Raw genomic sequence first — 57671 nt, forward strand, 5'->3', positions numbered from 1 at the left:
TGCAGTTGAACGAACAAACATTGTCTCAGCGCCTGGTCGCCCGGCAGGCTGGGTGCATTACAGAGCTGCTGGTTTGAGCCGGGTCTAGAGTTGGTGGGAAAGTCGCCGAGCACCGATGAGGCCAGGCGAAGACGGGCGAGGAAGGTCCTAGGTTTGCGCTCGACTTTGCGGGTGTGTTTATACGTTATCCCCGGATGCATTTATTACGCCGCGTCACAAATGATGTTCCCGTCCCTGTATTTATTCATTCAAGACAACATTCTAAAGTCCACTCCACTTGCCGCCTATCACTTCGATGGGTGACGGATTGGAGACTTTTGCATGCCTTTCATCAGCGTTCGTATAACCCGCGATGGCGTTACCAAGGAACAGAAAGCTCAGGTAATCGCCGAAATCACCCAGACCATGCAGACCGTCCTCAACAAGGACCCGCATCTCACTCATATCCTGATCGAGGAAGTGGATACCGATAACTGGGGCTATGCTGGCATCACCACCACCGAGTACCGCAAAGATCTGGCGGAATCTAAATCGTGACTCAGCCCGTCAAAATCGACTTTGTGTCGGATGTCGTGTGCCCGTGGTGCGCGCTTGGAGCCACAGCGCTGGAGCAGGCCATAGCGAATCTCGCTGGCGAAGTCGCCGTCGAGCTGACGTTCAAACCCTTCGAATTGAACCCGGATATGCCGGTCGAGGGCGAGCACGCAGTCAAGCACATGATGCGCAAATATGGTCGCAGTGCTGAAGAGGTAGCCTCTCGCAATGAAATGATGATCGCCCGTGGCGAGGCCATCGGCTTTCATTTCGATCTGGAAAAACGCAGTCATTTCTACAACACCTTCGACGCCCATCGCCTTCTGTTTTGGGCGGTAAAGGAAGGTCGCCAGATCGAGCTGAAGGAAATCCTGCTCAAGGCGTATTTCACCGACGGCCACAACCCCAGCAACCACGAAACCCTAGTACGTCTGGCCGGTGAAGCAGGACTTTCCACCACCCGCGCTCGCGAGGTGTTGGCAACTGGGATGTTCGCCATCGAAGTCCGTGAGCTCGAGAGCTTCTATCGCGAGGGCGGGATCAATTCGATCCCGGCCATGGTGCTGAACGGTCGTCAGTTGGTGGCTGGATCACAGTCAGTTGAACAGTACGAAGAAGCCCTACGGCAGATGGCGCGAGAGCCGGCTACTGCCTGATCGCTTAGCTTATTCACTTAATTCGCATTCATTAATTATCAGGAAATTATCATGAGCAATTCAAAAAAAGTCGTTGTGGTGACTGGCGCATCCCAAGGTCTGGGCGCAGGCATCGTCGCGGGTTTCCGCAAACTGGGTTACCAGGTCATCGCGACGTCGCGTTCGATCAAGCCATCCACCGATCCGGACATCCTGACGGTAGTCGGTGACATTGCTGATCCGGCCACTGCCGAGCGCATCATCCGGGAAGGCGTGGCTCGCTTCGGCCGCATCGACACCTTGGTGAACAACGCCGGGATCTTCCTGGCTAAGCCTTTCACCCAATTCACCGGTGAAGAATATGCTAACAACGTTGCCACTAACATGGGCAGCTTCTTCTATATGTCGCAGCAGGCCATCGCCCAGATGGAAAAACAAGGCCAAGGTGGTCATGTGGTCAGCATCACCACCACGCTGGCCGACCACGCCATCGATGGCGTACCTTCAGTACTGGCATCGCTGACCAAGGGCGGCATGAACGCAGCCACCAAATCCCTGGCAATCGAATATGCCAAGCGTGGCATCCGCGTCAACGCCGTATCCCCAGGCATCATCAAGACCCCGATGCATGGTGAAGAAACCCACGCAGCTCTGGGCAGCCTGCACCCAGTCGGCCACATGGGCGAAATCGCCGACATCGTCGGGGCCGTTCTGTACCTGGACAGCGCCGCGTTCGTGACCGGGGAAATCCTGCACGTCGACGGCGGCCAGAGCGCCGGTCACTGATAACGGAAGTTCACTAGACCGTACAACGCGGGCGACGGTTGGAAGCGATTCATTTGAACCGGATCCCCCGATGTTGCTTGCACATCATGCCCACTGCCTGATGACTCGGGCAGTGGGCTTTCATATGGAATGATTGAGATCGTGAAAGGGATTCGTTTTTAACTCTGAAGGATTGGCGGCCAGGAGCAGTTGGAAGCTCGAAAGCTTAGGAGGTAGGGCGCGTAGGTCATTGATTCAATCTGATTCTGGTAATTCGTGGCAAATTCGGATTTTAGGATGCAAGCGACAACACAGGTGGGGCAAGCGCATAAACATCCCGTTTAACATAATATACATTATGCGTACATTCGTGTTTAGGATTGTGCGCCATGACAGGAAGCTTTTCAGCATACGCACGGCAGCTTTCAAGCTCCGGCGCTTCGGTTGCTTCCTACGGTAAAGACATTCTGAAGAACGGCGTCTCCGCCCTGGGTATCTGCGTATTGAAGATCCCACGACTACAACGGCTCCGCCGTTTGAATAAGTGAATTGAGCACGAGCTTGATTTCCGCGGCCGGATCTTTATGCCCCTGCAATATCAGGCCTTCCGACAGCGCCGTGAATGTTCGCGCCAATGCTGCGTAAGGCAACGGAGGCTTCTTGCCGGCGTGATTGAAAATGATCGTGATCAGTTTCCCCAACGCCTCGCTGTTTTCTTCATGCAGGTCGTAGTAATGCTTCGCGAATTCTTCGTCACGCAAAGCGATCAACTGCATTTCGGCGTCGAGGATGGCGCAGTTGGTGTTGTTTTTAAGCGTGTCGATGTAAGCATTGAGCCCCTGGGTCAGTTGCTCTGCGGTGTAGCCTGCCGCCAAGGTGCTGCCCAAGCGGTCTATCTCGACTCTCTTGAAGCGCTGGGTAAGTTGAAGCAGTAGTTCAGACTTGCTTGAAAAGTTTGAAAAGAATGCGCCTTTCGAATAGCCGGCCTCTTCGGAAATTGTATTCACGCTGGCCGCATGAAAGCCTTTCTTGATCATCAGATCAGTCGCAGTATCGAATAACTTATCTCTTGTAACTTGCTGACTTTCCTCTCGCCCCAATCTCTTCTTGATCACGCCCTCGGCTCCTTTGGCCCGATATATATTTGTAACTAGATGAAACGAATCAACGATCCAGCTAGAAAAACAGGTGTTTTCTACCTTACCACCCACCTTGGCTGTTTGCATTTAAAGTTTTGGAAGCGGCATCTAATGAGGAGGTATTTCAGGCTGTAGCGGACCTCCGCAGGAAGACAACTTTCGCCGAAATTCCAGAGGCGGGCGCTGTCATGCACCCTTCCCGCTCAGCGCTAAAAATCGCCGGAACGCCTGAAAAATGGCGTCATTCGCATGACGAAAATGGTGAGACTCGCCGTCTCAGGCCCGAGCTAGACACCTCGACTTTGGTCTGTTCGCTAAATACCGCTTGATTTTCAGATACCGAATGGTTTTTACTTGCGCCGTTGGATTGTCCGACACCTGTTCAGCGCTAACCCTGCCCGAACAGGTACCTCAAAGGAGCTGGATTTTAATGGAATATGCCTTTGTTACAGGCGCTACAGGCCTGCTTGGGAATAACGTCGTCCATGCGCTTTTAAAACGAAACATCAAGGTAAAGGCCTTGGTACGCTCCGTTGAAAAAGCCAGGAAGCAATTCGGCGATCTGCCTGTTGAATTGGTTGAAGGCGATATGCTCAATGTTGGCGCGTTCAGTCATGCACTTGAAGGTTGCGACGTCTTGTTTCATACCGCCGCGTATTTCCGTGACAGTTATAAAGGCGGAAAACACTGGCAGAAGTTATATGACACTAATGTGACCGGCACCGAGCGCTTGCTGCAGGCCGCTTATGCCGCTGGGATTCGCCGGGCCGTCCACACCTCGTCCATCGCTGTCCTGAAGGGCAACAGGGATCAAGTGATCGACGAAACAATGTCCCGCGATGAAGCGGAAGCTGACGATTACTACCTGAGCAAGATCCTGTCTGAACAGAAGGTCCAGGAGTTCTTGTCGTTGCATCCGGACATGTTTGTCGCAATGGTGTTGCCTGGCTGGATGTTTGGCCCTGGCGATATCGGCCCCACTTCGTCAGGTCAGTTCTTGCTGGATTTTGTCGGACAAAAGTTGCCAGGCGTTCTTCCAGGCAGTTTTTCGGTGGTGGATGCCCGGGACGTGGCGGAACATCAAATCGCGGCGATTACCCGCGGCCGATCGGGTGAGCGTTATCTGGCCGCCGGCAATCATATGGACATGAAGAGTATTTTCCGGGCACTGTCCAGCGTCAGCGGCGTACAAGCACCGGAACGCCCTGTTCCGTTATTCATGCTACGGCTCATTGCCTTTGTGTATGAGTGTTATTACCGCGTCACGAAAAAGCCTGTGCTTATCAGTACTTCCACGGTCAAGCTCATTGAACAAGAACAGGGAAGAACGCACTTCAGTCACAGCAAGAGTTCCAGCGAACTGAAATGTGCATTCCGTCCCGTCACGGAAACACTGACCGATACGTTGGAATGGTATCGGAAGAACAATTACTTGCGCGTTAGTTGAGCCCATTCAAACAGTAGCCTGCCTCTGCAGTACTTTTTATCTAACCATGACTTCAAGGATTGAGAGGTTGGTGAATGAAAAGCCTTACCCATAAAGAAGGTTTTCTGCATCGTTTCGTCGGTTTTTCCCATTCGTATCCCGAGCACATCGCTATTCGGGACTTGGATGCAGACGAAACCGTCACATACCGGGACCTGCGAATCAGGGCTGAAGAATGCAATGGCTTTCTCCACGCCCTGAATGTATCGCCTGGAGAAAAAGTGGCCCTTTTGCTGCCCAACGGCGTGGATTTCATTGCCTATTACCTGGCAGTAATTGGCCATGGCGCTGTCCCGGTGATTCTTAACTACAAACTTACGGCATTCGAGCTGGGTAATGTCCTGGACATTTCCAAGCCATCGCTGATCGTCACGACTGGCACGCTGTTTGAGCAACACCAGGACATATTCCAGCCGACTCACGCCTTGATCGTTGGCAATGGCGACGAGCCGTCTGAAAACGCGACAGTTGCAGCGACGCTGCCACGCCAGGCCCAGCCTCTGTCGCTGCCAGACGATAACCCGATCGTCTCGACACAGTTCACCTACCGTGGCATTGGCAAACCGTTGGCCGTCTCTCACCGTTACCTCGACCTGACGCAGTCAAGCGATGGGCTGCATGAGCAGTTTCATCCCCAAGGCGTCGGGTCGGTCCACTTGGTGACGCTGCCGCTGTACGCCATCTTCGGGTTGTCGGTGATGATGGTGTTCCCGCTGAGCATCGGTGCCACGTTGCTGATGACCAACACCCTGCTCAATCGGGACTTGGCGCAAGTGTTGTCCGAACACCAGGTCACCTTTGCCTGCCTGGTGCCCGACGTTATTCGTTATTTCAATTCGCGCCTCGCCAAACGCAAAGGCCCGCGCTTGCCCCTGCATCCTCAATTGATGATGTATTCCGGCGGTAGTCATCTACCGGCCGATGAAGGCGAGAAGCTCGGCAAGTTGTTGGGGTGCGCGGCAGTACTGCAAGGCTACGGGCTGACCGAAAGCATGCCGGTGATCGTCCAGAGTTCTACTGGCGAGGTTCATCGCGGCGCCATGGGACGCCCCATCAGTGGCGTCGAGCTGCGAGTGGTCGACGCGCAAGGCCAGGATGTCGTCGCTGGGCGTATCGGCGAGCTGCTGATACGCGGGTCGATGGTCATCCCGGGCTACGACGCTGCGCCGGAGATCAATGGGCGATTTTTCCGCGATGGTTGGCTGCACACCGGCGACCTGGTCTGGCGCGACAGTGAAGGCCATGTCTTTTTCTATTGCCAGCGCCTGCGCATCTCGAAAATCAAAGCGCAAATGGTCGATCTGGCGGAAATCGAATCCGTCGCGCTGAAGCACCCCGATGCGGTGCGCGCCAGGGCCTACATCGTCCCGGACCACAAGGAAGTCAACGTCTTGCACTTGTCCGTGGAAGGGAGCGGCGAGCTGAGCCAGAACGGTGTGGCCACCCTGCTCTCGCGTTACCTCTCCGGCTTCAAATTGCCAAAAATCATAGAGATTGTCCCTCTCAAGGAAGCGCTTCATGCACGCTGACAGCACACGACCGGTATTGGCCGTTTTCGATTTCGACGGCACGTTGACCGACAGGCACACCTTCTGGCGCTACATGCGCTTCATCGTCGGAACGCGGGCGTTCTGGCTCAGGATCATTCCCCTGTTGCCAAAAATGCTCAGCGTCATCCTGGGCATTACCCCGTTGATGCAAGCGCGACTGGCCTTTATCGCCTGTTACCTGGGCGGCCTGACGGTGGAGCAAGAGCGCGAGCACGCCCGGTTCTTCATCTCTGAGCAACTGCCGCTCTGGCTGAGGCCGCAAGCGCTGCGCCGGCTGCAATGGCACCAGTCCATGGGACACGTGACGGCGCTGGTCAGCAATTCGCCGGAGAACTACTTGATCCCTTGGGGCCAGGCGGTGGGTTTCGACCACGTATGCGGGACCCGGCTGGCGACGGCCAAGAACAAGCTGACCGGTGGAATCTCCGGCACCAACTGTGTCGACCGGGAAAAAGTCGCGCGGCTCCGGGACTGCTTGAGCAACCTCGATGACTTTTACATCTACGCCTATGGCGACTCGTCCGGGGACGAAGCGCTGCTCAGCATTGCCAACTCTCCCTTCTACAGAAACTGGTACTGACCCAATGAACACTCTGAGCACTCTGGCCCCCAAGCATTTCAAGCAGCCGGGCAACGCTGCGACGGTGATGATCGTCGGTGCCGGCCCCATTGGTTTGTCCCTGGCGATCATGTTGAAGCAATGGGGCGTGGCTTTTCGCATCATTGAGAAAAACGCCGGCCCCTCGACCGCGACCAAGGCGATGGCGATTCATTCCAGGACCCTGGAAATCTTCCGCGACCTCGGCATTGCCGAGCAGGCGCTGGCGGACGGTTTTACCATCAACCAGTTTTCGGTGCAGTCCGATGCGAAACGGGTGCTGAACTACAACTTTTCCTACCTGGACGCCACCTATCCCCTCCTCCTCAGCTTGCCGCAGCCGCAGACTGAGAAAATCCTCCTGGAGCGCTTGAACCTGCTCGGCGCGGACGTCGAATGGAACACTGAACTGGTCGACATCGAAAACCAGCCAGGCGCCGTGCACATGGCACTGCGTCGTGCCGACGGCAGCGAAGAAACCGTTACCAGTCGCTGGGCGGTAGCCTGTGACGGAGCCCGCAGCAATATTCGAAAACGCCTGGACATGACGTTCGAGGGCTCCTCATACGACCGTTTCTTCATGCTGGCCGACGCTGACATCGAATGGTCGGGCAGCAAGGACGAAGGCGCATTTTTCCTCGGCGCGCAGGATGGGTATGTCGCCGTCGCGCCGATCAGCGACCAGTCCCGTTATCGCCTCTTTATCGAGATGCCCTATAACCTGCCGCCCGAAGGCGAGCGCCCGCCCCTAACCCTGGAGAATTTCCAGCGGCTGTGCGAAGGACGCGGGCAGAAAATGACCCTGTCCAATATCTCCTCGACGACCATTGCCTCGTTCCAACATCGTCGAGTGCAATCGTTGCAGCAAGGCTCGATCTTCCTGGTAGGCGATTCGGCGCACATTGGCAGTCCGATCGGTGGCCAGTGGATGAACCTGGGCATTTCCGAAGCCTACAACCTGGCGTGGAAAATGGCCTACGTTGATCAGGGCTTGGCGGATCCATCGCTGCTGGAAAGCTACAACGACGAACGCTACCCGGTTGCCCTGGAGGTGGAAAACACCGCGCATCGACTCACGGGTCTCATCACCGTCAGGCATCGCGCCCTGGTCTGGTTGCGTGACAATGTCCTGCCGTTGTTGAGCAATCGCCAGAAGATCCAACGCAAGCTGCCATCGATGATTTCCGGCCATCAATACCACTACGGCAAGAGCGAATACATCCAGGAATCGCTGACCAAGAAGCAGCGCATGGGCTGGGCCAAGAAAGGCAAGAAAACGCCGTTCCAGGCCCCCGCCCCTCGCGCGGGACAACTGGCGCCCGATGTCGAGCTGTGGCAGCACCAAGGCATGCCCCCCAAACGCCTGATTGACCTGTTCCAGGGAACCTTCACCCTGCTGATCTTCAGCGCGGCGGATCAGTTCTCGCCGCTGTTGCCAAGTCATTACTCGCTGGCCGCATCGGTGGAGAGCGACTACCCGGCGATCAAGGCCTACTGCGTGGTCGATGCCCTGAGCAGCGTCGGGTTGCCTGCGGAACAATCCACCCTGCTCGACCCGGACTGGCGCCTGCACAAGCGTTATCACGCCAAGGAAGGCACGTTGATGCTGATCCGGCCCGATGGCTACATCGCCTTCCAGGGCGCCGATGCAATAACGCTGGTGACTTACCTGAGCGTGAGGTCCGGGTTGCTCAAGGGCGCCGGGAAAACAGCCTTTTGCGAAATCGATGCGGTGGAGCTCCCACTCCAAGTCGCGACTGCCGATCTGCCCTGCTGATTCCCATGGCCCGGTCCCCCGGGCCATGCCTCGAGACTGAATAGAACCTACTCACTTATGGTTAAGGAGAACCTTATGCGCTTACAGCTCAACGACGTTGTGCAGGAGTTCATTGTGTCCAACGGGAAAATAGCTCACAGCTATTTTTCACTTTCCGAGAAAATCATCGATTCTCTTTGCGAATCCAACATCGCAAAGGAGTCGATCCTGATGCGCCTGCTGGAGCAGGCCGAAACCGTCACCGCGCACTACTTCAACGCTCACCAGCAAGTGCTCGAGGGTGTCTACGCCCACGGTGTCCAAGCGCCTGCCAACGACAACGTCGCGGCACTCGAGCCGGTCATCTCGCAGCCATCGGTGCTGGCCCCGGCGCCGGTCGCGGAACAACTGCCTGCACTCACTTTTGCGCAATGGCTGCGTACGGAAATAAGCACGGTGACGGGCTTTAAAAGCGAGCAGATCGATTTCGACCAGAGCTTTGAAGGCCTGGGCATCGACTCGCTGGGCTTGGTCGATATCTTCGAGTCGTTGGCCCAGCACTTCCCGGAAAAGAAAGACCTCACTTCGCAGCTCTTCGATGCCCCGACACCGACAGCTTTGCTTGCCAGGCTAGAGGCCAACCCGCCGGCGCCGGGAATGGACGTCCGAGCCTGGGTCCTCGACCAACTGGCCGGCATCACCGGTTTTACCGTCGATCAGTTCGATCACCAGCAAAGCTATGAAAGCCTGGGAATGGATTCTCTGGTGCAGCTGGATTTCCTGGAGTCGGTGGTCGCCCTGTGGCCACAGCTCAAGGCCCGGAGCAGCGAGTTGGCCAACGCCAAATGTGCGCAGCAGACCATTGCGCTCATCGAAGACGCCCTCGCCAATCACTCACCACTCAGCGCTGCCGATGAGCCTGCAACCACCGTTGCACCAACGCAGATTGGCGAGGTGTTGCTCGGCGCCCTCTCGCCACTGGTCGCGGACGCGCCATCGGCGCTGGATGTCGAGACGCCCTTTGCCCAGTTGGGGCTCAACGGTTTTGATCGGGAGGCGCTTTGCCAATCGATGGCCCAACAATGCCCCGACAGTGAGTTCGCTGGCGAAGCACTGATGTCGCGCCGCACGCCACAGGACGCGTTGACGCTCCTGGAAAGAATGGGCTGAAGCCCGCTGGCAGGCGCTGCCAACACATGGAATGGAAACCGGGTGACTGATACGTCGCCCAGCTTTGGTGAATCAGGAGATAGCAATGAGTGGCGCGGTAACAACAGAGGGTGACTTGTGCTTCAGCGCGATGGCCGGCGAATTCCCGGGAGCGCCTTCGACGGATGCCCTGTGGCAGGTGCTCGTACAAGGCGAGATAGCGCCCATCCAGGCCATGCCGGCACGTTGGGAGCTGGATAAAAGCGCGATATTCTCGGCCAAGGCTGGCGAGAAGGACCGCACCTACCTGGACAGTGCGTTTTGCCTGACCGACGATGCATCGACTCCCTCGCGTCACGACGGCCGGCAGGTGGCGATCGGGAAGAAAGTCCTCCAGACGCTGCTCGCTCAACTGACGGCCCAAGGTTCTGTGCTGGATACGAAGCGCACGGCGTTGGTGGTCGCCACTTCATGGTGTGACGAAAGTTATTTCGCGACAGGAACCGCGAACAGCGCCGGCGCGCCTGTGGGGTTCACCCCAGGTGAACAAGTGGCTGCATTGGCCAGCGCTTTCGCCTTGGGCGGGCCGGCGTTGTCGGTGGACACCGCCTGCAGTTCCTTCCCTTATGCAATCGACATGGCCAAGGCGTTGCTCAGCAGCGGTCAGGCGGATAACGCGATCGTGATGGCCTTGAACACAGTCCTGCCGCCGGCGCTGTTCCTTGGTTTCTCGCAACTGACGGCTTTTTCCGCCCGGGCCAGCATGCAGGCGTTCGGCCAGGACGCCGACGGCATCGTGCCCGGAGAATGTGCAGCGGCGTTCCTGGTCGAACCGGTTTCCCAGGCATTGGCTGCCCAGCGTCAACCGCTGGGGATCCTGCGGGCATTGGGCATGTCCGCCGACGGCGCCGAAGGCTCGGTGTTCGCGCCGGGCAAACAGGCTCAGTATTGCGCCTATGAGCGCGCCTACAGCGATCTGGACCCGGGCAGCGTCGACTATATCGAGACCCATGGCACCGGCACCCCGTTGGGTGATGCGACCGAGTTGGCCTCGCTGGACAGCTTCTTCGCCGCCCATCGCAATGCCGACGAGAGGTTGACCATCGGCTCGATCAAGTCCGTCATCGGCCATCCGCTGGCCGCTGCCGGAGGCGCCTCGCTCGCCAAGGCGCTGATGATCCTGCGTCACCGGAGCGTCCCGCCCCAACCCGATTACCGCCCCAGCGCAAAAGTCGACGAAACCTGCCTGCAACTTGCCACACGGCAACCGCAATCCCTGGCTGATCGCCAATCGGCCATCCGGATCGGGATTTCCAGTTTCGGCTTTGGCGGCGCCAACGCGCACTTGGTGGTTGATGAATACATCGGCGACGGCCACGCGCCCGCCGCCCAGGCAGTCCCGGGCGTATTGAAACTCGATCTCGCCGTTGTCGAAGCTGAAGCAGCGTTCAGCGGTTGCGATTCACTGCAGTCATTCCAGCAGCAGCTCGACCAGCCAATCGCGCCCGCCGTGCTGTTTCCTTACGGGCGCTTCGTCGATTACAGCGGTGACCTGACTCGGCCGTTATCCGGGAAATTCCTCGCCCAGGATCAGCTCATCGACATCGCCGGTTTCGGTATGGGGCCCAAGCCCCTGGCCCATGTCGACCCGTACAAGCTGCTGGTCACCGATCGGGTCAACCACCTGCTGCGGCGTTTGCCGGGCGTGGCGGGCTCGGCCGACACCGCCATGGTGATGTGCTGCAACATGGGTGGCGAACGGTTCAGCAACGCCTACAGCAGCGCCCAGCAGTTCTATGCCCGAAGCCAAGGCACACCGCCGGGCGTGGAAGTGACGGACGTGGCGACCATGTTGCCGAATATGCTTTCCGGCTACCCGGCGCAAGTTTTCGACTTCAAGGGATTCCACCAGACGTTGGCCGGCACCCCAGGTCTGTTCTGGCAGACGCTGTTGGCTTCCCGACAATGGTTCAAGCAAGGCATTTCCACCCTGTTGCTGGGCGCCGGGCGGTTTATCAGCGGTGAAATCGAGATCGATCGCGCCCTGCGCAGTGCAGCGGTACAAGGCGAAGGGCTCGGCGTGGTCGCGCTGCGTCCCTATCAGCCTGATTCCGGCGATACGCCGCTGCTGGTGATTCGTGCAGCCGTCCTCGCCCATGCCGCGAAGTCATTGGACGAAGCGTGCCAGTTGGCAGGCAAAAAACGCGACCAGTACCTGCACGTCGAGGTCTGCGAACTGCAACCCGAAACGGCCCAGGCCAACCAGCCGCTGCGAAAAATGACCGGTTTCCTGGCGGAAGCCAGCGGCATCGAGACCCTGCTGGCGGTGATATTGAATGCAACGGCGCACACGGTGATCGAGGTTCGTGAAGGCGGCACGCCGGTCATGTGGCTGTTCACCGAAAAGCTCCGGGACTGGAAACCGATGCCGGCCCAGCTCGCCCCTCCCCTCAAGCACCCGTTCACCCTGCGTTTCGCCCATGAGGCGCCGCGTTCGTTGCAACCGCTCGCTACGCCTGTGCGTCCCGCCCAGATCGTCCGGGAACCGCAACACGACGGCGTTGACGTATTGCAACTCAGCGACATGCTGACGAGCACGGTCCTCGCCGGGTTGCGCGTTCGTGTCCGCGCGATGGAAGGGCTTTTCGCCCTGCACCAAGGCCCAGCAGCCCAGCGGCCGACGCAATGGCCTCGTCGTGCTGAAAACACCGTGATCGCTCACGTTCAACGGGCTCCGCGCTCGCTGCGCGCACAATTGGTAGTGGACGAGGCGCACCCTTATTTCTTCGACCACCCACTGGATCACGTGCCCGGCATTCTGTTGCTTGAAGGCGTGATGCAACTGATCGAGCAGGCCATGCCCCCGCTCAATGGTCGCGTCGCCTACGTCAAGACGCTGGGCATCAAGTTCCAGCAATACGTGCAGAAGGAAGGTGTGATCGACCTGCACGTCGAGCAAGACCAGGACGCCCATGCCTTTCAGGCGAAGGTCATGCAGGGTGGGAAATTGATGTGCACTTGCGTGCTGGGAATGGCCTACAACTCGGCCTTCGAAATCGCACCGCCCGGAGAATTTAGCGCCCGCCGGTGTGGCAACAAGGCGTTCCTGCACAAGGCCAGGGAAGAGAACGTGATCGTCAGCGAAATGAGCACGGTGGCCCAAGGCTTGAGCGTGGACACGGTCAAGCTGCCCGAGGGGCACTTTTTCCACGAGGGCGACCCCGCGCATTTTTCGATGGTGTATTTCCTCGAAATCGCGCGCCAGTGCTACATGCAGATTGCCCACGGCCATCTGCAGATTCCCCTCAATGTCCCCATGAACCTGTTGGCCCTGAGTTTCAGCCTGGACCGGCCGATCCCCCGCAACAGCCCGCTTTCGCTGGCACCGCAGGCCGGCATGGAAGCGCAGTTGCAGTCCTTCAAGACCAACCGCATCCACATCGATCTGTTCAACCGGGGCGAAAAAATCGGCCAGGCGAATATCACCGCGCAGGTGCTGAGCCAAGCCGCGCCTGCCGCCTGAAGCGTGGCTCGATGTCCTTTTTCGAGCACGACCGTGCCCCCAACAGCCAAGGTAACCCCATGAGCGATGTCACCGTAAAAGTCATAGTCAGATCACCACCGCCGGTCATATGGAAAATCTGGAGCAACTTTCCAGAGTCGCCACTGTGGGACACCGACGTCCGCCATTGTGAGCTCAATGGCCCGTTCCAACCCGGGACGCAGGGCAAATGTGTCCTCAACAATGGCCTGAAAATGGCCTTGAAGCTGGAGTCGGTGGTGCCTCAGGAGAGCTATCGCAACAGCGCGAAACTGCTTTGGATGAACCTCGAATTCGATCATCGGCTGCGCAGGCTTTCGCCCGATGAAACCCAGGTCATCCATAGCGCGAAGATCTCCGGCCCCCTGAGCTTTCTGTACCGAGGGTTGATGCGCAAGGCATTGACCGGGGCGATGACCACGGCCTTGAACAACCTGAAAGCGCTGGCTGAACTGCGGGCGGATGTTGCCTGCACGCCCGATGGCGAGAGATCTGAAACACACCTGCACCTGGTATGACCTGCTCGGGACGTCATGTCCCGAGCGCGAGCTACCGCAATTTTTTTGATAACGGCACATTCGGACCGAGCATGAACCTACTGAAAAACACCCAATACCTGGCGCTGAGCATGATTGGCATGGGCATCATCGTCCCGGCGTCCAGCTTCGCCGACACGCTGGGCCCCTACGCCAGCCTGATGGGCGGCGCGAACTGGGTCGCTGAGCAGAACCTGACCCAGAACGACCTGGATTTCGTCGAGATGGAGTTCAATCAACCCACCCAATCCGGTTATGCCGCGGGCCTGGCCTTGGGCTGGCGCTTCCCTGTAGGGCTGAGGCCGGAGATTGAATTGGGCTATCGCAAGAATACCCTGACCCAGTTCAACAACCGGGTCTATGAGGGCGGCGGGAGCATCGACGGCAAAGGCGAAGAGAAAGCCACGACCTTGATGGCCAACCTCTGGTACGACGTCTTGAACCTGCCGGCGCCATTCGACCGAGTCACGCCCTACATTGGTGGCGGTCTCGGCTATGCCACCCTCACGGTCAGCGGCCTGGAGGCCGGCGGTGTCGAATTCGGCGGCACCCATCGTGACACGGTTTCGGCTTACCAACTGGGTGCCGGCGTGGGGTACGAGTTCACCGAGCACTGGTCCATGTCAGTGGATTACCGGTGCCTGAAGACGCGCGAAGCGCATTTCGGTGACATCGAGCGCCTGCCTCAGGGCGACGTGAGCACCGAGTACGAAGCCCAATCGGTGATGCTGGGCCTGCGTTACTGGCTCTGACGACCGACCGGCGCCTTACCTCGGCAAGGCGCCGTTTTCCCCAGTCAGCGGCTGTTTAAGGTACATGCCCGACAGCATGTCCCTGCTATCCAACGGCCCGTTGTGATTAATGACCGCAAAATTCTTCACTAGCTGAATGTGGTACGGCCCATTCTTGCCGGTTGTTTGCGCCTGCGACACGACAATGAGATTTGCGGTTTCCATTGGCACAATCTGGTGCTCGGTCACGATGCCCTTCAAGGTCACCGTGAATTCAACCATTTCTTTCCCATCGGCGTTGCGATCCGGCAGGATCTTCAGTTCCAGATCACCGTCACGCCCCATCGAGTCCTGGCGCATCTGATAATGGCCGCTGCGTTGGTCCAACTCGACATCGCCGGTCTTGTCGTCATCTGACTCGCGCTCATCCTCGCGCAGCACAACGACCTGCTGATTGTCCTTGTCGGCACGGGTCCGGGTGCCTACGTACCGGTACGGATCGACGTTTTCCCGGGCGATGCGCCATTCGCCCATCCGCCGCCCGTCATCGGCATATTCGTAGAGATTGACGAACTCGTCGTCCCCCTCGTCTTCCCGAGTCCCCACCAGCCTGACTGACTCGGTGCCGGTCGCCTTGACGTAGCGTACTTCTCCAATGACCACCGCACCCTGCTTCTGATACCAGATTTCCAGTGGGACATGGTCTTGCAGGCGGCCGACAAACATCTGCGGATCCTCACTGGCCGGCCCGTCCAGGGTCGATCGTTCCTGCCACTGGCCGTCCTTCAAATCGCCGACGGTGCGCCGGGTATAACCACGCGGCATGCTGGAGCTGTCACCGTATTCAGTCGGCTGGATCGTGTCCTCGGTGTCGCAATGCAGGCGGACCAACTCGTCGCCCTGCATTTTCCATCGACACGTACGCGTCCAATGGTCGTCGCGGTCGGTTTGGGAAAACAGATCGTCATTGGGGATGACCGCAAACATTCCGCCGTTGCTTTCCTTCGCCAGGTTAGTCAACGCCCGGTTGAGGACCCACTGGTTGCGCTGCGGGTCTTGCAGATAGACATCGTAGTTTCCTTTGTAGGCCACTTCAGGATGGTCGCCGTTGCGAATCGCCAGGTCCGGACGGCCATCGAAGTTGAAATCATCGAAGTACACCAGACTGAACCTGCCGAGCATCCAACCGTTGTCCTTGCCATCGCGGTCCAGGGGAATATTGCCGGCCTGGGTCTGCAGTTGCTGCAGGACCTCTTGCGTGGCTGGGTTGCGCACGGTGATGACCGCTGGAGCCAGTTGCTTTCGATCTTCGGGCGGCTGGGGGAACAGCACTTCAACGAGGTAGGCTCCGCCGCTGGCGCTGAACGAAAAAGACAGCGGTTCGGCCATGGCCGGGGCTGCTGGAAGCAAGAAGAACAGCACAGCCTTGAATAAAGCACGCATCCCGCGTTTTCCTGGCGTAAGGGAGGGGCCGTAGTGTAACGGCGAAGGTGGGCGGTCGGCGATGACGTAAAGCTGGCCGCCCTGCCCTCGCCCTCCCCCACGGCCCGTGCTTTTAGCGTCCGTCGGTCAAGCCGCCGTGCTTTGCCTCGGGACGATTGGCCCGGCTTCGCCCAACAGTGCGGCAACGGTCCGCTCGCCAAGCGCCAGGCCGACACTCATGCCCAGCCCGGTATGCATCACCACCGCAGTGACGCCGTCGGCCGCCTCAACCACGCTGAAAGGCCCCGGACCACGTGCGCCATAGACGCCCTGCCAGCGTTCCAGCACGTCGATTTCTCCGCCCAAGGTGTCCTGCGCCAGGTCGATCAGGATCCGGTCCACCTGTTCTGTATTGAATGGCGAAATATCGCTGCCGTAGACGTGGGAATCGCCAATGATCAGGTCGCCGTGGGGTGTCGGGCTGATGAGCAAATGGACGCCATGGGCTTCCAGCTCCGGTTGCTGGCTGCGGATTTGCGCGCGAATGGCATCCGCTTCGGGCAGGTCGGCAAAGGCGCCGTAATGCACACAGCTCAGCCCTGTCAGCAGCGCATGCCGCAGGGCAATCGGCTGACGCGGGCGTACGCGCAGCATTTGCAGGCCGCACACCTGCGGTCGGAGCGCGGCGAGTGGTTCGGCCAGCAGCGTCTGGTAGTCATGGCCTGAGCACACGACGATATGCCTGGCGGTAAAACGACCGGCGCTGGTGACGGCACGGTGGGGCTCGACATCGCGTACCAGCGTCGAGAAATGGAATTCAACGCCCAGTGCCCGAGCCAGGTAATCGATGATCTGCGGTAGCGCCTCGCGGGAATACAGTTGTTGGTCATCGAGGCCAAGCAACGCGGCACGATGATGGGAAAAACGGCTGTCATACAGCGCCTCCAGGGCATCGCCGCGCAGCAGTTCGGTGCGATAACCCAAACTCGCGCCGCGCCCGTTCACGAACGCTTCGAGCAACACCTCCTCGGCTTCCGTCCGAGCGAACAGCAACGAGCCTTGTTGATGCAAATGCAAGCCGGCGGCCTGCCCCAGCGTCTTCCACAAACCGTTTGCCTGGCGTGCCAGGTCAAGCATGATGCCCGGCGCCTGGCCACCGACCAGGGCTTGGCCGAAGTTGCGAATCGAGGCACCCAGCGGTGTATGGCTACGCTCGAATACCTTGACCTTGAGGCCGCGCTTGGCGCCGGCCCAGGCGTGGGCCAGGCCGAGAATACCCGCGCCGACGACCAGCAGGTCGCAGTCGTGCTCAGACATGGAGACTCCTTGAATTTTCAATGATCAGGTGAGGCCCGCTCGACACCTCGGGCCTTGGGACAGCCGAATTACTTGGCGACAGGCTCGGACTTGCCGTCGTAACGCTTGCGCCACTCGGCCAGGATGTTGTCGCGGTTTTCCGAGGCCCAGTTGAAGTCGTTGCGGATCAGTCGCTGCTCATAGTCCGCTGGCAGCTCCGGCAAGCGCTCGGCGACGCCCGGTTGTGCCAGGACGGCGAAGTTGACTTTGTACAGATCCATGGCCTCGCGGCTGGCGGAAAAATCGGCCAGTTTCCTCGCCGCCTCCAGGTGTGGCGTGCCCTTGATCACAGCGGTGGCTTCGATTTCCCAACCCAGGCCTTCGGCGGGCAGCACGATGTCCAGTGGCGCGCCCTTGCGCTTGAGCTGAATGGCGGGGTATTCGAATGAGATACCAATGGGGAACTCACCGGAGGCCGCCAATTTGCACGGTTTGGAACCGGAATGAGTGTATTGGCCGATGTTGGCGTGCAATTTGTCCATATAGGCCCATCCCTTGGCTTGGCCGAATGTCTGCAGCCAGGCGCTGACATCCAGGTAACCGGTGCCCGACGACGCGGGGTTGGGCATCACGATCTTGCCTTGGTACACCGGGTTCGTGAGGTCTTCCCAACGGGTGGGTTTCGGCAACCCGAGCTTCTGCGCTTCCACGGTGTTGAAACAGATGGACGCGGCCCAGACGTCCATGCCCACCCAGGTCGGCGGCGTGTCGGCGTCACGGTAGTTTGCTGAAATCTGGCCCAGGTTCGCCGGGCTGTAGGCATCCAGCAGACCTTGCTGCTTGAGGATCGCCAGACTGGAACCGGCAAGGCCCCAGACCACGTCGGCTTGCGGACGATCCTTCTCCGCCAGCAGCTTCGCAGTGACGATGCCGGTCGAATCGCGCACCCATTTGATCTCGATGTCCGGATTCTTTTGCTCGAAAGCTTGCTTGTAGGCCTTGAGCTGCTCGACTTCGAGGGCGGTGTAAACCGTCAGTTCGGTATTCGCTTGGGCTTGAAAAGCACAGGCGGCCAGCAGGCCGGCGGCCAAGGCAGTGCGTTGGGACATGGTACGGCTCCGTATCGGTCAGTGGGGCTTTCAGGTGTGGGACGGCAACATGCCGCGAGCCAATCGGGCGTTGATGTCATCGATCACGGCGGGCAACTCGGCAATCGTGTCGATCAGGTAATGCGGGCGGCTCGCGGCGAACAGCCCGTCGATGCGCGTACGCTCGGCGGCTAACTGCCGGGCTGACAGGGCCTGGAACTGTGCCCAGTCAAGCCCAAGGAAATTGCCGGAAAAACGCAGCGCCACGGTCCACATCCCTGCCCTGCGGCCCTCAAGGATGCCGGGCTCGGTGTCATCGACCTTCACGCAGGCGGCCACATCGTCCAGGCCCAGGGCGATCACGTTGGCCAAGGCCTGCGCCGGACTCGGCCGGCCCTTGGGCACGTCGTCGGTGGCGACGACATGGTCGGGGCTGTAGCCCTTGGTCGCGGCCAATTCGACGACCTTGTCCATGACCTGCCGGGGATAACCGGAACAACTGCCGATCTTGAGGCCTCGTTGGCGCAGTGCGGCGATGCTTTCCAGCGCGCCGGGGATCAGCTCCGAGTGCTCGGCGACCTTGGCGATCTGCATCGGCATGAAGCGCTGGTAAATCGCAGTCACGTCGTCATCGCTCGGCACGCGCCCGAACCGGCGGACAAATCTTTCAGCCACCGCAGGCTGATTGCACAGCGTGCGGATGTGATCCCACTTGCCCATGCCCATCGGACCACGGGCCTCCTCCAGGCTGATCTCGATGTCAAAACTGGCGAAGGCTTCGACGAAGATCCGCGTCGGGGCGAAGGAACCGAAGTCCACCACGGTGCCCGCCCAATCAAGGATGGCGGCTTGCAGGCGGGTTGGCGTTTGGTAGTGCATCAGAATCTCCAACAAGGTTTCAAAGGCCCGGCGCCGGCTGACGCCAGGCCTGGGATCGACGCAGCAGGCGCCGCGAGAAAGTTGCAAGCAGCAGCGAGACGCTGGCCGAGGTAAGAAGGATCAAGGTCGACATCGCGGCGGCACCGCCCACATTGCCGGCGTCGTCCATGTTCAAGACCGCCACCGCAGCCAGCACGCTGTCAGGGCTGTACAGGAAAATCGCCGCCGAGACCGTGGTCATCGCCGAGACGAACAGATAGCGAATGATGTCGAGCAGCGCGGGCAGGCACATGGGCAGCGTGACCCGCAGGAAGTGCCGCGCCAACGGCACCTTGAGCGCCAGCGCGGCAGCCTCGAATTCGTCGTCGAGCTGGCGCAGGGCCGTGCTGGCCGTCATGTGCGCGGTCGTCAGGAAATGAGCGACGGTGCAGACCACCAACAGCGCCAGGCTGCCATACAGATTGCCGAGCGGATTGCCCGGCAGATTGAAAAAGAACACATAGCCGAGACCCAGGACCAGGCCGGGAACCGCCATGGGCACGAAACTGAGCAGCCGCAGGATTCGGGTCAGCGCACTCTGCCGGGTTTTCTCGATCAGGTAAGCGCCGGTGAAGATCAGCAGGCTGCCGAACACGGCGCTGCATGCGGCCAGCAACAGGCTATTGCGATAGGCCAGCCAGCCGCCGGGCAGATCGGAAAAACCATAGTTGTCCAGCGACAGGGACAGGTCGTAGGGCCAGAACTGCACCAGCGATGCGTAAACCGCCATGCCGAACACCCCGAGCAACACGCAGCAGACCATTGCTGTCACGCTCAGGAAAACCGCATCCCGCCCCGCTGATGGTCGAGGGTGATAGACCTGGGCGCGGCCGCCCATGGCGTCGCGTTGATTGCGGCGCAGCCACACATCCACCGCAAAGCTGAGCAAGGCCGGCACCAGCAGGACCAGGCCGATCAACGCCCCGCGGCCGAATTGCTGTTGCCCAACGACGGCCTTGTAGGCCTCCAGCGCCAGCACTTGATAGTCGCCGCCCACCGTGACCGGCACGCCGAAATCGGTGATGCACAAAGTGAATACCAGGCAGAACGCAGCGAATACACCCTGCCGGCTACCGGGCCAGGTAATGCTGCGAAATGCCCGCCACGGCGACGCACCCATGCTCGACGCCGCATCGAACAGCCGGGCGTCCGCCAGTGCCAGTGCCGACATCAACACCATCAATGCATGAGGAAAGGTGTAGATCGCCTGCCCGAGGACGATGCCCCAGAAGCCGTAGATGTTGTCCGTCATGAAACCACGCAGCAGCCCCTGATTGCCGAACAGGTAGATCAGCGCAATCCCCGGCAGCATCGACGGTGCCAGCAGCGGCAGCAGCGAAATGCCCCGCCATAGCGGCTTTGCCGCGATGCAGGTGCGTTGCAAGGCATAGGCGAATACGTAGGCCAGCGGCACCACGATCATCGCCACGGTCAGTGAAGCCGTCAGGCTGTTGCCCAGCAGCCAGCGGAAGTTCGCACTGGCGAACAATGTCAGTGCGGCGTGCAGGCCTCCACCCTGGCTCGCATCGCCGCTAAAGGCACGCCACAACATGGCGAGCAGCGGCAGCAGGACCGCCACCAACAGCAATATGAGTAGCAACCACTGACCGCCGCGGATGAACAGGCGATCGGCGAAATCACCGGCCATTTGGCGTGGCTGGAATACGGCTGGCTTGATGGTCATCGTGACGGCCATATCAAGCGAACACCTGCAGGCAATGGGGCGGCAGCGCGACTTTCAATTGGGCGCTGGTAAACGGCGGCATGGCGTGCGGCTCCAGTTCAGCCAACAAACCATGGCCTGGCAGCGCATCCAGTTCGAAGCTCAGCCGGCAGCGATTGCCGAGAAAGGTCAGTTCCCGCAGTTGCGCGTCGAACAGGTTGTGTTCGGGCGTCGACGGATTGATCCGGACGGCTTCCGGACGGCAGAACAGGCGACCGCGCTGTCGAACATCATTGCCGCCCAGGGTGAGGTTCAGTTCACCAACCCGTACTTGGCCATCCTGCCCGCGCTCGAACGGCAGCCAGTTGCCCTGGCCGATGAAATCGGCGACGAAGGCCGTCGCCGGTGCGCGGTAGATCTGGTGCGCGCTGGCAAACTGTTCGACGCGACCCTGATTGATCACCGCGATGCGATCGGCCATCAACATCGCCTCGTCCTGGTTGTGAGTGACCATCAACGTGGTGATGCCCAGGCGTTTTTGCAGCCCGCGCAGCTCAGTGCACAAATGCTCACGCACCCGCGCATCGAGGGCCGACATCGGTTCGTCGAGCAGCAACAGCGAGGGCGCCGGGGCCAACGCACGGGCCAGCGCCACCCGCTGCTGCTGGCCGCCGGAAAGTTGGCCGGGGTATTTTTTCTCGCTGCCACACAGCCCGACGAGATCAAGCATCTCATTGACCCGGCCACGAATGGTCTCGCGGCTATTACCCGCCAACCCGTAACCGACGTTCTGCTCCACCGTCAGGTTGGGAAACAGCGCGTAGGATTGGAACAGGATGCCGTAGTCCCGCGCTTGCGGCGCCAGGCTGGAGACGTCCCGCGCGCCGATCATGAGGGTGCCGCGATCCTGCCGTTCCAGGCCGGCGATGCAGCGCAGTAGGGTGGTCTTGCCGCAGCCGGACGGGCCGAGCAAGCACACCAGCTCACCGGCGGCAATGTCCAGCGACACCCCATCCAGGGCCTTGAAGGCACCGAAGCTTTTATGGATGTCGCGTATCTGCATGTCTACGGAGCGTGTTCTTGTCATGACGTTACCTCGATGAGCGGTCAGCTCGACGAGGGTCATGGTAGGCAGGCAGTACGAAGGCTTGATTGCAATTGGCTAAAACCTGCCGATAGTGCCATCGGCAAATTTGCGTAGCCGACTCAGGACTTGGCCGTTTCCCGTGCCAGGCCCAAAAACGCCGAAGGCAGCCGAGCCTGGCGGCGCTCCTTCAAGCAATAGAGGTACTCGGCAATCAATGGCGCGCCCTCCAGCTCCACCACTTTGAGCTGCGGGTTCTCCGGCACCTCATGACGGGCGATGATGCTGATACCGATGTTGCGCAGGACCGCTTCGCGAATCGACTCGCGGCTGCCAATTTCCAACAGCGGCCCCGTCGCAACGCCAGCCTCTCGCAGCAGCGTTGTAGTGAGCGTGCGAGTGGTCGAGCCATTTTCACGCATCAGCAGGCAGTGGCCGGCCAATGCGCCGGGCGCCACACGGTCATGGCTCGCCAACGGGTGGCTGCGATGCACCGCCACGACGAGAGGGTCGTGGCCCAATACCAATCGGGTCAGGCGAGGATCCTCAACCAGTTGCGAGGACGCGGCAAGGTCCACGCGGTACTCCTCCAGCGCCTCGATGACCTGCAGCGAATTGCCGATTTCCAAGGTCACTTCGCACAGGGGAAACTGCTCGCGAAAGCCCTTGATGATATCGAGCACGTAGTACGGAGCCGTGGCGCCGATGCGCAGCGTGCCTTGCACCTGGCCGCTGTTGCGCAGGAAAAACTCGATGTCGGCTTCCTGCTGCAACAGCTTCTGCACCATCGGCAGCAACTGCGCGCCTTCGTCGCTGAGGGTCAGGCGCCGGCCGCCGCGAAAGAACAGTTCGACGCCGTACTGGGCTTCCAGGTTGCGAATCTGCGTGGTCACCGTCGGCTGGCTCAGCCCGAGCTTCTTGGCCGCCTGGGTGACGCTGGCCAGGCGGGCGACCATATGGAAAGACTTCAGCTCGGCGCTGAGCATGTCGTGGATGCTCCAGAAAGAGGATGAGGGCAAGCGACTATAAAGATTTACCTGAACACCGGAAACGATCAAAATCGCCGCCATTCGTCTACCCTCACAACGCGCCCGGCAAGAATGCCAGGCGCTTGAACATTCATGCTTCCATGCACCGGAGATTTTCATGCTCAAGCGTACCCTGGCATTGGCCGTCGGTTTTACCCTGGCCGTAAGCGCTGTCCTGGCGCAGGCCGCCGACACCTTGAAAGTCAGCGCGATTCCCGACGAGGCGCCAACCGAACTGTTGCGCAAGTTCAAGCCGCTGGGGGCTTACCTGGAACAGAAGACCGGCATGAAAGTCGAGTTCGTCCCGGTGAGCGACTACCCGGCCGTGGTCGAAGCCCTTGCAACCGACCGGATCGACATGGCCTGGCTGGGCGGTTTCACCTTCGTCCAGGCCCGCCTGAAGACCGGCAACGCCATTCCCTTGGTCCAGCGTGAGCAGGACGCCCAGTTCACCAGCAAATTCATCACTGCCGACCCCGCTGTGAAATCCCTGGCCGACCTCAAGGGCAAGAGCTTCGCCTTCGGCTCGATTTCATCCACCTCGGGCAGCCTGATGCCGCGTTACTTCATGCTCAAGGACGGCATCAAGCCGGAAACCTACTTCAGCCGCGTCGGCTACTCGGGCGCCCATGACGCGACTGCGGCATGGGTCCAGGCGGGCAAGGTCGATGCCGGCGTACTCAACGCCAGCGTCTGGGAAAAACTGGTAGCCGCCGGCAAGGTCGATACCAACAAGGTCAAGGTTTTCGCCACCACCCCGGCGTATTTCGACTACAACTGGACCGTGCGCGGGACCCTCGACCCGGAGCTCGCGGCCAAGCTCAAGGCGGCGTTCCTGGCGCTCGACCCGGCGAATCCGAAAGACAAGGAAATTCTCGATCTGCAAGCTGCCAGCCGCTTCATCGAAACCAAGCCTGAGAACTACAAGGGCATCGAAGAAGCCGCTCGCGCCGCCGACCTGCTGAAATGACACTGCGTTTGACCCAGGCCAGCGTCATCCACGCCAACGGCGCCCAGGCGCTGCGCGGCGTGGACTTGCACATCGAGGCGGGCGAACAGGTCGCGATCATCGGCCCGTCCGGCGCGGGCAAATCCAGCCTGCTCAATGTGCTGGCGACCGCCCTGCGACCGGGTAACGGTGAAGTCCAGGTCTTGGGCGAGCGTGCCTGGCACCTGTCTGCCCGCCAGCGCCAACGCCTGCGCGCGCGGATTGGCCTGATTCATCAAGCGCCTCCGCTGCCGCCGCGCCAACGGGTGATCACCGCGGTACTGGCCGGCAAGCTGGGTCAATGGGGAATGGGCAAGAGCCTGCTCAACCTGCTGCATCCGCTGGACATTCCGGGGGCGCGGGCAGCGCTGGCGCGCTTGGACCTGGGCGACAAGCTGTTCGCCCAATGCCAGCAACTGTCCGGTGGGCAACTGCAACGCGTCGGCATCGCCCGGGTGCTATACCAGGCACCCGAAGTGTTGCTGGCGGATGAGCCAGTTTCCGCGATGGACCCGGTCCTGGCCGAACACACACTTTCGGTGCTCTGCCAGCATGCCCGGGAACACGCGGTGACCCTGGTTACCAGCTTGCACGCCGTGGAACTGGCGCTGGCGCACTTCTCGCGGATCATCGGCCTGCGTGACGGCCAGATCCTCTTCGACTTACCCACCGAAGCCGTCGACCGCAAGCAACTTGACGCGCTTTATGCCAACGAGCAATTGGCGTCCATGTCGAACCCACCGCCGCTTTCGAGCGTGCAGATTCCGCGATGCTGAAGCACGACGTTCGGGACCCTGCTGCCCGCCCTCGCCTGCTCCTCGGCCTTTTGGCCGTCGCCCTGCTGTGGCCGGGCATTCATTTCAGCGAGTTGGACCTGCGCGTATTGCTGGCCAGCGACAGCCAGAGCGAAATGGGTCGGTTCGTCGCGGCATTCTGGCCACCGGCCCATGAAGAAGCGTTCATCGAACTGCTGCTGCAGGCCACGTTGCAGACCATTGCGATTGCCACGGCCGGCATGGCCCTGGCGCTGCTGTTGGCGGTTCCCGCGAGCCTGCTCGCCAGTCGTGCGTTGTCGTTGTCGGCCGCCTACCGCGCCGGCAGGCCAGGCCTTTGGGGCCAATGGTTGCGTTGGCCGGTCCGTGGCCTGCTCATTTTCCTGCGTAGCGTGCCGGAGATCGTCTGGGCGTTGCTCTTCGTCCGGGCCGTCGGTCTTGGCCCTACCGCCGGGGTATTGGCCATCGCCATTACCTACAGCGGCATGCTGGGCAAGGTCTACGCGGAAATCTTCGAGTCGGTCGACCAACGTCCGGCACACGCATTGATGCAAGCCGGCAGCGGTCGGCTCGCGGCGTTCTGCTGCGGGATCCTGCCCAATGTCGTGGCCGAACTGCTGTCGTACACCGTGTACCGCTGGGAATGTGCCATCCGCGCCTCGGTGGTGATGGGCTTCGTCGGTGCCGGCGGCCTCGGCCAGCAGATGGACCTGTCGTTGCGCATGTTCGCGGGCGGTGAAGTCGCCAGCCTGTTGCTGACCTTCCTGGTGCTGGTGCTGCTCGCCGACCAGCTCAGCCGCCTGTTGCGCTGGAGGCTGGCATGAATCGCCTGCTCAACGTGCTGTTGCTGCTGGGCCTCGGCGCGGCGGTCGTTGCCTCGTTTGTCTATCTAGGCATCGACCTGGCCGCGCTCGGCGACCACTCGAACCTCAAGCAAATGAGCGCGTATGCGCAGCGTTTTCTCAGCCCTGACCTGAGCCCGGCCTACCTGAAGGCAATCGCCCACGGGATGATGGAAACCGTCGCCATGTCTGCCCTCGGCACCCTGCTTGCAGCGATAGTGGGCCTGGCATTGGCGCTGCCGGCCGCAGGGCGACTTGGCTGGCCGTTGCGAAGCGCGTCTCGCCTGGTCTTGAACGCCTTGCGCGCGGTTCCGGAACTGGTCTGGGCGGCGTTGATGGTGTTTGCCGCCGGGCTCGGCCCCAACGCCGGGACGCTGGCGTTGGCCCTGCACACCGTCGGCGTGCTCGGCCGGCTGTTTGCCGAAGCGCTGGAAAACACCCCGCCACAACCCGCCGACGCCATTCGCCTGCAGGGCGGCAGCGCACTGTGGGCGTTTTGCTACGGCACCCTGCCCAACCTGATGCCGCAGCTGTTGGCCTACACCTTGTACCGCTGGGAAAACAATATCCGCATGGCCAGCGTGCTGGGGTTCGTCGGTGCCGGCGGACTGGGCCAGATGCTCTACGTCAGCCTCAGCCTGTTCCAGGAGGCCCAGGGCAGCACGGTGATCCTGGCGATGTTGCTGCTGGTCTTCACCGTCGACACGTTGAGCAGTTGGAGCCGGCAGCGCTGGGTCAAGGCCTGACGGTCCAGGCGGGCCGTCACCACAGCGCCATCGTATAGCTGACGATCAGCCGGTTCTCGTCCAGGTCATTGCCGAAGTTCGAGCGCACCGTCGCATTGCGCCACTTGAACCCCAGCCCCTTCATGGTGCCGTCCTGGATCACGTAGGCGATGTCGGTGTTGCGCTCCCATTCCTGGCCTTCCCCTGGCGCGCTGCGCTGCACGTTGTCGCCGCTGATGTAGCGGGTCATGAAGGTCAGGCCCGGTACACCGATAGCGGCGAAGTTGTAGTCGTAGCGAGCTTGCCACGAGCGTTCGTCGATATTGGCGAAGTCGCCGATCTGCACGAAGTTGACCAGGTACGGATCGCTGCGCGAGATGTAGGGGAACGGATCGTCGCCGCTCATGCGCTGATAACCCAAGCCGAGCGCGTGGCCGCCGAGGCTGTAGGTGAACAGCGCGCCGAACGCCTGGTTGTCGATCTTGCGGAAACTGCCGTCCTCGGTGCTGCGCGAATAACGCACGTCGCTCTTCAATGACTGGCCGGCGCCCAGGTCCAGGGTATGGATGAAACCCAAGTAGTTTTGCTGATAGATATCCTCCAGCTTGCCGTAACGGTACTGCGCCGTGAGATTGGGCAGGAACTGGTAGTCCGCGCCGGCGAACTGGAACTTGTCACTGGTGCCGCCAATGCGGTTGGCGGTCATGTCCTGGTAGTCGGTGGAATCGACAAGATTGATCTGGTTGAGCTGCCCGCCGGTGAGTTTCAAGCGGTCGATTTCCTGAACGTTCAACAGCCCGCCCTTGAAGGTGCTCGGCAACAGGCGCGTATCGTTGGAATTCACCACCGGGTCCTTGATCTGCAGGGTCCCGACTTTCAGCGTGCTGTTGGACATGCGCATTTTGGCGGTCAGGCCGACTTCACCGTAGCGGTCCTGGGAGCCGCCGGACAAATCCGCTGGCAACAGGTTCGTGCCAGCCGTTCCACCGCCAGAGTCCAGTTTGAAACCGGCCATCGCCAGGGCGTCCAGACCGAACCCCACGGTACCGGCGGTGTAACCCGACTCCATGCGCAGCAGGAAGCCTTGGGCCCACTCCTCCGCCTTGTCCCGGGCGCCTTCTTGCCTGAAGTCGCGGTTGAAATAGAAGTTTCGGGCTTCCAGGCTGGCCTTGCTGTCGGCGAGGAAATCGGCGTGGGCGATCGGCGCGCCGATCAGGCCCAGGCCGAGCAAGGGACAAATCGGCGAACGGCTCCAGCGGGTGTCGATGAAACGAGGCATGGCGTGCTCCTTTTTATGGGCGCGAACGATCCCTTCGGGGACGGCGTACGCGCCTCGCTTATTGTTGGGGCAGTGCTTGTACCGTGGTGAGGGAGCTTGCTCCCGCTGGGCCGGTCCGACGCCTCGGGCGCAGCGGACCCATTCTGTGAGCGCTACGCGCTCAAGCGGGAGCGAGCTCCCTCGCCACGGGGGGCCGAGTTGTTCAAGCGAACGAAATCAGCGTCGGGGCGGATTCTTTGCATTGGCGCGGGCGAGGGTCAAACGGGAAAAAAGCACTCTCGGACATAAGAAAATTTGATGCGCGTCTGGGCCCGACCTGGAGTAACAATTGCAACCATAAGAACGACAAACGCCAAGAGAACCACCATGAACCTCAAGTTTCTCGAAACCTTCGTCTGGGTTGCCCGGCTGCAAAGCTTCAGCCTGACCGCCGAAAAGATGTTCAGCACCCAGGCAGCGATTTCCAGTCGGATCGCGTCGCTGGAGGACGAGTTGGGCCTGCGCCTGTTCGTGCGTGATTCCCGCGGAGTGTCGTTGACGCCGGAAGGCACGAAAGTGCTCGAATACGCCGAGCAGATGCTCGAAGTCCAGCGTGCGCTCAAACAATCGTTGGACAAGAGCACCCCGCAACAAGGCCTGGTGCGCATCGGCGTGATGGATACGGTGATCCACACTTGGCTCAGTCCGTTGATGTCCATGCTGATGCAGGCGTTTCCCGCCGTGGAGATCGAAATCACCGCCGACGCGGCGCGCAACCTTTGCGAGCAGTTGCAGAAGGGATACCTGGACATCGCTTTCCAGACTGACCTGGTCCGCCACGAAAGCGTGCGCAATCTCGAATTGGGGCATTACCCGATGCACTGGATCGCCGCCAGCCAATCGATCTACGCTCGGCCTTATGCCTCGCTGGCCGAAATGGCGAACGAACGCATCATCACTTTCGTCAAGCAATCACGGCCGCACCAGGATGTGCTGAACCTGCTGTACGCCCACGGCGTGAGCACGCCGAGGGTCAGTTGCGTCAACTCGGTGTCGGCCATGACCCGACTGATACGCGACGGTTTCGGTATTGGCGCATTGCCGGCGGCGCTAGTGGCCAAGCCGCTGGCCCGTGGCGAGTTGATACAGCTGGAGCCAGGCGTGGCCCTGCCCCAACTCGATGTCGTCGCGTCCTGGCGTGCGGGCGTCGGGCTGGAACTGATCGAAAGCATCGTACACATGAGCCGCCAGGTGGTTTGCCAATACACCACGGACGTCGGACCCCAGCGCATGGTGGCCGCGGCCGGCCTGTCGGCGGTCGAATAACTTTTACTTGTCAGGGGGTAGCAATTTTCCTTGTTGGACGCCGTCGCCCGGGTTTTCTACAAAGGCATCTCTAATAAAAACCATGGAGATCCCCGCGATGAGTCCGTCAGCCCTGTCCTTCGAACAACTGCAGCCATGTTCACCGCAAGCGTTGCGCCAGAACATCGCGGCCGGTCGATACAACGGCCACACCAGCGGCCTGGGCCAGGGGCATGTGCAAGCCAACATCGTGATCTTGCCCGGTGACTGGGCCGATGAATTCCTGCGCTACTGCACCCTCAATCGCCAGTCCTGCCCGGTGCTGGACGTGACCGAACCCGGCGACCCGTTCCTGCGCAACCTTGGCGCCCCCATCGATATCCGCCATGAGGTGCCGCGCTATCGCGTCTACCGCCACGGCGAGTTGAGCGAAGAGCCACTGGACATTGAACATCTGTGGCAGGACAACATGGTCGCTTTCGCCCTCGGCTGTTCCTTTTCTTTCGAACAACCGCTGCTTGAGGCCGGCATACGCTTGCGGCACATTGACCTGGGCCGTAACGTCGCCATGTTCCGCACCAACATCGACACACGCCCTACCGCGCGCCTGTCTGGCAAAATGGTCGTGACCATGCGGCCGATGAAAGCGGCTGCGGCGATCCAGGCGATCCAGATCACCGGACGCATGCCCAACGTCCATGGGGCGCCGGTGCACATCGGCGACCCTTCGTTGATCGGCATTCACGCCCTCGACCGGCCGGACTACGGTGACGCGGTGCCGGTCGAAGCGGATGAAATACCGGTCTTCTGGGCTTGCGGCGTAACGCCCCAATCGGTGGTCCAGGCTTCTCGTCCGCCGCTGTGTATCACTCACGCCCCCGGATGCATGCTGGTGACGGATCTCCTGAACAGCGCCTTATAAGGCCTTTTTTTCTAACGGATTGGAACACTGATGACCACTGCGCAACGATCGATCGAGCACTACATCCACGCCAAGGAAGGCAACCGTCCGCACCTGCTGGAACAGGCCTTCACGGCCGGGGCGATCCTGGACATGGTGGTTCGCACCGGCTCCATTTCATTCCCGGATCACGTCGAAGGCCGTGGCGCGATCGGTGACGTCCTGGTCAGCCGTTTCAACCAGACGTTCGAGAACGTCTACACGTTCTGCCTGGACGCGCCGCCTGCCAGCAACACCGAGACGTTCCAGTGCAAATGGCTGGTCGCCATGTCGGACAAGCACAGTGGCGAGGTCCGCGTCGGCTGCGGTCGGTATGATTGGCGCTTCAGTCCCTCGTCCTCGCTGGCCGAGAGACTGGTCATCACCATCGAGCACATGAAAACCTTGCCGGCAGCCGAGTTGCCAGCGGTGATGAACTGGGCTTCAAACCTGGAATACCCGTGGTGCGCCCCGAATGCCGCCGTGGGCACGGCGCCGGATTCAAGAGCGCTTGAAGACGTGGTCCAATACCTCTCAGCGGGCTGATCTGCCTTCGGGAAGCCCAACGCCTTGTCCTTCAGTTTCGAGGAGCCGCCGAAGTGAACATCAAGTTTCTGGAAACGTTTGTCTGGGTCGCACGCCTGAAGAGTTTCCGGCTGACGGCGGAAAAACTCTTCACCACCCAGGCGTCGATTTCCAGCCGGATCGCGGCCCTGGAGGACGAAATGGGCGTACGCCTGTTTCTGCGCGACTCCAAAGGCGTATCGCTGACCGCCGAAGGCCAGCGCGTGCTGGAATATGCCGAGCGGATCATGGACACCATGCAGAGCATGAAAGCGGTGATCAAGGATCCGCGCCAGGTGCGTGGCCGGATTCGGATCGGTGCTATGGACACCGTCATCCACACGTGGCTGAGCCCGTTGGTGACACGGCTGATGGAACGCTACCCGGCGCTGGAAATCGAGCTCACCGCCGACACCGCGAGCAACCTGTGCTCGCAACTGGAAAAGGGTTACCAGGACATCATTTTCCAGACCGACATCCTGCGCCTCGACAGCGTGCGCAACACCTTGCTGACCCGTTACCCGATGCATTGGGTGGCGCGAACCGGTTCTGTCTACGACCGCCACTACGCCTCGCTGGAGGACCTGTCGCAAGAACGTATCGTGACCTTCTCGCGCAATTCCCGGCCGCATCAGGATTTGCTCAACATGCTGCATTCGGCCAACCTCGTCTCACCGCGTATCAACTGCGTGAACTCGGCGTCAGCCATTACCCGCCTGGTTCGCGATGGCTTTGGCATCGGCGCCATGCCCGCGGCGCTGGTGGTGGGCGAACTGAACCAGGGCTCGCTGATTCTGGTGGACGGCGTGCCGCTACCCTCGGTCATGGACATCGTCGCCAGTTGGCGGACCGGCGCGGGCATGGAGCGCGTCGAAGACATTGTCAGCCTGACCCGGGAAGTGGTCGACGAATACGTCGCACAACTCCCGGCGGAGTACCGCTTGGCGCCGAGCCAGGCCTGAGGGCTTCTCGGGCTGTCAGTGAACTGAAACATCCCCGACTTATTCTGAGGCGAGCGCACTGCAGCGAACTGCTGGCTGTGCCCACCGCTCAGGATGATCCAGGGAGTCCGCCATGAAAATCAGTGTGTTCGGCAGTGGTTACGTTGGATTGGTGCAAGCCGCGGTAATGGCTGAGGTCGGCCATGACGTGGTTTGCATGGACATCGACGAACACAAGGTCGCCAACCTGCGCCAGGGCCTGGTGAGTATTTTCGAACCAGGCCTGGCAGCGTTGGTGCGCGAGGGACTGGACGCCGGGCGCCTGCACTTTACCAGCGATGAGCAACTCGCCGTGCAGCATGGCCAGGTGCTGTTCATCGCGGTCGGCACGCCATCGAGGGACGACGGTTCGGCAGACCTGCGCCAGGTGCTGGCCGTTGGCGAGGCGGTGGCGCGCTACCGCGAGCAACCGCTGATCGTCGTGGAAAAGTCCACCGTGCCGGTGGGCACCGGCGATATCCTGCGGGCGCATATCGAAAAGTGCCTGCTCAAGGCTGGGCGCCTGTTGCAGTTCGATATCGTCTCCAATCCCGAATTTCTCAAGGAAGGCTCGGCGGTCGCCGATTGTCGTCGCCCTGATCGCATCGTCATCGGCTGCGAGCGTGATGAAGTACGCGAGACCATGCGCGACCTGTACGCCCCGTTCAACCGCAACCACGACCGGGTCCTGTTCATGGACCTGCGCAGCGCGGAACTGACCAAATACGCCGCCAACGGCATGCTCGCCACCAAGATCAGCTTCATCAATCAGATCGCCGAACTGGCGGAGCACCTCGGGGCAGACATCGAGTCCGTGCGCCTGGGTATCGGCGCCGACTCACGGATCGGCTACCACTTCATTTATCCGGGGTGCGGTTACGGAGGCTCGTGCTTTCCCAAGGACATGCGCGCCTTGATCTACACGGCCGAACAAGCCCATTGCTCCAGCGACCTGCTGCAAGCGGTGGAGACAATCAACCTGCGACAAAAACACAAGCTGTTCGAACGCATCAAGGCGTTCTATAAAGGCGACCTGCGGGGCAAGACCTTCGCGTTGTGGGGCCTGGCCTTCAAGCCCAACACCGACGACATGCGCGACGCGCCGAGCCGCACGCTCCTGGAATCGCTGTGGGCCGCCGGGGCGAGTGTTCGCGCGTTCGACCCCGAGGCGATGCAGCAAACCCAGTTGCTCTACCCCGACGAGCCGAAACTGATGCTTATGGGCACCCCGGAATCGGTCTTGCCGGGGGCCGACGCCCTGATCATTTGCACCGAATGGCAGCCTTTCAAGGCCCCGGACTTCCAGTTGATCCAACAACGGCTCAAGGCCCCGGTGATTTTCGACGGTCGCAACCTGTACGACCCGGAGCGCATGGCGGACAAGGGCTTCATCTACTTCCCGATGGGGCGCGGGCAATCCTGCAATTTGCCCATCGCCCAGCAGGCTTGGCTTGAGGTTTCCAAAAGCGCTTGATTTATTACCTCAAAATTAATGCACTCAACCAGCATTAATATGAATTTGTAAGCCAGGGGGGCGGACGGCACACTGTGCACCGTTCCTCCCCCAACTGTTGGAACACTTAAAGGGCTTTCTGGGATCTCCCCGTAAGCCCCTTTTTTTGTTCGTTTTTTGGATGTTCGCTGAATGTTTTCTCGCTGGTTCCCCGCTGCTATCAATACCCGTCCTACCGAATGGAGCCGTGCCGCCATCGGCATGTCCCTCGGAACCCTGTTCAGTGTCTGGCTCTGTGGCCAGGTATTCGGCCTTGAGGTGGCACAGCACCTGATCGGCCCGCTCGGCGCCTCGGCGGTGCTGCTGTTTGCGGTGTCATCAGGCGCCCTGGCCCAGCCCTGGTCCATCTTCGGCGGTTACCTGTGTGCCTCGGTCCTCGCGCTGTTGGTGGCCCACGTTCTGGGTCGCACGCTGGAAAGCGCCTGCCTGGCGGCGGGCATGGCGTTGATATTGATGTGCTGGCTGCGCTGCCTGCATCCACCGGCGGGAGCCCTGGCCGCAACGCTGGTGCTGGCCGACCCGTCGATCATTGCCTTGGATTGGCAGGCGGTGGGGGCGGCGATGCTGGCCGGTTCTGGCCTGCTCGCCTTTGCGCTGGCGTACAACAACCTGACGCGCGTGCGCTATCCCAAGCGCGCCAGCGAGCCGGTGGCCGTGATACCGGCCGACCATCCTCCCGTCGATCGCCAAGCCATTACCGCCGAAGACTTGAAGTCGGCACTTGAGGAAATGGAAGCGTTCTTCGACGTAACCCCCGAAGATCTCGAGCAATTGATCCACGCCAGCGAGCGTTATGCCAAACGCCGCAGCATCACGGAGGTGCTGTCGGGTCGCGGTTGAGCCTGTGGCTGCTATAAATATGCAGACAGGACCTGCACGTATCCCGGTTGTGTAATGCAAATTTGCACTGTTACGATCTCGACCGGGTACGCGCGACATTATTTATAAAGAACAATAAAAGCAGGGAGTTAGCGATGACAGCTCAGGTTTCATCCCAAGCTGCGGGCCGCGTCGAAACCGCGCCTTACGAGGTGCTGGTCGAAGTCCGCAACCATATTGGCCACTTGACCCTGAACCGCCCCGCCGGCCTCAATGCCCTCACCCTGGGCATGGTGCGCAGCATGCAGCAGCAACTCGATGCCTGGGCCCACGATCAGCAAATCCGCGCCGTGGTCCTGCGCGGCGCCGGTGACAAGGCGTTCTGCGCCGGCGGCGACATCCGTTCGCTGTACGACAGCCACAAGCAGGGCGATACCCTGCATGAAGATTTCTTCGTCGAGGAATACGCCCTCGACCTGACGATCCACCACTATCGCAAACCGATCCTCGCCCTGATGGACGGCTTCGTCCTGGGCGGTGGCATGGGCCTGGCGCAAGGCGCCGACCTGCGGATCGTGACCGAACGCAGCCGCCTGGGCATGCCCGAAGTCGCCATCGGTTATTTCCCCGACGTCGGCGGCAGTTACTTCCTGCCGCGCATTCCAGGCGAGTTGGGCATCTATCTCGGCGTCAGCGGCGTGCACATCCGTGCGGCCGACGCCTTGTATTGCGGGTTGGCCGACTGGTACCTCGACAGCCGCAAGCTCGCGCAGCTTGATGAGCGTCTCGATCGATTGGAATGGCATGAGACGGCACTCAAGGATTTGCAAAGCCTGCTGGCAAAAATCGCTGTGCAACAGCTCCCTGCCCCGCCCTTGGCCGATCTACGGCCGGCCATCGATCATTTCTTCGCTCTGCCTGACGTCCCCAGCATGGTCGAGCAGATGCGCCAGGTCACCGTCGCGAACAGCCATGAGTGGGCGCTGAAAACCGCCGACCTCCTGGAGACCCGCTCGCCGCTGGCGATGGCGGTGACCCTGGAGATGTTACGCCGAGGCCGGCACCTGAGCCTGGAAGACTGCTTTGCCCTGGAGCTGCACCTGGACCGTCAATGGTTCGCGCGCGGCGACCTGATCGAAGGCGTGCGCGCCCTGCTGATCGATAAAGACAAGAACCCGCAATGGAACCCACCGACCCTGGAGGCGCTGGACGCCGCACAGGTCGCGAGTTTCTTCGATGGCTTCGATTACCACGGGAATTGAACATGCACGACCTTGAGCTGACCGAAGAACAAGTGATGATCCGCGACATGGCCCGTGATTTCGCCCGCGGTGAGATCGCCCCCCATGCCCAAGCCTGGGAAAAGGCTGGCTGGATCGATGACGCTCTAGTGGCGAAGATGGGCGAGTTGGGCCTGTTGGGCATGGTGGTGCCCGAGGAATGGGGCGGCACTTACGTCGATTACGTCGCCTATGCCCTCGCCGTGGAAGAAATCTCCGCAGGCGACGGCGCCACCGGGGCGTTGATGAGCATCCACAACTCGGTGGGTTGCGGGCCGGTCCTGAATTTCGGCACCGATGAACAGAAACAGACCTGGTTGGCGGACCTGGCCAGCGGCCAGGCAATTGGCTGCTTCTGCCTGACCGAACCCCAGGCCGGTTCCGAGGCGCACAACCTGCGCACCCGGGCCGAGCTGCGTGATGGCCAGTGGGTGATCAACGGCGCCAAGCAGTTTGTCAGCAATGGCAAGCGGGCGAAGCTGGCGATTGTCTTTGCCGTGACGGACCCGGAACTGGGGAAGAAAGGCATTTCGGCGTTCCTGGTGCCAACGGACACCCCAGGGTTCAACGTTGATCGCTCAGAACACAAGATGGGCATCCGCGCGTCAGACACCTGCGCGGTGACGCTGAGCAACTGCACCGTTCCCGAGGCCAATCTGCTCGGCGCCCGTGGCAAAGGCCTGGCCATCGCCCTTTCCAACCTCGAAGGCGGCCGTATCGGCATCGCCGCCCAAGCCCTGGGCATCGCCCGCGCGGCGTTCGAAGCGGCCCTGGCCTACGCTCGCGATCGGGTGCAATTCGACAAGCCGATCATCGAGCACCAGAGCATCGCCAACCTGCTGGCCGACATGCACACCCGCCTGAACGCCACCCGCCTGCTGATCCTCCACGCCGCCCGGTTGCGCAGCGCGGGCAAGCCGTGCCTGTCGGAGGCGTCGCAAGCCAAGCTGTTTGCTTCGGAAATGGCCGAGAAAGTCTGCTCGTCGGCGATACAGATCCATGGTGGGTATGGGTATCTCGAGGATTATCCGGTGGAGCGCTACTACCGGGATGCGCGGATTACCCAGATCTACGAAGGATCGAGCGAGATTCAGCGAATGGTGATTGCCCGGGAGCTGAAGCACTACCTGGTGTGACGACTGGAAAGCTTCGCGAGCAGGCTCGCTCCCACAGGGTTTGATGGCGTACGCAAATGGCGCGTACACCACAAATCCACTGTAGGAGCGAGCCTGCTCGCGAAAGCGGTAGGTCTGTCACTTCAATGCCGAATGTACCGCCGCCTTCGCGAGCAGGCTCGCTCCCACAGGGTTTTGAGGTGTACACGGACGTCACGTGTACCCAGATCCACTGTGGGAACGAGCCTGCTCGCGAAAGCGGTGGGTCTGTCACTTCAATGCCGAATGTACCGCCGCCTTCGCGGGCAAGCCCGCTCCTACAGGGTTTTGAGGTGTACACGGACGTCGCGTGTACCCAGATCCACTGTGGGAGCGAGCTTGCTCGCGAAAGCGTCAGTTCTGGCGCCGCATTACTTGTCTTGGAACTCCGCCGCGCGCTTGGCCACGAACGCGGCCATGCCTTCCTTCTGGTCCTGCGTGGCGAATGCCGCGTGGAATACCCGGCGTTCGAAGCGCACGCCTTCAGAGAGGCTGACTTCAAAGGCGCGGTTGACGCTTTCCTTGATCATCATGCTGATGGGCACGGATTTGGAAGCAATCAACGCCGCCGTTTTCAGTGCTTCCTCCAGCAGCTCATCAGCCGGCACGATGCGCGCGACGATGCCGCAACGCTCGGCTTCCACCGCATCGATGAAGCGCCCGGTCAGGCACATTTCCATGGCCTTGGCCTTGCCCACTGCACGGGTCAGGCGCTGGGTACCGCCCATGCCCGGCAGCACGCCGAGGTTGATTTCCGGCTGGCCGAACTTGGCGTTGTCACCGGCCAGGATGAAATCGCACATCAACGCCAGCTCGCAGCCACCGCCCAAGGCAAAACCGTTCACCGCGGCGATGATCGGCTTGCGGCGGTTGGCGACGCGGTCGCTGTCGCAGAACAGATCGTCCAAGTAAATTTGCGGATAGGTCAGCTCGGCCATTTCCTTGATGTCGGCGCCGGCGGCGAAGGCTTTTTTCGAGCCGGTCAGCACGATGCAACCAATCTTCGGATCCGCCTCCAGGCTGTCCAGCGCCTGGTTCAGCTCGCTGACAATCTGCGCGTTAAGGGCATTCAGCGCTTGGGGACGGTTAAGCGTGATCAGGCCGACGCGGTCCTGGATCTCCAATAAAATCGTTTCGTAATTCATGCAGGACTCCTTTCAAAGATTGCGCGAAATAACCATGCGCTGGATGTCGCTGGTGCCTTCGTAGATCTGGCAGACGCGCACGTCGCGGTAGATGCGCTCCAGCGGGAAATCGTTGAGATAACCGTAGCCGCCCAGGGTTTGCAGCGCCATGGAGCAGACCTTCTCGGCCATTTCCGAGGCGAACAGCTTGGCCATGGACGCCTCTACCAGCGCGGGCTGGCCGTCGTCGCGCAGTGCGGCGGCATGATGAACCATCTGCCGGGCCACGGCGATCTGGGTGGCCATGTCCGCCAGGCGGAACGCCACGGCCTGGTGTTCGATGATCGGTTTGCCGAAGCTCTGGCGCTCGCGGGCATAGTCGCGCGCCGCTTCGAACGCCGCGCGGGCCATGCCCACCGACTGCGCCGCGATGCCGACCCGCCCGCCTTCCAGGTTCGCCAGGGCGATCTTGTAGCCCTCGCCCTCTTCGCCCAAGCGATTGGCCACCGGCACTTTCAGGTCCTCGAAGAGGATCTGGCAGGTGTCGGAAGCATGCTGGCCAAGTTTGTCCTCGACCCGCGCCACGCTGTAGCCCGGCGAATTGGTGGGCACGATAAAGGCGCTGATGCCGCGCTTGCCCGCGCTCGGATCGGTGACCGCGAACACGATGACCACGCCGGCGTTCTGCCCGGAGGTGATGAACTGCTTGCTGCCGTTGAGCACGTAATGGTCGCCCTCCAACCGCGCCCGAGTCTTCAGGCTGCTGGCGTCGGAACCGGCCTGGGGCTCGGTCAGGGCGAAGGCGCCGAGCATCGCGCCGCTGGCCAGGGGCGTGAGGAATCTGGCTTTTTGCTCATCAGTGCCGAACTTGAGGATCGGTACGCAGCCCACCGAGTTGTGCACGCTCATGATGGTCGAGCACGCCCCGTCGCCGGCGGCGATTTCTTCCAGCGTCATCGCGTAGGCCAGGTAACCCGTGTCGCAACCACCCCACTGTTCCGGCACCAACATGCCGAAAAAACCCAGGTCGGCCATTTCACCGATGGCTTCCTTGGGAAAACGGTGCTCGCGGTCCCACTCGGCCGAGAACGGTTTCAAACGCTCCTGGGCGAACTGCCGGGCCATGTCGCGAATTTGTGTCTGTTCTTCAGTCGGGAGCATGGTGATTCCTTAGTACAGGCATTCAACGGCCATGGCCGTGGCTTCGCCGCCGCCGATACAGATCGCCGCGACGCCGCGCTTCAGGCCCTTCTGGCGCAGGGCCGACAACAGGGTCACGAGGATGCGTGCGCCAGATGCACCAATCGGATGCCCCAATGCGCAGGCGCCGCCGTGGACGTTGACCTTGTCATGGGGGATTTCCAGCTTGTCCATGGTCACCACACCCACCACGGCGAAAGCTTCGTTGACTTCGAACAGATCGACGTCGTCCAGGGACCAGCCGGTCTTGGCCATCAGCTTCTTGACCGCGCCAATCGGTGCCGTGGGAAACAGGCCCGGGGCGTCGGCAAAAGCCGCATGACCGTGAATGACCGCCAGTGGCTTCAAGCCGCGCTGTTGCGCCTGGCTCTGGCGCATCATCACCAGGGCCGCCGCGCCGTCGGAAATCGAACTGGCGTTGGCCGCCGTCACCGTACCGCCGTCACGAAAGGCTGGCTTGAGCGTGGGGATCTTGTCGATCCGCGCCTTGGGCGGCTGCTCGTCGTGACGCACGGTGACCTGTTCCTTGCCGACCATCACCTGCAACGGGACGATTTCGGCATCGAAACTGCCATCCTTGATCGCTTGCTGGGCGCGGGTGGTGGAGGCAATGGCGAAGGCGTCCTGGGCTTCACGGCTGTAGCCGTTGGCCTCGGCGCAGTCCTCGGCAAATGTGCCCATCAGGCGACCTTTGTCGTAGGCGTCCTCGAGGCCGTCGAGGAACATGTGGTCCAGCACCTTGCCGTGGCCCATGCGCAAGCCGGCGCGGGCGCGGTCCAACAGGTACGGGGCGTTGGACATGCTTTCCATGCCGCCCGCCACCACGACGTCGGCGCTGCCGGCGACGAGCATGTCATGGGCGAGCATCGCCGCTTCCATGCCCGAGCCACACATCTTGTTCAGCGTGGTGCAACGGGTCGATTTGTTAAGCCCGGCGCCGAGCGCTGCCTGCCGCGCCGGTGCCTGGCCTTGCCCGGCGGCGAGCACGCACCCGAACAACACTTCTTCGACCGTGTCAGGTGCAATGCCGGCACGTTCCACGGCAGCCTTGATCGCGGCGGAACCCAGCTGCGGCGCGGTGAGGCTTTTCAGTTCACCCTGGAAGCCGCCCATCGGGGTGCGGACGGCGCTGACGATGACTATCGGATCGTGAGACATGACAAATCCTCCTATTTGGCGGCCATGCGCAAGGCGCCGTCGAGACGGATCACCTCGCCGTTGAGCATGCTGTTTTCAATGATATGCCGGACCAGCGCCGCGTACTCGGCAGGTTTGCCCAGGCGCGGCGGGAACGGCACGCCGGCGGCCAGGGAATCACGCACTTCCGGGGTCATGCCGGCTATCATCGGAGTTTCGAAAATACCGGGGGCGATGGTCATCACGCGGATGCCGAAACGCGCCAGTTCACGGGCGGCTGGCAGGGTCAGGCTGGCAATCGCACCCTTGGACGCGGAATAGGCTGCCTGGCCGATCTGACCGTCGAAAGCCGCCACCGACGCGGTGTTGATGATCACGCCGCGCTCGCCATCGGCGTTGGCTTCGGTTTCGGCAATGACCGCAGCGGCCAGGCGCAGCAGGTTGAAACTGCCGATCAGGTTAACGCTGATCACTTGGCTGAAACTGGCGAGGGCATGAGGACCGTTCTTACCGAGGATCTTCTCGCCGCGCACGATACCGGCGCAATTGACCAAGCCATTGAGGCCACCAAACGCATCGACCGTGGCCTTGACCGCCGCTTCGGCTGCCGCTTCGTTGCTGATGTCTGCGACCACGCTCTGGCAGCCAAGTTTTTGCGCCTGGGCAGCCACGGCGTCGGCATTGACGTCCAGCAGCATCACCTTGGCGCCGGCCTTGACCAGCATTTCACCGGTGGCCGCGCCGAGGCCGGAAGCGCCACCGCTGACGAGGAATATCTTGTTGTCGATCTGCATCATGGTTTCCTTGGATTCAAGCTGAAACGTTCTTCGCCAAGGTCTCTTGAACTTTGGCGATTTCCTGGTTGCGCAAGATAAAGCGCTGCAACTTGCCGCTCGGGGTTTTCGGCAAGTCGCTGACAAATTCGATTTCACGGGGATAGGCATGGGCTGCCAGGCGCTTGCGCACGTGCTGGCGCAATTCTTCGGCGAGCTCGGGGGCGGCGCGGTATTGGGCGCTGAGCACCACGAAGGCTTTTACCAGCTCGGTACGCTCCGGATCAGGCTTGCCGATTACGGCGGCCTCGACCACGGCAGGGTGTTCGATCAGCGCACTTTCCACATCGAACGGGCCAACTCGGTAGCCGGACGTGGTGATCACGTCATCGCTGCGCCCGACGAAGCTGATGCTGCCGTCGGGGTTGAACTCGACGGTGTCGCCGCTCAGGTAATAATCGCCGACGAAGGCCTTGGTCGGGCCGCCCTGATAACCGGCGAACCAGCACATCGGCGACTGGCTGCGATCGACCGCGAGAATGCCCGGTTGGCCGACGCCGAGCTCCTGGTGGTTGTCATCCAGCACTACGATGCGGTGGCCTGGCGAGGCAAAACCCGCCGCGCCCTGATGGACGGGGTGGTCAAGGCCGTGGTGATTGCACAGCACCATGCCCAGTTCGGTCTGGCCGTAATGGTCGTGGATCACCACGTTCAGGTTGTCGGCGAACCAACGAATCACTTCGGGGTTCAGCGGCTCGCCGGCGCTGCTGACGATGCGCAGCTTGCCCTTGATCGACCGGGCGAACTGCTCGCCGCCAGCGATTAGCAGGCGATAGGCCGTGGGCGAGCCCGCCAGATTGGTGATGCCGTATTTGTTGATCACCCGACAGGTGCTGTCGAGGGTGAACGGGCCGTCGTAGAAGGTAATCGGATGTCCCAGCGCCAACGGGCCGGTCACGCCGAAATAGATGCCGTAGGCCCAGCCCGGGTCGGCGACGTTCCAGAACGCGTCTTCCGGCCGCAGGTCCACCGCGTCACGCATGTAGCTCTGGAACGCGACGATCGCCTTGAGCGGCACCGACAGCGCCTTGGCCGGGCCGGTGGTGCCGGAGGTGAACATCAACAGGAACGGGTCTTCGCCAGTCAGCATCAGGGGTTCGCACTGGTTGGACTGGTTGGCGACCTCGGCCCAGAAACTGTAATCGCCCCGCACGATGCCCTCGCCCTTTTCACCGCCGACCGTGACGATGGTGGGGCAATCGGCAACTTCATTGAGCTTGGGACGGTTGACCGCGTCAGTGACCACGACCCGCGCCCCGGAACTGCCGAGGCGGTGTTCGATGGCCTTGGGGCCAAACGCGGTGAACAGCGGCTGGTACACCGCGCCAATGCGCCAGGTGGCGAGCACGACGATCAGCAGTTCGGCGTTGCGTGGCAACAGGCCGGCCACCTTGTCGCCCTTACCGACGCCTTGGGCGCGCAGGAAATTGGCGAAACGCGCGGCGTTGTCCTGCAGGTCACGGTAGGTCCAGGTCGCGTCACTGCCGTCACGGCCTTCCCAGAACAGGGCGATGCGCCCCGGCAAGGCGTGCCGGTCACAACATTCGACACAGGCGTTGAGTGCCTCAAGCGAGCCGTGCAACGCGGCATTGACGGTGTTCAGGTAATCGAACTGCGACGTGGCGGACAAATAATCGCGCATGACCAGAATCCCTCTGTACTTTTTATTGGTGGGGGAACCGTGAAGAGCAGGCAAATACTCGCGCCGAAGGGCTTGGGGGGCAATGGTCAAAGCCATCAAGTTGCTTGACTGGTTTGGCCATGGACTTAAGTCGGTGTTGCCAGGAGTGGCCTCATCGCGAGTTGGCTCGCTCCTAGATGCGATGCTGTTCACTTAAGGTCGTCTAAACACCTGTGGCGAGGGAGCTTGCTCCCGCTGGGCCGCGAAGCGGCCCCAAACCTGCAGAATGCGGAGCTGTAGATGTACCGCATTCGCCGGTTTTACGGCTGCTTCGCAGCCGAGCGGGAGCAAGCTCCCTCGCCACGGGGCCATCGTTTTTCTTAAGTGAGCTGTATTACTGCCGCTACAGAGGCTGTTTCCAGGCAAATGAATAGGCCTTTTCCGGCGCCGGGGGCTGGCAGCGCTGATTATCCGCATCGGCCCCTACCAAGAACCACTCGGCCCTGGACGTATCCCCGACCCGGCGGGCCTTTTGCGGGTCATAACAGCGCGCCAGTTCCCGTTCCGGCACCAAGACAAAGGCCTGCGGATGGCTGCGCAGCCAAGTGGCGGACTGCTCCAAGGCATCGCGAGTGTGAAAACCGAAATGCACGATGGGCTGTCGGGCGAACAACCAATGACCTTCCCGCCAGCCCACCAGCACCAATTCACTGTTGCCCGTCAGTCGCGCCACCTCACGCATCAAAGTCTCATGGGGGTTGGCGCCTTCCTTGTGAGGCTCGATGAAACCGCGCACGAACCAGGCGCACAGCCACACCGCGGCCAAGGCAGCGAACACCACCCTGCCCCTCGGCCGCTTGCCGAACCAGCGACGCAGCATCCACGGCACCAAGGGCGCCACCAGCAGGATCAGGGCCGGCAACGCCGGAAAGATGTACAGCTTGCGCTTGCCGCTGCTCAGGCTGAAAAACAACAGGACCAGGATCACCCAACCGAGCAACACCAACACCCGGCCGTCGTGCTTGATGAGCTGCTTGCGCCAGGCTGGCACCAGCCAGGGGAGCATGAAAAACATGGGCAACCAGTATTTGGGAATCACCTGGACGATGAAATACCAGAACGGTTCGCGGTGCTCCCAGGCGTTGGCATAACGCCCCGCCGTCTGTTTGAACAGGATCTCCTGGACATACGCCAGGCTATCAGGGCTGCCCTGCCCGACGATCACCAGCAAAGGCCCGAGCCATAACGCTATGGCCATCAACGCAACGACCAGCCCCAACCACCAAGCCAACGCGTTGCCGGGCATCGGCACCACGCCTTTCCAGCCCTTGCGCAACGCATACGCGTAGGGAATCAGCATCAACGCCGGCAGAAACCCCACGCCCTTGCTGATGATCCCGAACCCCATCGCCGCGCAGGCCGCGTAGTACCAGCCCCAGGCCGGGCCGAGCAGCAGGTGGCGGCACAAGCCGTAGATACCCAGGATGGTCCAGAGCGCAAGAAACCCATCGATCTGCCCCGTGCGCAGAATGCTGTAGGTCTGGTAAGTCGCCAGGAACAACAGCGCAGCGATGCTTCCCACCCGCCGTCCCCACAGGCGCCGACCCAGGTCATACAGACACGCCGTGGTGACGCCGCCGGCCAGCAGCGCTGGCAAATACAGGGCAACTTTGGGCAGATGGGTCAACTGCACGAACAGCGCCACCGCCCACATGAACAGAGGCGGCTTGTCGGCGTAGATTTCACCGGCGCGATGGGGAATGAACCACGAACCGTTTTGCAGCATTTCGAGGGCGACGCCGAGGAAGCGCTCTTCGTCGACATTCATCGGCTGGCGCCAACCCAGGCCGGCACCGACCATGATCAAGGCCAGCGCCGCCCACGCCAGGCATTCCAGTCGCGAGCTGGACAGTCGTATCCTCACCGTCTCAGCCCTTCCCCGGCACTTCGCGGTCTTCCCGCTCGTGATGCTTGGCAATCAGCTGCAGATTGCGCAAATAAACGATAAAACCGAAAGATTGGCCGACAATGAACACCGGGTCCTGGCGATAGATCGCATAGGCCAGCAATAACGCGCTGCCGATGATGCTCAAGTACCAGAACCCCACGGGAATCACGCTGCGCTTCTTGTATTCGCTGTACAGCCATTGCAGGGCGAAACGCCCGGTAAATGCCAGCTGCCCCCCAAAGCCGACGGCCAGCCACAACGATTCTCTGCCCATGTCAAACCTCGGTTTCTTGTGCGTGGGTGTCCAGGCGGGTGCGCTTTATCAGCCACCACACGCCGAACAGATCAAGTATGCCCACCAGGGCGCGGTCGAGGTTGCCGTAGTTGGAGACCCCCGCGCCGCGCTCACGATGGTTGACCGGCTGGACCAGCATCCGGCCGTTGTGGCGACGAATCAGCGCCGGAATGAAACGGTGCATGTGATCGAAATACGGCAGGCGCAGGAACGCCTGGCGCTCGATCAGCTTGATGCCGCATCCGGTGTCCGGCGTCTGGTCCCTGAGCAGGCTGGCGCGCAGCTTGTTGGCGAATCGCGACGCCCAACGCTTGCTCGCCGTGTCGCGACGGTTGACGCGATGCCCGGCCACCAGCTTGACGCCCCCGGGCGCGCCCTCCGATCCACGGACCAGATCGAGCATCTTCGGCAAGTCCGCCGGGTCGTTCTGACCGTCGCCATCCAGAGTCGCCAGCCAATGCCCGCGCGCCACGTCGGCGGCGTGGAAAATCGAGGTACTTTGGCCGAGGGAACGGGCATGACTGAGTACCCGCAACTGGGGATAGCCGTCGCGTTGCAACGCACGCAGTTCGGCCGCCGTAGCATCGGTGCTGCCATCGTCGACCACGATGACTTCGAAGGCCTCGTCGACCAGCGCCGCTCGCACTTCTTCCAGCAAGGGAATCAGGTTGCCGGCTTCGTTCTTCGCCGGAATCAGGACCGACACATAAGGGGTTTCGTGCATGGCGTTCCAATCTAAATCACAGGAATGGGTGGGTTAAACGCGGTAATAGTGGCGGTACCAATCGACGAACGACTGCACGCCAACCGGCACCGGGACCTGTGGGCGAAAACCCACGCGTTCTTCCAGTTCACGGGTGTCAGCCCACGTATCGACCACGTCACCGGACTGCAACGGCAGGAAACGTTTGATCGCGCGCATACCCAAAGCCTCTTCGATGCACTCGATAAATTGCAGAAGCTTGACCGGCCCGCCGAAGCCAATGTTGTAGACCTTGTTGGGCACGCCGGCCACATCGGTTGGCGGCAGCGGCAGCAATCGCACAAGGCCCTCGACGATGTCGTCGATATAAGTGAAGTCCCGCGACATTGCCCCATCGTTGTAGATATCGATGGCGCGGCCATTGAGGATCGCATCGGTGAATTTGAACGGCGCCATGTCCGGTCGCCCCCAGGGCCCGTACACAGTAAAAAAGCGCAGGCCGGTGGTGGGAATGCCGTAGAGATGCGAGTAGGCGTGGGCCATCAGTTCATTGGCGCGTTTGGTCGCCGCATAGAATGACACCGGCTGGTCAACCGGGTCGGTCGTCGCGTAAGGCAGGCGCTCGCTCAAGCCATAGACCGAGCTGCTCGAGGCGTAAACCAGGTGCGCCGGCCGATGGGCTCGACAGGCCTCCAGTACGTTGAGGAAACCGACCAGGTTGCTTTGCGCATACAGGTCAGGGTTGTCGATGGAATAACGAACGCCCGCCTGGGCCGCGAGGTGGACAACGTATTCGAAGGCGTTCTGCGCGAATACGTCCATCAGGGCCGCCTTGTCCGCCACATCCAGCCGTTGGAAGCGGAAGTTGCGGCACTGCGTCAATAGCGCGAGGCGCGCCTGTTTCAACTCGACGCTGTAGTAGTCGTTGAGGTTATCGATGCCGATCACTTCGTGGCCATCGCTGCACAGTCGCTTGGCCACATGAAACCCGATGAACCCCGCGACACCCGTGACCAGCACCTTCATACGCTACCCAAAACGGTCACTTGCATACATTACCCTGACTGGTCGCCCCGACTTTTCCGGGCGCTTCAGAGCCTTGTAGCAAAATTAGATGACGGTTTTATGAGCGTGCCGGTTTGCCCAGTGAACCTATGGGAAAACCTATGTGGGAGCGAGCCTGCTCGCGAAGGCGGTGGGTCAGACGACACAACTGTTGATTTGTTAAATCGCTATCGCGAGCAAGCTCGCTCCCACAAGAATTTCCACGGCCCCATCCAAGGGGATCAGTGAGGATCGTTGAGTATCAGGCTGCGGTAATGCCCCGGATTGGACCCGGACCATTTGCGAAACGCCTTGTAGAACGAACTGGCGTCGGCGAACCCGAGCCGCGAGGCGATTTCCACGAAGCTGATGGACGGCTCGGCCAGCCAGGCGATGGCCAGCTCCTTGCGTACGCTGTCCTTGAGGCCTTGGTAGGTCTGCCCCTCCTCCGCCAACCGGCGGCGCAGAGTTGACGCTGAAACACACAGTTGCTGGGCCAATGCCTCGGTTTCCGGCCACTGCTCAGCAGGCAACTGACGCAAATCATGGCGGATGCGGCTGGAGAGGCTTTGCGGATCGCGGTACTTGACCAGGATGTTCGCCGGCGCCTGGGCCAGAAAGCGCTTGAGTTCTTCGGGGCTGCGCCGGATGGGTTGGTCCAGGCATTCGGCTGAGAAAATCATCCGCGTACGAGGCCGGTCGAAGCGCAGGTTCTGGGAGAACATGACGCGGTAGTCGTCGCAGAAGTCCGGCGCCGGGCAACGCAATTCGACAGACAGGATCGGGATGCGTCGCCCGGCCAGCCAGCAAGCCACGCCGTGGACGATCATCCAGTAGGTGAAGTAGGTAAACGCCCGACGGGGCGCCTGGTCTTCTTCAAGCAGGACGATTTCCGCCAGGCTCTGCTGGCCAACCCACTGTGCCGGCAGATGTTCCAGCATCAGCGACAGGAAGCCCAGCCCCGCCGTCAAACCCGCGGCCAGCGTCGGCTGGGCCATGGCGCATTGGCACAGAAACGCCAGGCTGCCGGATTTGAGCTTGCGCGGGTCCATGCCGAAGAACTCGTCATCGTGGCGCCGGGCAAGCAGGCGCCAGAGCCGCGCATAGGCATGGGCCGGGACCCGGGCCTGGGGATCATCGAGCAAGGCCGGGGCTATGCCGACCTGTTCCAGGACTTCGTCCGTCGCGGCTCCAGGCGCGCAGCTTTGCAACAGCGCCTCACGCACCAACTGGATGGAGATGGTGTCTTTTTCCGCCATGGCACGGGCGTTCACAGGATCCGATAAAGCAGTCGCTCTATCCGCACCCGGCTGACGCGCTTGAGGAACTTGCCCACCGCCGCCGGATAGTCCGGCAGGGTTTCCAGGTCCAGGTAGCGTTCGATGCGGCGGGTATGGCGATAGATCTTTTCAAGCTCGGCCTGGCGCGACGCCAACAGCTCGCCCTTGGGGTCGTCCAGCAGCAGGGCGTTTTCCAGGTCCAGGCGAAACGCCCTGGGGTTCAGGTTGTTGCCGGTCAGCAAGGTGTAGCGCTCGTCGACCCACATGCCCTTGAGGTGGTAGGTGTTGTCGCCGTCGCGCCACAGGTGCAGGTTCAACTGGCCGCTGTCGATGTAGCGCTGGTGCCGCTTGGCGAAGCGACGCAGGCTGATTTCGTACAGATAGGGCAACGCGGCGATGATCTTGAACGGCTCGCTTGGCGGAATGTAGAAATCGTTGGCGGTCTTGTCGCCAACGATGATATCGATCCGCACCCCACGGGCCAGGGCCCGGTTGATTTCCCGGGTCACCGCCAACGGCAGGTTGAAGTAAGGCGTACAGATGGTCAGTTGCTGGCGGCTGCTGGCAATCAGTTCACCGATCAATCGACTCAACGGGTTGTTCTTGCCGACGCCCAGCAGCGGGCTTACCGACAGGCCGCTCTTATCGAGGCTGCCCGCCGTGGTGTCGTAGGCCGCGTATTTAAGGCGACTGCGCAGGTCGCCGATGTCCTTACGCAAACTGCGGGTGCTGGGCAGGTTCGGCAAGTCGAGGCGATGCACCGCCCTGGAGGCAACCAGGCCGTGCTGCACCAGGTGATGCATCGAATCGGCGAGCGCGGCGTTCTGCAGCAAGTGATAACGGTCGTAGCGGTATTTGTCGAACTTGTGCAGGTAGACGTTGTTCAGGCTCGCGCCGCTGTAGAGCACGCAGTCATCGATCACGAAGCCTTTCAAGTGCAACACGCCGAACAGCTCGCGGGTCTGCACCGGCACGCCGTAGATCGGCACTTCGCTGGCATGGGTGCGGGTCTGCTCCTGATACCAGGCCGAGTTGCCGGGCTGCTTCTTGGCGCCGATCAATCCGCGCTGGGCCCGCAGCCAGTCCACCACCACGACCACCTCGAGCTCGGGCCGCGCGGTCTTGGCGGCATGCAAGGCATCGAGGATTTCCTGGCCGGCCTCGTCCTGTTGCAGGTACAGGGCGACGATGTAGATGCGCTGGGTGGCCTGGGCGATTTTCTCCAGCAGGCAACGGCGGAACTCGGCGGCGCCATCGAGGATGGTCACGGCATCGGCGGTCAGTGCAAAGCTGCGCAGCTTGGGCAGCAGGGAGCGTTTGAAAAGCGACGGCATAGGGCTCGCAAAAGGTCAAATCCGAAGAACCGACGAGCTTACACCATGATGGACGGCTTTGGGCCTCCCCCGCCTGATGAAAAAAACATTTGACCAAGGAGAACGATCATTCTACTTTTAGCTCCATGAACGAAATCACTGGCAACGAAACACGAGACATCATCCTCGATGTCGCCGAAAAGCTGATCTACAAAAGTGGCATCGCCGCCACCGGCATGGATCTCCTGGTGAAAACCGCCGGCGTCTCGAGGAAAAGTATCTACCGCTACTTCGCCAACAAGGATGATCTGGTCGTTGCTGCGCTCAAGCGCCGGGACGAACGCTGGATGCAATGGTTCAGCAGCGAAGTGGACAAGGCGCCGACACCGCTCGCACGGCTGCTCAACCTGTTCCCGGTGCTCAAGGGCTGGTTCGAAAGCGAAGGCTTCCGCGGCTGTGCGTTCATCAACACCAGCGGCGAAACCGGCGACCCGCAGGATCCGGTTCGCCAGGTGGCGAAAATGCACAAGCAAAAGCTGCTCGACTACGTGACCGGCTTATGTATCGAGCAAGGCACCCAGCGGCCGGAGCTGCTGGCCCGGCAACTGCTCATTCTGATTGACGGCGCCATCACCCTCGCGCTGGTCATGGGCGACCACGACGCTGCCGATCAGGCACAGGATGTGCTGAAGACTTTGTTGGCCATTGAATAAGCAACGCGCACACCCGCAAGACCGCCTGTAATAGATCCACTCATCCTCTGGAGATCCGCCATGTCGTCCTCTGCCGAAGTTCGTCCACCGTTGCCGCCGTTCACCCGTGAAACAGCCATCGAGAAAGTTCGCCTGGCCGAAGACGGCTGGAACTCTCGCGATCCGCAAAAGGTTTCGCTGGCCTATACCCTCGATACCCAATGGCGAAACCGCGCTGAATTCGCCCATAACCGGGAAGAAGCCAAGGCTTTCCTGACTCGCAAATGGGCCAAGGAGCTGGATTACCGGCTGATCAAGGAGCTCTGGGCCTTCACGGGGAACCGTATCGCCGTGCGTTATGCCTACGAATGGCACGACGATTCGGGCAACTGGTTCCGCTCCTATGGCAATGAGAACTGGGAGTTCGACGAAAACGGCCTGATGTCCAACCGCTACGCCTGCATCAACGACCTGCCGATCAAGGAAAGCGAGCGTAAATTCCGCTGGCCGCTGGGCCGCCGGCCGGACGATCACCCGGGGCTTTCCGATCTGGGCTTGTAACACCAGAACCTGACCTGCCCCCAACCTGTGGGAGCGAGCTTGCTCGCGATGTGCCGGCAGTCGACACCTCTGTTGACTGGCCGACCGCCATCGTCGGAACGCCGCCCGGAGCAAGCTCGCTTCCACAGTGTTTTTTGTCAGTCTTTGGTTCGATTCAGCAAAAACTCCAGCAACGTCCCGGCACACGCCTCGATGCTTCCGTCCACGACCAGTTCGTAACCGTGGGTGTTTTCCGTCGGGATCGCAATGCAACCGCCTTGGGCCGACGCGCCACTGCTCATGATCGCACTGGCGTCGCTGGAGAAATCCGCCAGCAGCGCGAATTGTGGCGTTAGCCCGCAGCGCTTGCCGGCCTGGTGCAACTGGTCGACGATCCCACGGTGGTAGCAGCCATTTTTGTCGCCGGTGTTGATGATCGGATCGACGCTCAATCGGGTCGCGTACTCCGCAACTACGGGGCCAACCTCTACCGCCACGGTTGCATCCCCAGGCAGGTGGCTGGCGGCGTAGAGCGCGCCGGCATTGGACTCCTCTTCTTGCGTGGTGAACACGAAATACACGTCGTGCATGAGCGCCTCGCGGCGGCTGCTCAACAACGTGGCGGCCTGGAGGCTGGCGACCATGGGCGCGCGGTCATCGAGGAAATGCGCGGCGATGGCATCGCCGACCCGGAACGGGCGCCGCCAATGCTGGCTCAACACCACCCGCGTGCCGGGGCGTACGCCATGGGTTTGCAATTGTTCGCCGGAGCATCGGGTAATCACATGCACATCGCCCCAATTGACGTTCCCCGACAGCACATCCGCCCCCTGATGGGTTTCCCCAGTGCTGTGCATCGATCCGAATGACAACACACCGGGGATGAAGTCCCAGTCGCCGAGAATGTCCACCGGGCACACCCCGAAGTTGATCGGATTGGCGCCGCCCAGTGAGACCACCCGCAACGTGCCGTCGGGCTCGATACGTTTGACCAGCATGGCGATTTCGTCCAGGTGCGCCATGATCCGGACCGGCGAATTCGTTTCGGCATCTGGCGGGTTTCCCTTGATCAGGCCGATGACATTGCCTGCCGGGTCGACCCAGGTTTCGTCGCAATGCGGTTGCAGCTCCCGCAGGCAAATCTCCCGTACTTCGTGTTCCTGCCCACCGGGCCCACGGGCCATCAGCAGCTCTTCCAGCAAAGGTAAGGTGGATGGATTGGATTGCATCGAAGGGAGTCTCCTTTTTCAGGTGCGACCTGCTGACGAAGCGGGCCGCGACGTGTTTGTCTTCTTGAACACGGTTGGCGCTGAAAAATTTGATCGGATCCTGGCGAAACTGACGAGCGGGCTTTATTGGCACGCGGACAGGCGGCCCGTCTGAAGGGTTGACCGACGCGTCGCCAGGCATCACATTGCCTGGGTCGCCCCTACGCCATAAAGGCGGTTTAGTTGTGTCGCAGACCTTGTGGAGCCCATGACCGCGTCGATTCCGATCCGTCCCCCCTGCCCGCCTGGCGTGTGTGATTGCGGGCGTGATGCGTTGCTGCAAACGCCGGGCAGCGATTTGCGCATCCTTTGCCTGAATCGCCAGGAGGAGAAGCGCCTGCTTGAGAAACTGGAAAATATCCAGAGCCTGGACGAGCTCGAACGGCTGCAGCAGCGTCTGTTCGAAAACCTGGGTGTGCGGGTGACGATCGAGCCTGGTTATAACGAGGTTCGCACCATGCGCGGCATCGCCATTGAATTTCAGGAACAGCCGGGATTGTGCCGCAAGATTCGCCAGTCGATTCCGGCTGCGATTCGGCGGGGGCTGGAGAAGCGGCCTGAAATTGCCTGGCGCTTGTTGGATTCCCGGGATCTGTTTCGTGGGGATTGATAGGCTTTTTCATACCTTCGTATAGCCCCCTCACACCCATGCATAGCCGCACTGACCCTATGTAGAAGTGCCTCCCCCCTCGCCGCCACATACCATTTCCCACAGCGAGCCGAAGCTGACTTCGCCTGATGATTTCCAGACACCAGGCCACGCACTTTTGGTCCTTCGCCACACGGTCACGCTGAAACAAACAATTCAACGTATCGATTTCGTCTTTGGGAGCACATCATGAAACAGCACATCTTGATCGTCGGCGCCGGTTTTGGCGGTGTATGGAGCGCACTCAGCGCGGCACGCCTGCTCGACCAGCATGATCGCAACGATGTACAGATCAGCGTCCTGGCGCCCCAGGCGGAGTTGCGCATCCGTCCGCGTTTCTATGAGCCCGATGTCCATACCATGATGGCGCCCTTGGGCGAGTTGTTCGATGCGGTTGGCGTGAACTTCATCCAAGGGGTCGCCGAAAGCATCGACGTGAATCGCAAGCAAGTCGGCTACCGCGACGTTTTCGGCAGCCTCGCCACGCGAAGCTATGACCGACTGGTACTGGCGGCGGGCAGCAAGCTGATGCGCCCCGATCTGGAAGGCATGCTGGAACACGCGTTCGACGTCGATGAAATCGAACAGGCTGCGCGCCTCGAAGCCCATCTGAAATCCCTCGCAACCCTGCCCGACAGCCCCTCTCGCAACACTGTGGTGGTGGCCGGCGGCGGCTTCACCGGGATCGAAACCGCCACCGAAATGCCCGCCCGCCTGCGCGCCGTCCTGGGCAGCGATGCCAACATTCGGGTGATCGTCGTCGACCGTGGACCGACAATCGGTGCCGCGCTGGGCGAAGGGATCAGCCCATCGATCATCGAAGCGTCCGGTCACCTGGGCATCGAGTGGATCCTCAATGCCTCGGTCGAATCAGTGGATGCCGCAGGCGTCACCCTGTCGGATGGCCAGCGCATCGAATCCAAGACCGTGATCTGGACCGTCGGTTTCCGCGCAAGCCCACTGACCGAACAGGTTCCTGGCACCCACGATCGCCAGGGCCGCCTGCATGTCGATGGTCATCTGAAAGTCTTGGGACAAGGCGACATCTTCGCCGCTGGCGACGTCGCCTATGCCGCTACCGACGACATCGGCAATTACGCGGTCATGTCTTGCCAGCATGCGATCGCCCTGGGCCGCTACGCGGGCAACAACGTTGCCGCCGACCTGCTCGGCGTCGCACCGATGACCTACAGCCAGCCCAAGTACGTGACGTGCCTGGACCTCGGCGCCTGGGGCGCGGTGTACACCGAAGGCTGGGATCGCCAAGTGAAGTTGCTCGGCCAGGAAGCCAAGGAGCTCAAGCATCAGATCAACTCGGTGTGGATCTACCCGCCCGCCGCTGACCGCACCGCCGCACTCGCAGCGGCTGACCCTTCCATCCCCGTGGCCTGATTCACGCGCCCTACCCCGGCCAGTCCTCCTTCTGTGCCGGTCTTTCCCAGACGCCTGCCAAGGATATTTCGGCGGGCGTTTTTTCTGCCTGTTCGACAAGCCAGCCTGGATATCGCCACTGCCCAGCAAAATCCGTTGCAACGCCCGTCGCCCCGCACCAGCGGCTCACGGTAAGGTAGGCGAAACCATCCGGATCGAGGTGCGCCGTGGCGTCCTATTCCCTGCGTCAGTTGAAGTATTTCGTCACCACCGTGGAATGTGGCAGCGTCGCCGAAGCCTCTCGCAAGCTGTACATCGCCCAGCCGTCGATTGCCACGGCGGTCAAAGGCCTGGAAGACAGTTTCGGCGTGCAGTTGCTGATCCGTCATCACGCCCAGGGCGTCTCCCTGACCCCCGCCGGTGCGCGGTTCTATCGCAAGGCCCAGGAGCTGTTGCGCATGGCCCGGGAGTTCGAGCAGAACGCGTTGGCGGACAATGATGTGGTCAGTGGTCAGATCGATATCGGCTGCTTCGAAACCGTCGCCCCGCTTTACTTGCCAAGGCTGATCGCGGGTTTTCGCGAGCGCTTTCCTGGCGTGGAAATTCGTGTGCAAGATGGCGAGCAACAGGAACTGGTCCAAGGCTTGACCGGTGGACGTTTCGACCTGGCGATTTTCTATGAGCACGACCTCGACAGCACGATCGAAACCGAAGCACTCACGGCGCCGCAACGACCTTATGCATTGCTGCCGGCAGGGCATCGCTTCGCCAATCAAACGCAGGTATCGCTTCGCGACCTGGTGCTTGAACCGATGATCCTGTTGGACGTGCAGCCCAGCCGTACCTATTTCGTCAGCATTTTCGAGGAGCTGGGCCTGACGCCGAACATCGTCTTCAGCTCGCCCTCCATCGAAATGGTGCGCGGCATGGTCGGCCAGGGATTTGGCTTCGCCGTACTGGTGACCCGCCCGCAATCGACCTGCACCTACGACGGACAGCACGTGGCCTGCGTCAGCATCGCCGAGGACGTGACCGGTTCGGCACTGGTGGCCGGTTGGCTCAAGCGCGCGCACCTGACCAAGCCGGCGCAGTTGTTCGTGGATTATTGCAAGGAGCAGTTCACGGAGTGGTTGGCGTAGGCCGGCGAGCCTCATACCCCGTGGCGAGGGAGCTTGCTCCCGCTGGGCTGCGCAGCAGCCCCAAAAACCTGACGCGGTCCACCTGATACACCACGATCACAGGGTAAAGGGGGCGCTTCGCACCCCAGCGGGAGCAAGCTCCCTCGCCACAAGAGCGGTTCGATATTAGGTCGGATACTAGCGAGCCGCCCAGGCGTTGAAACGCTGCTCCAGCTCCTCGCCATGATCGACCCAGAACTCCGCATCCACGGCCTGCGCCTGCGCCAGGTTGGCCTCGGCGGTGGGCAGTTGATCACGGACTTCGGCGGGCAACAGACCCAGCGTCTGCCGATGCACCGGTCCGTAGGGGATGTTCTCCGAGAAGACTTTCTGCGGCTGCGGCTGACTGGCGAAGGCAATGAATTTCTCTGCCAAAGCCTTGTTAGGCGTGCCTTTGACCACCGCCCAATACTCTGGGTCATACAGGCTCTGCGGCCAGACGATGCTCAGTTTCATGCCTTCCTTCTGTGCCGAGGCGATGCGACCGTTGTAAGCGGCGCTCATCGCTACGTCCCCGGCCACCAGCCATTGCGCAGGCTGGGCGCCCGCCTCCCACCACTGGATATTCGGCTTGATCTGGTCCAGCTTGGCGAACGCCCGTGTGACACCTTCCGGAGTGTTCAAGACCTTGTACACGTCCTCGGTCTTGACGCCATCCGCCAGCAAGGCGATTTCCAAGGTGTACTTGGCGCCCTTGCGCAAACCGCGCTTGCCCGGGTACTCCTTCACGTTCCAGAAGTCCGCCCAGGACGTCGGCGCCTTGGCGAGTTTGCTCTGGTCATAAGCCAGGACCATCGACCAGACATACGTTGCCACGCCGCATTCAGTGAGCGCCCCCGGAACGAAATCCCCGGGCTTGCCGATGGCCGCCGGATCGAGTCTTTCGAACAAGCCCTCCTCACAACCACGCAGCAGCTCGGGACTTTCCACTTCGACCACGTCCCAACTGGTGTGCCCGGCCGCGACCATCGCCTTGATCTTCGACAGCTCGCCGTTGTATTCGCCCGCCACGATGTTTCCCGCACCGCTGGCGTTGAAGGGTTGGAAGTAGGCCTTGTCCTGGGCCAACTTGGTGGCGCCGCCGAATGAGATCACGGTCAGGCTTTGTGGCGCGGCCAGGACGCTGGTGCTCAGCAACGCCACGGCACACGCAATGTTGCAACGCAAGGATCTGGACATGAATCGGTTCCTCGGAAATGCCGGCTCGCCCGCACGAGTCGGCGACGGGACTCAAAAGTGACCGTAAGCGCGGGCGGCGTGGTCTACAGCGATTACAAAACTGTTCATCCTGGGTCCCGTCCATCGGGCGCGCTCAGGTGAATCGCCAGGCGATCCATCAACCGGTCACAGCCGGCCATCTGCTCGACGCTCACGTACTCGTCGGGCTTGTGGCCCTGATCCATGCTGCCGGGACCGCAGACCACCGTCGCGATGCCGGCCTGATGGAACAACCCACCTTCGGTGCCGAACGCCACGGTGCCAAAGGCGTCGCTGCCACACAGCCGGGCCACCAGGCGCGCCGCTTCGCTGTCCGGCGAAGTCGCCAGGCCGGGGTAGGCCGACAAAGGCTCGAAACGGATCGCGGTGTCGGCGTGAACCGCCCGCATTCTGGGCAGCAGCGCTTGTTCGGCGTAGTCCTGCAATTTCTCCACCACCTTCTGCGGGACGAAGTCCGGCAAGGCACGCACTTCAAAGTCGAAGCGGCAATCGGCGGGGACGATATTCAGCGCCGTGCCGCCCTGGATCACGCCAACCTGCACCGTCGAATAGGCCGGGTCGAAGCGCGCATCGTGTCGCGAAGGCTCGGCCAGTTCCGCGCCAATCTCACCCAGATGACCGATCAGGCGCGCGGCTTGCTCGATGGCGTTGACTCCGTGAGGCGCATAGGCGGAATGACAAGGCGCGCCCTTGACGTGGCAACGCATCGCCAACTTGCCTTTGTGGCCCAGCACCGGTTGCAACTCAGTGGGCTCACCGATCAGGCACAAGGCCGGCTTTGGAACCCGTTGTGGCAGGACTTCCAGCAGACCGCGCACGCCCAGGCAACCGACTTCCTCGTCATAAGAGAACGCCAGGTGTACAGGGCGCGTTAACGGGCTGGCGAGGAACGTCGGCACCGCCGCGAGCACGGAAGCCAGGTAGCCCTTCATGTCCGCCGTACCGCGACCGAACAACTTGCCGTCCCGCTCGCTCAAGCGGAACGGTTCGACCGTCCAGGCCTGCCCATCCACCGGCACCACATCGGTATGCCCGGACAACACCACACCGCCCGGCACCGACGGGCCGATGCTCGCCAACAGGTTGGCCTTGGTCCGCTCGGCGTTATAAATGAGCTCGCTGCTCACGCCCAGCCCGTGCAGGTAATCGCGTACGAACTCGATCAACGCCAGGTTTGAATCGCGGCTGACCGTGGCAAAGCCCACCAGTTTGGCGAGCAGTGCGCAACTGCGCAGCTCACTCATCGCCCGGCACCCCATAGCTGGGCGCCTGGGTTGGATCAAGGGCGCGGGTCAGGTAGTCCTGCAATTGCGGCTGATAGGCGAGCCAGAGTTTTTCCAATTCGCCGATGGGGTTTTCATCCGCCCAATCGACCCGCAGATCGACGATCGGCCAGGTCAGGTCGTCCACCACCGACAACGCTGCCGAATGCACCGCCCCGGCTTCGCCACCTGCGGCCTGTCCCGCCTGCAGTGCGCCCAGCAGGCGTGACGCGAGGCTGCCTTCGCCCTGCTCGAATGCCGCGACCATGGCGGCGATGACCCCATCGCCCGCCAGCAGGTTGCCGGCCGCCACACATTGCTCACCAACCACGGCGCCGTGGACGCCCAACGCATGGCGACCACTGAACACCGCCGTACGCCCCTGTGCATCCACCACGGCAACCTGGCGATACTCGCTGTAGCCGTTGCGCGCCAGGGCCCGATCCAGTGCCTCTTGGGCCATGGAACCTGCGGCCAATTCGTCGAGGATCTGCGGCCCCAGCGCAGGCAATGTGATGTTCTGGCTCGACACCGCGCCCACCCCGGCCCGCAGCCAGGGGCAACGGGCGCCGACGGCAATGCTCGACGAGCTGATGGCGATGCCCAGCTGGCCGGTTTCGGCGCAGCGTCCGACGATGGAAAACGTCATGTCGTGCTCCTTATTCGGGGATGACCGCGATCACGTCGATTTCCATCAGCCACTGCGGCTGGCCGAGGGCGCTGACCACCAGCCCGGTGGAAATCGGGAATACGCCCTTGAGCCATTTACCGACCTCCTGATACACCGGCTCGCGGTAGCGCGGGTCGATCAGGTAAGTGGTGGTCTTGACGATGTGGCTCAGGTCGCTGCCGGCTTCTTCCAGCAATTGCTTGACGTTGCGCATGGCCTGCTCGGCCTGGGCACGCGGGTCGCCGAGGCCGACCAACTGGCCGTC

The 57671-nt window shown here is 61.3% G+C and carries 53 protein-coding genes (1 of these 53 cut by a window edge); 28 read left to right on the forward strand and 25 right to left on the reverse strand.

All coding sequences use genetic code 11. The features are described 5' to 3' along the window. Positions 1–321: 321 nt before the first annotated feature. The 3 genes from FHK92_RS19730 to FHK92_RS19740 are packed head-to-tail and all read left to right on the forward strand — an operon-like array spanning position 322 to position 1955. Positions 322–537: a tautomerase family protein gene (locus tag FHK92_RS19730; RefSeq protein ID WP_181289526.1), complete on the forward strand. Its 216-nt coding sequence runs from the start codon at positions 322–324 to the stop codon at positions 535–537. After that, positions 534–1190, forward strand: coding sequence for a DsbA family oxidoreductase (locus FHK92_RS19735; RefSeq protein ID WP_181289527.1), 657 nt, complete (start codon positions 534–536; stop codon positions 1188–1190). Before FHK92_RS19730 ends, FHK92_RS19735 begins: the two co-directional genes overlap by 4 nt. A gap of 51 nt (positions 1191–1241) precedes the next feature. Then, complete coding sequence (locus FHK92_RS19740) at positions 1242–1955, forward strand: SDR family NAD(P)-dependent oxidoreductase (protein ID WP_181289528.1); 714 nt, start codon at positions 1242–1244, stop codon at positions 1953–1955. A gap of 497 nt (positions 1956–2452) precedes the next feature. Here the strand turns inward: FHK92_RS19740 and FHK92_RS19745 are convergent, their stop codons facing one another. Further along, on the reverse strand, positions 2453–3049 hold the full coding sequence (locus tag FHK92_RS19745) for a TetR/AcrR family transcriptional regulator (protein ID WP_181289529.1): 597 nt from the start codon (positions 3047–3049) through the stop codon (positions 2453–2455). A gap of 454 nt (positions 3050–3503) precedes the next feature. Here FHK92_RS19745 and FHK92_RS19750 point away from each other — a divergent pair, with 454 nt between their 5' ends. The 8 genes from FHK92_RS19750 (at position 3504) to FHK92_RS19785 (ending at position 14441) form a co-directional block, all read left to right on the forward strand. Then, positions 3504–4520 carry an SDR family oxidoreductase gene (locus FHK92_RS19750; RefSeq protein WP_181289530.1) on the forward strand — a complete coding sequence of 339 codons (1017 nt, stop codon included), beginning with the start codon at positions 3504–3506 and terminating at the stop codon, positions 4518–4520. A 74-nt stretch (positions 4521–4594) separates the two neighbouring features. Beyond that, complete coding sequence (locus tag FHK92_RS19755) at positions 4595–6088, forward strand: class I adenylate-forming enzyme family protein (protein ID WP_181289531.1); 1494 nt, start codon at positions 4595–4597, stop codon at positions 6086–6088. Beyond that, on the forward strand, positions 6078–6689 hold the full coding sequence (locus tag FHK92_RS19760; RefSeq protein WP_181289532.1) for an HAD-IB family hydrolase: 612 nt from the start codon (positions 6078–6080) through the stop codon (positions 6687–6689). The genes FHK92_RS19755 and FHK92_RS19760 overlap by 11 nt, the downstream gene beginning before the upstream one ends. A 4-nt stretch (positions 6690–6693) precedes the next feature. Beyond that, positions 6694–8484 carry an FAD-dependent monooxygenase gene (locus tag FHK92_RS19765; RefSeq protein ID WP_181289533.1) on the forward strand — a complete coding sequence of 597 codons (1791 nt, stop codon included), beginning with the start codon at positions 6694–6696 and terminating at the stop codon, positions 8482–8484. Positions 8485–8559: 75 nt separating this feature from the next. Beyond that, a complete protein-coding gene (locus FHK92_RS19770; protein WP_181289534.1) occupies positions 8560–9633 on the forward strand; it encodes an acyl carrier protein in 1074 nt (357 codons plus the stop codon). An 85-nt stretch (positions 9634–9718) separates the two neighbouring features. After that, the gene (locus FHK92_RS19775) at positions 9719–13135 is read left to right on the forward strand and encodes a polyketide synthase family protein (RefSeq protein WP_181289535.1); all 3417 of its coding nucleotides are present in this window, start codon (positions 9719–9721) and stop codon (positions 13133–13135) included. 59 nt (positions 13136–13194) lie between these two features. Beyond that, positions 13195–13671, forward strand: coding sequence for an SRPBCC family protein (locus FHK92_RS19780; RefSeq protein WP_181289536.1), 477 nt, complete (start codon positions 13195–13197; stop codon positions 13669–13671). Positions 13672–13742: 71 nt separating this feature from the next. Then, entirely contained in the window at positions 13743–14441 is a 699-nt protein-coding gene (locus tag FHK92_RS19785; RefSeq protein WP_181289537.1) for an outer membrane protein, read from the forward strand. A 15-nt stretch (positions 14442–14456) separates the two neighbouring features. On the opposite strand, the gene FHK92_RS19790 is transcribed toward FHK92_RS19785, so the two are convergent. The 7 genes from FHK92_RS19790 to FHK92_RS19820 form a co-directional block, all read right to left on the reverse strand. Then, positions 14457–15863 (reverse strand): XAC2610-related protein, encoded by a 1407-nt coding sequence (locus tag FHK92_RS19790; RefSeq protein ID WP_181289538.1) that lies wholly within the window; start codon positions 15861–15863, stop codon positions 14457–14459. A 126-nt stretch (positions 15864–15989) separates the two neighbouring features. Beyond that, positions 15990–17159, reverse strand: coding sequence for a TIGR03364 family FAD-dependent oxidoreductase (locus FHK92_RS19795; RefSeq protein ID WP_181289539.1), 1170 nt, complete (start codon positions 17157–17159; stop codon positions 15990–15992). A 68-nt stretch (positions 17160–17227) separates the two neighbouring features. Beyond that, positions 17228–18247 (reverse strand): putative 2-aminoethylphosphonate ABC transporter substrate-binding protein, encoded by a 1020-nt coding sequence (locus FHK92_RS19800; protein WP_181289540.1) that lies wholly within the window; start codon positions 18245–18247, stop codon positions 17228–17230. A 30-nt stretch (positions 18248–18277) separates the two neighbouring features. Continuing rightward, complete coding sequence (phnX, locus tag FHK92_RS19805) at positions 18278–19105, reverse strand: phosphonoacetaldehyde hydrolase (protein ID WP_181289541.1); 828 nt, start codon at positions 19103–19105, stop codon at positions 18278–18280. A gap of 19 nt (positions 19106–19124) precedes the next feature. Continuing rightward, positions 19125–20840: a putative 2-aminoethylphosphonate ABC transporter permease subunit gene (locus tag FHK92_RS19810; RefSeq protein ID WP_181289542.1), complete on the reverse strand. Its 1716-nt coding sequence runs from the start codon at positions 20838–20840 to the stop codon at positions 19125–19127. Between the two features lies 1 nt (position 20841). Continuing rightward, positions 20842–21894 (reverse strand): putative 2-aminoethylphosphonate ABC transporter ATP-binding protein, encoded by a 1053-nt coding sequence (locus FHK92_RS19815; protein ID WP_258232696.1) that lies wholly within the window; start codon positions 21892–21894, stop codon positions 20842–20844. A gap of 119 nt (positions 21895–22013) precedes the next feature. Beyond that, positions 22014–22877 carry a LysR substrate-binding domain-containing protein gene (locus tag FHK92_RS19820; protein ID WP_181289543.1) on the reverse strand — a complete coding sequence of 288 codons (864 nt, stop codon included), beginning with the start codon at positions 22875–22877 and terminating at the stop codon, positions 22014–22016. 160 nt (positions 22878–23037) lie between these two features. Between FHK92_RS19820 and FHK92_RS19825 the strand changes: the two genes are divergently transcribed. Genes FHK92_RS19825 through phnE form a run of 4 tightly spaced genes read left to right on the forward strand, consistent with a single transcriptional unit; the run spans position 23038 to position 26268 of the window. Beyond that, complete coding sequence (locus tag FHK92_RS19825; RefSeq protein ID WP_181289544.1) at positions 23038–23889, forward strand: putative selenate ABC transporter substrate-binding protein; 852 nt, start codon at positions 23038–23040, stop codon at positions 23887–23889. Beyond that, entirely contained in the window at positions 23886–24683 is a 798-nt protein-coding gene (locus FHK92_RS19830) for a phosphonate ABC transporter ATP-binding protein (RefSeq protein ID WP_181289545.1), read from the forward strand. The genes FHK92_RS19825 and FHK92_RS19830 overlap by 4 nt, the downstream gene beginning before the upstream one ends. Further along, positions 24677–25504: a PhnE/PtxC family ABC transporter permease gene (locus tag FHK92_RS19835; protein WP_181289546.1), complete on the forward strand. Its 828-nt coding sequence runs from the start codon at positions 24677–24679 to the stop codon at positions 25502–25504. Before FHK92_RS19830 ends, FHK92_RS19835 begins: the two co-directional genes overlap by 7 nt. Next, complete coding sequence (gene phnE, locus FHK92_RS19840; RefSeq protein ID WP_181289547.1) at positions 25501–26268, forward strand: phosphonate ABC transporter, permease protein PhnE; 768 nt, start codon at positions 25501–25503, stop codon at positions 26266–26268. Before FHK92_RS19835 ends, phnE begins: the two co-directional genes overlap by 4 nt. 16 nt (positions 26269–26284) lie before the next feature. Here phnE and FHK92_RS19845 read toward each other — a convergent pair whose 3' ends face one another. Continuing rightward, positions 26285–27526, reverse strand: a complete 1242-nt coding sequence (locus FHK92_RS19845) for an OprD family porin (protein WP_181289548.1) — start codon at positions 27524–27526, stop codon at positions 26285–26287. Positions 27527–27892: 366 nt separating this feature from the next. On the opposite strand from FHK92_RS19845, the gene FHK92_RS19850 reads away from it, so the two are divergent. The 8 genes from FHK92_RS19850 (at position 27893) to FHK92_RS19885 (ending at position 36042) form a co-directional block, all read left to right on the forward strand. Continuing rightward, positions 27893–28831 (forward strand): LysR family transcriptional regulator, encoded by a 939-nt coding sequence (locus FHK92_RS19850; protein WP_181289549.1) that lies wholly within the window; start codon positions 27893–27895, stop codon positions 28829–28831. Positions 28832–28928: 97 nt separating this feature from the next. Then, positions 28929–29732 (forward strand): putative hydro-lyase, encoded by an 804-nt coding sequence (locus FHK92_RS19855; protein WP_181289550.1) that lies wholly within the window; start codon positions 28929–28931, stop codon positions 29730–29732. A gap of 30 nt (positions 29733–29762) precedes the next feature. Further along, positions 29763–30296, forward strand: a complete 534-nt coding sequence (locus tag FHK92_RS19860) for a hypothetical protein (RefSeq protein WP_181289551.1) — start codon at positions 29763–29765, stop codon at positions 30294–30296. Between the two features lie 53 nt (positions 30297–30349). After that, positions 30350–31276: a LysR family transcriptional regulator gene (locus tag FHK92_RS19865; RefSeq protein ID WP_181289552.1), complete on the forward strand. Its 927-nt coding sequence runs from the start codon at positions 30350–30352 to the stop codon at positions 31274–31276. A gap of 112 nt (positions 31277–31388) precedes the next feature. Then, on the forward strand, positions 31389–32768 hold the full coding sequence (locus FHK92_RS19870; protein WP_181289553.1) for a UDP-glucose dehydrogenase family protein: 1380 nt from the start codon (positions 31389–31391) through the stop codon (positions 32766–32768). 171 nt (positions 32769–32939) lie between these two features. Beyond that, positions 32940–33647 (forward strand): HPP family protein, encoded by a 708-nt coding sequence (locus tag FHK92_RS19875; RefSeq protein ID WP_181289554.1) that lies wholly within the window; start codon positions 32940–32942, stop codon positions 33645–33647. A 134-nt stretch (positions 33648–33781) separates the two neighbouring features. Beyond that, positions 33782–34888 (forward strand): enoyl-CoA hydratase/isomerase family protein, encoded by a 1107-nt coding sequence (locus FHK92_RS19880; protein WP_181289555.1) that lies wholly within the window; start codon positions 33782–33784, stop codon positions 34886–34888. Between the two features lie 2 nt (positions 34889–34890). Then, positions 34891–36042, forward strand: a complete 1152-nt coding sequence (locus FHK92_RS19885; protein ID WP_181289556.1) for an acyl-CoA dehydrogenase family protein — start codon at positions 34891–34893, stop codon at positions 36040–36042. 389 nt (positions 36043–36431) lie between these two features. Here FHK92_RS19885 and FHK92_RS19890 read toward each other — a convergent pair whose 3' ends face one another. From FHK92_RS19890 to pssA, 11 genes are all read right to left on the reverse strand, one after another. Next, entirely contained in the window at positions 36432–37205 is a 774-nt protein-coding gene (locus FHK92_RS19890; RefSeq protein WP_181289557.1) for an enoyl-CoA hydratase, read from the reverse strand. Between the two features lie 12 nt (positions 37206–37217). Next, a complete protein-coding gene (locus FHK92_RS19895; RefSeq protein WP_181289558.1) occupies positions 37218–38345 on the reverse strand; it encodes an acyl-CoA dehydrogenase in 1128 nt (375 codons plus the stop codon). Between the two features lie 9 nt (positions 38346–38354). Then, positions 38355–39542: an acetyl-CoA C-acyltransferase gene (locus tag FHK92_RS19900; RefSeq protein ID WP_181289559.1), complete on the reverse strand. Its 1188-nt coding sequence runs from the start codon at positions 39540–39542 to the stop codon at positions 38355–38357. A gap of 11 nt (positions 39543–39553) precedes the next feature. Beyond that, positions 39554–40315: an SDR family NAD(P)-dependent oxidoreductase gene (locus FHK92_RS19905; protein ID WP_181289560.1), complete on the reverse strand. Its 762-nt coding sequence runs from the start codon at positions 40313–40315 to the stop codon at positions 39554–39556. A 16-nt stretch (positions 40316–40331) separates the two neighbouring features. Beyond that, on the reverse strand, positions 40332–41996 hold the full coding sequence (locus FHK92_RS19910) for an AMP-binding protein (protein WP_181289561.1): 1665 nt from the start codon (positions 41994–41996) through the stop codon (positions 40332–40334). Between the two features lie 382 nt (positions 41997–42378). Further along, complete coding sequence (locus FHK92_RS19915; protein WP_375154618.1) at positions 42379–43899, reverse strand: ArnT family glycosyltransferase; 1521 nt, start codon at positions 43897–43899, stop codon at positions 42379–42381. Positions 43900–43903: 4 nt separating this feature from the next. After that, positions 43904–44197, reverse strand: coding sequence for a lipid-A-disaccharide synthase N-terminal domain-containing protein (locus FHK92_RS19920; RefSeq protein ID WP_181289562.1), 294 nt, complete (start codon positions 44195–44197; stop codon positions 43904–43906). 1 nt (position 44198) lies between these two features. Then, positions 44199–44942: a glycosyltransferase family 2 protein gene (locus FHK92_RS19925; protein ID WP_181289563.1), complete on the reverse strand. Its 744-nt coding sequence runs from the start codon at positions 44940–44942 to the stop codon at positions 44199–44201. Between the two features lie 33 nt (positions 44943–44975). Continuing rightward, complete coding sequence (locus FHK92_RS19930) at positions 44976–45947, reverse strand: NAD-dependent epimerase (protein ID WP_181289564.1); 972 nt, start codon at positions 45945–45947, stop codon at positions 44976–44978. Between the two features lie 260 nt (positions 45948–46207). Next, positions 46208–47224 carry an AraC family transcriptional regulator gene (locus FHK92_RS19935; RefSeq protein ID WP_181289565.1) on the reverse strand — a complete coding sequence of 339 codons (1017 nt, stop codon included), beginning with the start codon at positions 47222–47224 and terminating at the stop codon, positions 46208–46210. 11 nt (positions 47225–47235) lie between these two features. Next, positions 47236–48579 (reverse strand): CDP-diacylglycerol--serine O-phosphatidyltransferase, encoded by a 1344-nt coding sequence (gene pssA / locus FHK92_RS19940; protein WP_181289566.1) that lies wholly within the window; start codon positions 48577–48579, stop codon positions 47236–47238. A gap of 125 nt (positions 48580–48704) precedes the next feature. On the opposite strand from pssA, the gene FHK92_RS19945 reads away from it, so the two are divergent. Continuing rightward, positions 48705–49271, forward strand: coding sequence for a TetR/AcrR family transcriptional regulator (locus FHK92_RS19945; RefSeq protein ID WP_181289567.1), 567 nt, complete (start codon positions 48705–48707; stop codon positions 49269–49271). A 60-nt stretch (positions 49272–49331) separates the two neighbouring features. Further along, on the forward strand, positions 49332–49811 hold the full coding sequence (locus tag FHK92_RS19950; RefSeq protein WP_181289568.1) for a nuclear transport factor 2 family protein: 480 nt from the start codon (positions 49332–49334) through the stop codon (positions 49809–49811). A gap of 137 nt (positions 49812–49948) precedes the next feature. On the opposite strand, the gene FHK92_RS19955 is transcribed toward FHK92_RS19950, so the two are convergent. Further along, positions 49949–51019 carry a M42 family peptidase gene (locus FHK92_RS19955; protein WP_181289569.1) on the reverse strand — a complete coding sequence of 357 codons (1071 nt, stop codon included), beginning with the start codon at positions 51017–51019 and terminating at the stop codon, positions 49949–49951. Positions 51020–51266: 247 nt separating this feature from the next. On the opposite strand from FHK92_RS19955, the gene FHK92_RS19960 reads away from it, so the two are divergent. The 3 genes from FHK92_RS19960 to FHK92_RS19970 all read left to right on the forward strand — a co-directional run bounded on the left by FHK92_RS19960 (position 51267) and on the right by FHK92_RS19970 (position 54217). Further along, the gene (locus FHK92_RS19960) at positions 51267–51668 is read left to right on the forward strand and encodes a hypothetical protein (RefSeq protein WP_181289570.1); all 402 of its coding nucleotides are present in this window, start codon (positions 51267–51269) and stop codon (positions 51666–51668) included. Positions 51669–51896: 228 nt separating this feature from the next. Further along, on the forward strand, positions 51897–53099 hold the full coding sequence (locus tag FHK92_RS19965; RefSeq protein WP_181289571.1) for an NAD(P)/FAD-dependent oxidoreductase: 1203 nt from the start codon (positions 51897–51899) through the stop codon (positions 53097–53099). Between the two features lie 206 nt (positions 53100–53305). Further along, positions 53306–54217: a LysR substrate-binding domain-containing protein gene (locus tag FHK92_RS19970; protein ID WP_181289572.1), complete on the forward strand. Its 912-nt coding sequence runs from the start codon at positions 53306–53308 to the stop codon at positions 54215–54217. Between the two features lie 177 nt (positions 54218–54394). Here the strand turns inward: FHK92_RS19970 and FHK92_RS19975 are convergent, their stop codons facing one another. The 4 genes from FHK92_RS19975 to FHK92_RS19990 all read right to left on the reverse strand — a co-directional run. Next, positions 54395–55435 (reverse strand): ABC transporter substrate-binding protein, encoded by a 1041-nt coding sequence (locus tag FHK92_RS19975; protein WP_181289573.1) that lies wholly within the window; start codon positions 55433–55435, stop codon positions 54395–54397. Positions 55436–55539: 104 nt separating this feature from the next. After that, positions 55540–56718: an acetylornithine deacetylase gene (argE, locus tag FHK92_RS19980; protein ID WP_181289574.1), complete on the reverse strand. Its 1179-nt coding sequence runs from the start codon at positions 56716–56718 to the stop codon at positions 55540–55542. Further along, a complete protein-coding gene (locus FHK92_RS19985; RefSeq protein ID WP_181289575.1) occupies positions 56711–57385 on the reverse strand; it encodes a DUF1028 domain-containing protein in 675 nt (224 codons plus the stop codon). Before FHK92_RS19985 ends, argE begins: the two co-directional genes overlap by 8 nt. A gap of 10 nt (positions 57386–57395) precedes the next feature. Next, a protein-coding gene (locus tag FHK92_RS19990; RefSeq protein ID WP_003182257.1) for a RidA family protein crosses the window boundary here: on the reverse strand, positions 57396–57671 show its 3' portion. 135 nt of this gene lie beyond the right edge of the window; only the last 276 of its 411 coding nucleotides appear in the window; its start codon lies off the right edge, out of view; it ends in the stop codon at positions 57396–57398.

Source organism: Pseudomonas brassicacearum subsp. neoaurantiaca (genome assembly GCF_013608025.1).
GTDB lineage: Bacteria > Pseudomonadota > Gammaproteobacteria > Pseudomonadales > Pseudomonadaceae > Aquipseudomonas.

Excerpts from the sequence above, each read along its gene's own strand:
- FHK92_RS19895 (WP_181289558.1), bottom strand. The coding sequence starts at position 38,345 with ATGCTCCCGACTGAAGAACAGACACAAATTCGCGACATGGCCCGGCAG.
- FHK92_RS19900 (WP_181289559.1), bottom strand. The coding sequence starts at position 39,542 with ATGTCTCACGATCCGATAGTCATCGTCAGCGCCGTCCGCACCCCGATG.
- FHK92_RS19810 (WP_181289542.1), bottom strand. The coding sequence starts at position 20,840 with ATGGCCGTCACGATGACCATCAAGCCAGCCGTATTCCAGCCACGCCAA.
- FHK92_RS19870 (WP_181289553.1), top strand. The coding sequence starts at position 31,389 with ATGAAAATCAGTGTGTTCGGCAGTGGTTACGTTGGATTGGTGCAAGCC.
- FHK92_RS19855 (WP_181289550.1), top strand. The coding sequence starts at position 28,929 with ATGAGTCCGTCAGCCCTGTCCTTCGAACAACTGCAGCCATGTTCACCG.
- FHK92_RS19825 (WP_181289544.1), top strand. The coding sequence starts at position 23,038 with ATGCTCAAGCGTACCCTGGCATTGGCCGTCGGTTTTACCCTGGCCGTA.
- FHK92_RS19770 (WP_181289534.1), top strand. The coding sequence starts at position 8,560 with ATGCGCTTACAGCTCAACGACGTTGTGCAGGAGTTCATTGTGTCCAAC.
- FHK92_RS19965 (WP_181289571.1), top strand. The coding sequence starts at position 51,897 with ATGAAACAGCACATCTTGATCGTCGGCGCCGGTTTTGGCGGTGTATGG.
- FHK92_RS19765 (WP_181289533.1), top strand. The coding sequence starts at position 6,694 with ATGAACACTCTGAGCACTCTGGCCCCCAAGCATTTCAAGCAGCCGGGC.
- FHK92_RS19890 (WP_181289557.1), bottom strand. The coding sequence starts at position 37,205 with ATGAATTACGAAACGATTTTATTGGAGATCCAGGACCGCGTCGGCCTG.
- FHK92_RS19920 (WP_181289562.1), bottom strand. The coding sequence starts at position 44,197 with ATGGGCAGAGAATCGTTGTGGCTGGCCGTCGGCTTTGGGGGGCAGCTG.
- FHK92_RS19815 (WP_258232696.1), bottom strand. The coding sequence starts at position 21,894 with ATGACAAGAACACGCTCCGTAGACATGCAGATACGCGACATCCATAAA.
- FHK92_RS19795 (WP_181289539.1), bottom strand. The coding sequence starts at position 17,159 with ATGTCTGAGCACGACTGCGACCTGCTGGTCGTCGGCGCGGGTATTCTC.
- FHK92_RS19760 (WP_181289532.1), top strand. The coding sequence starts at position 6,078 with ATGCACGCTGACAGCACACGACCGGTATTGGCCGTTTTCGATTTCGAC.
- FHK92_RS19775 (WP_181289535.1), top strand. The coding sequence starts at position 9,719 with ATGAGTGGCGCGGTAACAACAGAGGGTGACTTGTGCTTCAGCGCGATG.
- FHK92_RS19925 (WP_181289563.1), bottom strand. The coding sequence starts at position 44,942 with ATGCACGAAACCCCTTATGTGTCGGTCCTGATTCCGGCGAAGAACGAA.
- pssA (WP_181289566.1), bottom strand. The coding sequence starts at position 48,579 with ATGCCGTCGCTTTTCAAACGCTCCCTGCTGCCCAAGCTGCGCAGCTTT.
- phnX (WP_181289541.1), bottom strand. The coding sequence starts at position 19,105 with ATGCACTACCAAACGCCAACCCGCCTGCAAGCCGCCATCCTTGATTGG.
- argE (WP_181289574.1), bottom strand. The coding sequence starts at position 56,718 with ATGAGTGAGCTGCGCAGTTGCGCACTGCTCGCCAAACTGGTGGGCTTT.
- FHK92_RS19755 (WP_181289531.1), top strand. The coding sequence starts at position 4,595 with ATGAAAAGCCTTACCCATAAAGAAGGTTTTCTGCATCGTTTCGTCGGT.
- FHK92_RS19860 (WP_181289551.1), top strand. The coding sequence starts at position 29,763 with ATGACCACTGCGCAACGATCGATCGAGCACTACATCCACGCCAAGGAA.
- FHK92_RS19875 (WP_181289554.1), top strand. The coding sequence starts at position 32,940 with ATGTTTTCTCGCTGGTTCCCCGCTGCTATCAATACCCGTCCTACCGAA.
- FHK92_RS19910 (WP_181289561.1), bottom strand. The coding sequence starts at position 41,996 with ATGCGCGATTATTTGTCCGCCACGTCGCAGTTCGATTACCTGAACACC.
- FHK92_RS19750 (WP_181289530.1), top strand. The coding sequence starts at position 3,504 with ATGGAATATGCCTTTGTTACAGGCGCTACAGGCCTGCTTGGGAATAAC.
- FHK92_RS19780 (WP_181289536.1), top strand. The coding sequence starts at position 13,195 with ATGAGCGATGTCACCGTAAAAGTCATAGTCAGATCACCACCGCCGGTC.
- FHK92_RS19950 (WP_181289568.1), top strand. The coding sequence starts at position 49,332 with ATGTCGTCCTCTGCCGAAGTTCGTCCACCGTTGCCGCCGTTCACCCGT.
- FHK92_RS19730 (WP_181289526.1), top strand. The coding sequence starts at position 322 with ATGCCTTTCATCAGCGTTCGTATAACCCGCGATGGCGTTACCAAGGAA.
- FHK92_RS19740 (WP_181289528.1), top strand. The coding sequence starts at position 1,242 with ATGAGCAATTCAAAAAAAGTCGTTGTGGTGACTGGCGCATCCCAAGGT.
- FHK92_RS19850 (WP_181289549.1), top strand. The coding sequence starts at position 27,893 with ATGAACCTCAAGTTTCTCGAAACCTTCGTCTGGGTTGCCCGGCTGCAA.
- FHK92_RS19975 (WP_181289573.1), bottom strand. The coding sequence starts at position 55,435 with ATGTCCAGATCCTTGCGTTGCAACATTGCGTGTGCCGTGGCGTTGCTG.
- FHK92_RS19930 (WP_181289564.1), bottom strand. The coding sequence starts at position 45,947 with ATGAAGGTGCTGGTCACGGGTGTCGCGGGGTTCATCGGGTTTCATGTG.
- FHK92_RS19985 (WP_181289575.1), bottom strand. The coding sequence starts at position 57,385 with ATGACGTTTTCCATCGTCGGACGCTGCGCCGAAACCGGCCAGCTGGGC.
- FHK92_RS19905 (WP_181289560.1), bottom strand. The coding sequence starts at position 40,315 with ATGCAGATCGACAACAAGATATTCCTCGTCAGCGGTGGCGCTTCCGGC.
- FHK92_RS19880 (WP_181289555.1), top strand. The coding sequence starts at position 33,782 with ATGACAGCTCAGGTTTCATCCCAAGCTGCGGGCCGCGTCGAAACCGCG.
- FHK92_RS19945 (WP_181289567.1), top strand. The coding sequence starts at position 48,705 with ATGAACGAAATCACTGGCAACGAAACACGAGACATCATCCTCGATGTC.
- FHK92_RS19800 (WP_181289540.1), bottom strand. The coding sequence starts at position 18,247 with ATGTCCCAACGCACTGCCTTGGCCGCCGGCCTGCTGGCCGCCTGTGCT.
- FHK92_RS19935 (WP_181289565.1), bottom strand. The coding sequence starts at position 47,224 with ATGGCGGAAAAAGACACCATCTCCATCCAGTTGGTGCGTGAGGCGCTG.
- phnE (WP_181289547.1), top strand. The coding sequence starts at position 25,501 with ATGAATCGCCTGCTCAACGTGCTGTTGCTGCTGGGCCTCGGCGCGGCG.
- FHK92_RS19785 (WP_181289537.1), top strand. The coding sequence starts at position 13,743 with ATGAACCTACTGAAAAACACCCAATACCTGGCGCTGAGCATGATTGGC.
- FHK92_RS19790 (WP_181289538.1), bottom strand. The coding sequence starts at position 15,863 with ATGCGTGCTTTATTCAAGGCTGTGCTGTTCTTCTTGCTTCCAGCAGCC.
- FHK92_RS19835 (WP_181289546.1), top strand. The coding sequence starts at position 24,677 with ATGCTGAAGCACGACGTTCGGGACCCTGCTGCCCGCCCTCGCCTGCTC.
- FHK92_RS19885 (WP_181289556.1), top strand. The coding sequence starts at position 34,891 with ATGCACGACCTTGAGCTGACCGAAGAACAAGTGATGATCCGCGACATG.
- FHK92_RS19830 (WP_181289545.1), top strand. The coding sequence starts at position 23,886 with ATGACACTGCGTTTGACCCAGGCCAGCGTCATCCACGCCAACGGCGCC.
- FHK92_RS19955 (WP_181289569.1), bottom strand. The coding sequence starts at position 51,019 with ATGCAATCCAATCCATCCACCTTACCTTTGCTGGAAGAGCTGCTGATG.
- FHK92_RS19960 (WP_181289570.1), top strand. The coding sequence starts at position 51,267 with ATGACCGCGTCGATTCCGATCCGTCCCCCCTGCCCGCCTGGCGTGTGT.
- FHK92_RS19845 (WP_181289548.1), bottom strand. The coding sequence starts at position 27,526 with ATGCCTCGTTTCATCGACACCCGCTGGAGCCGTTCGCCGATTTGTCCC.
- FHK92_RS19820 (WP_181289543.1), bottom strand. The coding sequence starts at position 22,877 with ATGCTCAGCGCCGAGCTGAAGTCTTTCCATATGGTCGCCCGCCTGGCC.